The following is a 57621-nucleotide window of genomic DNA, read 5'->3' as shown; positions in this document are numbered from 1 at the left end:
CAGGAAAGGGCAACTCATTTTCACTAACACAAATCATATAAAAAAGAAGATGATGCCATATTATATATATAATATGGTTCAAGTTTTTTATAACATAAAATGGGTATATAGAGAACTGTGAGGTGTACACGATATTCTTTACTCACGCAAATAACTTATTAAGTAGGTGGAAAGATAGTGAGCTATAAAAGGCAGGTTAACAGGTTGGCAGATTATCTTGAAAGGCAGTGCAAAGATGTTGGGGCATATGCATTAGGGGCTGAATTTGAGCATTTTGTAGTAAATGAGGATGATCTTAAGTTTGTGTCATATTATGGAGACAAGGGCATTGAATATATATTGAGTAGGATGATGGATGCAGGCTGGGAAGGGATGTATGAAGATAGTTATCTCGTAGGACTTATCAAAGATGGGGATACAGTGACATTGGAACCAGGGGGCCAGGTGGAACTTAGCGTCAAGCCTTGTAAAACTATTTATGAGATAGAAAAAAGATATTTCGATTTTTTAAATGATATAATACCTATTCTCCATCAAGAAGGAAAAATACTGCTGGCGCTGGGTTATCAGCCTGAAAGCAGTATAAAGGATATACCTTGGAATCCAAAAGAAAGATATAAATATATGTCCGAATACCTTAAAGATAAAGGTTGTTATGCCCATAATATGATGAAGGGCAGTGCAGCTCTTCAAGTGAGCATAGATTATTCCGATGAGCGTGATTTTATGAGGAAGTTTAAGGTGGCAAATAAGCTTTCACCTATAGTATCTGCGGTTTTTGATAACAGTCCTTTCTTTGAAGGCAGATTGTTTGAAAAAAAAGCAGCACGGGCCATGATATGGTCCAGCTGTGATAGGGATAGGTGTGGAATAATGCCTTATACTTTTGATGAGGACTTCGGGTTTGAAAAGTATGCAGAGTACATACTGAACAATCCTCCTATTTTTATACACAGAAAAGGTAAAATGGAATTTACCGGTAAAACACCGTTTAAAGATATATTTGACCCTGATACCTTTACCGATGAGGAAATAGAACATGTTTTGACAATGTTTTTTCCTGATGTGAGAGCGAAACAATATGTGGAAATAAGGATGGCAGATTCTGTACCATATCCACTTAGTTTTTCATTTATTGCATTGATAAAGGGACTTTTTTATGATGTTCAAAGCTATAAAAAATTCTATGAATATATGGACAAATTCGATGGACAGCAGATATTTGACGGGAAAATCAATATAATAAATGATGGTATATTTACAAAGCTGGGATCGGACAGCATAAAGGATATAATGCAGGATATTGTGCAAATCTCTTACCAAGGGTTGAATAACAAAGAGAAGCTATATCTAAAATCCCTTGAAAGTATTTTGCAGCAAGGTATGACCCCTGCAGATATAATAAGAGACAGGTTAGGCAACGGTAAGAAAGAAGCATTACAACATTGTATATTGAATGATCTTGTAAAAAAGGAAAAGGTGGCAGACTATGAGTTCACAACATGTGATTGACGAATATATAAATGAAGTTGTTCATAGAAAATCCATATATCATAGTGATTATTTAGAAATAAAGCGCAAAGTGGAGAATTCTACAGCAAAGTACAAAGGACGGACAATAGATTTCTTGTATCAGCCTATGTTTTTTGATAGTACTGACATTGAAAGGCTTAAAACAGCTAGTGAAATGCTGATGAATATAATTGACAAAGTGATACAAGAATATTTGCGGAATAAACAGTTTAGAGAACATTTTGGTTTTTCTGATCTGATGGAACAATTGATATTGGTGGATCCCGGGTATTCTACCAATGCACCTATGGCCAGGTTTGATGTATTTTATAAATACCATGATGATTTTAAATTCTGTGAGTTTAACGGAGATGGTACTTCTGCAATGAATGAGACCAATACCCTTGAAAGGATATTTTTTCAATCAGATATAATTAAAAACTTGCAAAAACGACATCGTCTATATTATCATGAACTTTTCTATTCATGGATTGAGGAGATAATAGGTTTATATAGGGAATACGGAGGCAGCGACAATCCTAATGTAGCTATAGTTGATTGGGATGGAGTAGCCACTGTGGAAGAATTTGAGGAGTTTAAGAAAAGGTTTGAAAAAAAAGGTTTTCCAACAGTGATAGCAGACCCCAGAGTTTTAGAATATAAAAACGGCAAGCTTTATTATAAAGATTTCAGAATTGACTTAGTGTACAGACGTGCCTTGACCTGGGAGCTTGTGGAGAGGTCAGAACAGGTCAAGGATTTTTTGGATGCATATAAGGATGGAGCTGTATGTGTTGTTGGTCCTATGAGATCTCAAATAATGCATAACAAAAAGCTGTTTGCTATATTGAAGGATGATAAAAAAACATCATTTTTAAACCGGCAGGAGAGGGATTTTATTAACAAATATATACCCTATACCCGGGTGTTTGACGGGAGTGCAGATCAGATCGCCTATATGATGGAAAACAAGGATGAATTAGTTTTAAAGCATCAGGACAGATATGCAGGGAAAGGTGTCTATTTAGGCAGAGATTATAGTGAGTATGAATGGAAGAATATAATATATGATGCTAAATACAAGGGAGAATATATATTACAGGAATTTTATCAGCCTGGGCAGGGGGATTTTGTAGTGTTTGACGATGAAGGGAATTTAGAAATCCAGCCTTACAATTATATTTTGGGTCTTTATATGTATAATAGAAAGTTCAGCGGTCTATATACAAGATTGAGCAAAAATAATATAATAGCGAATATGGAAGGGTATATGGTTGCCCCCAATATTATAATAAAATCTTGATATGAGGTGTGGTAATATTGCATAACCGGACATGGGATAGATTGATAGTTTTCTATAAGATAAGGCAACAGGATATATTTAAAAAATTCTATCATTTGATGCTTTCATTGGATAACAAAGACTATAATACAGCTATAGACCAGTATTATAAATTATGCTCATTGCTGTTAGATTACGGTGAAAGGCTGGAATATGAAGGTATAAATGATGCCTGGGGAAATTATATATTGGATTTTATACTTCAGGATGATAATGTCTTCAGTCAAAATGCTGCACAGTATCATCTATCAGAGCTAGGCGATTCTATAAAAGAAGCGGTGAAGAGCGATCTAAAGCACCTAGAGCAGCTATACAGAGTTGATTTTGATCAACTGATGGGATGTATAGGTTATCATGGATTGCCTAAATGGCATGATATTACAAAGGGCAACATTACATGGAATAATAATAGAAAAAAGATAAAACAGGAGTTTGATAGGATTCGGGGCTGGGATGGACTGCTTGGAAAGTTATGGCGGTTTTATTCAGATTCCGGCACCGGCATTTTTAACAAGTATAAAGCATTCAGATGGAGAAGGGGAGCATTAGAGGGTATAGACAATGTTGATGATATAATGTTGGATGATCTTATAGGGTACCAGTACCAGATAGATAAAGTGGTTGATAATACTATAAAATTATTGAAAGGCTTCAAGGCCAACAATGTTTTGCTTTACGGAGATAGGGGGACTGGTAAATCATCTACTGTAAAGGCGCTAGTCAATCAATATTGTTTAGAAGGTTTGAGGTTGGTGGAGATTTCAAAAGATGATTTTATCCACCTTATTGATATTGTAAGGATTTTAGAAAACAACCCGGTAAAATTCATATTGTTTATAGATGACCTTTCATTTAACGAGGATGAAGGAGAGTATAGGGAATTAAAGGCTTTGTTGGAGGGGAGGATACAGCCTTTACCTAAAAATGTGGTCATATATGCTACTTCCAACAGGCGTCATCTGATAAAAGAGATGTTTTCAGATAGAAAGGCCCAAGACAACGGAGAGGTGAGGATGCAGGATACTCTCCAGGAAAAGTTATCCTTGGCAGATAGGTTCGGAATAACTGTAATATATACAGCTCCAAACCAGAGGGAATATTTGGATATAGTATTTGGACTTGCTCGTTCCAATGGGATAAATATGGATAGGCAAAAGCTAAATCAAATGGCTGTTCAGTGGGAGATGAGCCAAAACGGCAGGTCGGGAAGGACAGCGCGGCAGTTTATCGATTATTTAAAAGCAGAGATGGGGCAATAGATAGGCTGAAAAGCCAGCAAGGGACTAGAGTTATTGGCTAGTCCCTTTTTTTATCATTAGATATTGCAGTATACATAAATGGCATATACAATATAAGTAAATTAAAGTTCATGGATAGATTTACTGCTAGTCGGTCTGTGCATGATATTACGGCAATAAGGAGGTGAAGGTTTGAAAGAACGTATACTTGTTGTGGGAAGTCTTAACATGGATATGAGCATATACACAGATAGGATACCCCGCACCGGAGAGACCTTGAGCGGAAGGAGCTTTATAATGAGCCCAGGAGGCAAAGGTGCAAATCAGGCAGTTGCTGCCGCCAGGTTGGGTGGCTTTGTTTCCATGGCAGGCTGTGTTGGTGCTGATACCAATGGAAAAGCATTGTTAAAAAATCTTAAAGACAACAATGTATATACAGATCATATAAGACAAGTACAAGATAAAACTACAGGAGTGGCTGTGATAATAGTAGATAAAGATGGGGATAATTCTATCATATTAGATGCTGGGGCCAATGCAAGTATGGATATTGAATATATATCCCATATAGAGTATGTAATACGTGAAAGTGATTATATTCTAATGCAGTTGGAGATACCCATGCCTGTCATAGAGTATGTATGTAAGATTGCAAAAAAACACGGAAAGTTTGTAGTGCTTGATCCTGCTCCTGCGGTGCAGCTTAAAGATGAATTGATGCAAAACGTGGATCTTATAAAGCCTAACGAAACAGAGTGTAGCATACTAACCGGAATAGATGTGAATAGTTTACAAGATGCCAAAAAAGCTGCCGATATATTCATACAAAGGGGTGTTGATCATGTGGTGATAAGCATGGGCGAAAATGGTATATTTTATTTTAATGGCCAATCGGAAATTCATATCCCGGCATTACATGTAGAGGCAGTAGACACTACAGCAGCCGGCGATACTTTTACAGGAGCTTTAGTGAGCAGATTAGCCACAGGGAAGAGTATGGAGGATTCCCTCAAGTTTGCAGTAGTAGCATCAGGGCTTGCGGTTACCCGAAAAGGGGCACAAAGTTCAATACCTTGTTTGCATAATGTGGAAAAATATATGAGGCGTGAATTATAATTCACACCTCATATTGAATAAAAAATCACTATTTGGGGAAATATGGAACTACATAGAAATAAGAGAGTCTGCTGGGAGCATATCAGGTTTTATGTGGCAATTGCTACCAAAAATAGAAAGAGGATAGAAAAGCATGGAGGAACGGAATATTCTATGTGATTTGATATGGCTTTATAAGTTTGAGAACAATGTCCTTGTGTTTTATCGAGCTCAGTATAATAAAATGAAGCTGATAGATAGAGAATTTTCTTGTACTTTACTGGAATTTTCTAAAAAACATGAGGAACACATAGAATGGTTAAGTCAGTATATAAATGAATTGGGAGTACAGCCGGATATACAATGTGAAAACATGAACAGGTTGGTTAGGATGGTTGCAAGATATAATCAAAAAGATGTGATTTATCAAAACTTATTGAAGATGGACATAGTTTTGCAGCAAAAGTTGTGCAAGGATTATCATAAAACAGTATCCGGGAATGATGACTTAAACCTATATATAAGCCAATTGCTGTTTGAAGTTATGGAGCAGGAAAAAAAGTTTTTAGAGTATTTCAAAAAAATATTACCCAAAACGGCAAAACTTTGATAAAATGGTGATTGTGACCATTATGTTGAAAAGGAGTAATGAAAATGCCTTTAGTTTCAAGCAAACAGATTTTATATGACGCTATGCAAGGTGGATACGCTGTTGCGGCATTTAATGTAGAGAATATGGAGACCGTTCAGGCTGTGGTAGAAGGTGCGGAGCAGCTCAATTCGCCGGTGATAGTACAAACTACACCTTCCAGCATTGCACATACAGGTCTTAAGTTTTTTTATGCAAATGTTTTTACTGCTGCTATAAACAGTGCGATACCTGTAGCTTTACATTTGGATCATGGAGATAGCTATGATTTGGCCGTTAAAGCGATAAGGGAAGGCTATACTTCTCTAATGATAGATGGGTCTAAACTTACTTTTGAACAAAATATAGAGATAACCAAAAAAGTTGCGGACTTAGCTCATATAAACGGTATACCTGTAGAGGCAGAGCTGGGGAAAGTGGGAGGAAAAGAGGATAATATAGAAGTCGATCAAAAAGATGCTATTTATACTGAACCAGATCAGGCTAAAGAGTTTGTAGAAAAGACAGGGGTAGACTATTTAGCCATTGCTATAGGTACTGCCCATGGCATATATAAGGGACAGCCTAAACTGGATTTTGAAAGATTGAAAGAGATAAGGGAGCTGTTGAATATACCACTAGTGTTGCATGGCGCTTCGGGTGTTCCGGATGAGGATGTTAAAAAGGCTATAAAAGGTGGAATAAACAAGGTGAATATTGCAACTGAACTGAGGATACCTTTTACCCAAGCCATTAGAGATAAACTGAATGATGATTTGGAATTATTCGCTCCTAAGGTATATCTAGGTGCTGCCCGGGAGGCAGTAAAGCATGTGGTGATGGAGAAAATAAGGTTATGCGGATGCGATGGTAAGGCGTGAACATGTGATATAATTAAATGAAAAGTACATATATCAAAATAGGTGCCCATACACAGGGAGAATAGGGAACCGGGTGAAAATCCCGAGCGGACCCGCCACTGTAATGATGAGCTGCTGCTTAAGTTATCAAAACCACTGGCCGTTGCCGGGAAGGTTGAGCAGTACCTATGAATCAGAGCCAGGAGACCTGCCTGTTTTGTGAGTTTTATGAGGATGATGGTAAAGTTCTCAAATGCTTTTTGCGTGCATTTGAGAACTTTTTTATTTATAAATAAATGGAGGGATTATCATGAATTTATTTGAGAAAGCGGTAAAAAACATAAGTCCTTTAAACCGGGAGGCTATGAACCAGGTGTCTCAAAGGCTGGATAGTCTTGCAAAACCGCCGGGAAGTCTTGGGATGCTTGAAAAGATTGCAATACAGCTAGGCGGAATAACAGGAGATGTATTTCCAAGGGTTGATAAAAAACTTGTGGCCATAATGGCAGGTGATCATGGTGTTGTCAAAGAGGGAGTGAGCGCCTTCCCATCAGAAGTGACTCCTCAGATGATATTTAATTTTTTGAGCGATGGCGCTGCCATCAATGTGCTGACTAAACATTCGGGGGGAGATATAATCTGCGTTGATGTAGGGGTAGCATCCGATATAAAAAGTGATGATGCCAGGTTTATCAACAGGAAGGTGAAATACGGTACTGATAATATGGCCGAAGGTCCTGCCATGTCCAGGGATGAAGCGATAGCGGCTGTCCAAGTAGGGATAGAAGTTGTTAGCCAACAGGTAAAAAAAGGAGTACAGCTTTTTGGAACAGGTGAGATGGGTATAGGGAACACCACTCCTAGCAGTGCAATACTGAAGGTTTATTCAGATCTTCCTATCCGAGAGTTGGTAGGAAGGGGTACTGGATTGGATGATAACAGATTGAAATTAAAGATGGATACTATTGAGAAAGCTATTGAGTTGAACAAACCTGATCCCAAAGATGCTATTGATGTACTTTCAAAGGTGGGAGGGCTGGAGATAGCAGGCATTGCTGGGTTGATATTAGGAGCTGCATATAATAAAGTTCCTATCGTTATCGATGGATTTATATCTACTGCAGGGGCGTTGATAGCCAGTAAAATACAACCAAAATCGGTAGATTATATGATAGCCTCCCATGTTTCTCAAGAGCCGGGGCACATAGAAATGCTCAAATTGATAGGATTAAAGCCTATACTGCATATGGATATGAGGCTAGGAGAGGGTACGGGAGGTGCATTGGCATTTCATATAGTCGAGGGTGCAACTAAGATACTCAAGGAAATGGCTACTTTCCAAGATGCAGGTGTATCAGGAGCTTTATAATATAGCAAGATATTACTGATTTTAGCATATTTCACTCTTAGAAATTGATATAGGCGTTGTTATAATGATAACAAATGAAAGCTTACCATCTCATATATCAAAGAATAGGGTGATTATATTATGAATTCATTGGAAAGGGTAAACCTAATACTTCAACATAAAGAAGCGGATAGAGTACCGGTATATCCGATAATAAATAGTGTTTCCAGAAAGGCATTGGATATCAGTTATGAAGAATGGACTAAAGATGTAGATCTTTGTGCAGAATCCATTATAAAGACGACAGAAAAGCTAGGATTAGATGTTATAACCACTTTGGTAGATCTTTCTGTAGAAGCTGCTGATTGGGGACAGGAGTTATTATATTTTGAAGATAAGGCAGCATGCCCAAGCAACAATAGGGTTATAAATACTATAGAAGGTTATAAAGACATTAAAAGGTTAGACCCAAGAAAGACTCCTAGAATGAGTCAACATATTGAGTTATGCAAAAAATTAGTAGATGAATGTGGGCGTCAAAAGCCAATAGTAGCTTTTGTGTTTGGTCCTTTAGGGATATTGAGTATGTTAAGGGGATTGGACAATATATTTATGGATATGCATGATGAACCAGAATATATACATTTAGCTTTAAGAGAAATATCAGAAACTATTAAAGAACTGTGCTCGGCAATAATAGAGACGGGAGTTCATGCTATTATGTTTGATACCCTATATGCTTCTAAAAGCATCATGAGTGAAGCTATGTGGGATGAATTTGAGGGAGTGTATATGGAGGATATTGCAAATCATATACATGAACAAGGTTGTATGGTGATGATTCATAATTGTGGACAAGGGCCTTATTTCGACATACAAATTGACAGATTAAAGCCCATAGCATTTTCTTTCTTGCACGTAGCGGCAGAATGCGATTCATATAAGGATATGAAGGATAAATATGGAGATAATCTTACATTGATAGGACATATAGACCCTACCTGGTTATCCATGGCATCGAAAGAGGATATAGTGGCAGAATGTAAAAAAGAAATAGATACCTTTAAAGAAGACGGTGGATTCATATTATCTACTGGATGTGAGTATCCTTCCCCTTTGGATTTTGATAAGGCAATGCTAATTGTAGAAACTGCAAAAGAGTATGGCAGATATTGATAGACATTGATGTTTAGATGTATTATCAGTAAAATAAAACTTTTTAGACTTAATTTGCACATAAAATAATATGCTAAAACGATGGAAAGCCAGGCTTGATATCTCGGTGGAGAAGATCAGGCCTGGCTTTCTATACTTGTGTATGCTTTTGATTTTATGCTATGATTATATATAATATTTTTTCAGGAGTGGTGCATGTGAAAGGGATTATTACGGTAGTAGGAAAAGATAAAGTAGGTATTATTTCTAATGTAAGCAGTGTTCTCGCAGAGAATAATGTTAATATAATGGACATAAGCCAGACCATATTACAGGATTATTTCACCATGATAATGCTGGTAGATTTAAAGGACAGTTCAATCGATATAAGCGATTTACAGAAAAAGATGGATCAAGTGGGAAAGCAGATGAATCTTTCCATAAAGGTTCAACATCAGGACATATTCAAATCCATGCACAGGCTATAAGGGAGGAATTTATCATGATAAATAACAGAGAAATAATCGAAACAATAGAGATGATAGAACATGAGAATCTGGATATAAGAACTATCACCATGGGTATTTCTTTAAGGGATTGTTGTTGTAGTAGCGGTAAGCAATCCAGAGCCAAAGTGTATGATAAGATTACCAGATTGGCGGAAAATCTTGTGAAAGTAGGAGAGGATATCCAAAGCGAGTATGGGATACCTATAATAAATAAGAGAATATCGGTAACCCCCATATCTATCGTTGCTGAGTCTTCTGATGAAGAGGATTATATTGAATATGCACGGGTGTTGGATAGGGCTGCTAAACAAGTGGGGGTCAACTTTATAGGCGGTTTTTCTGCTTTGGTTCATAAAGGTTATACCAGGGGGGATAGGATATTGATAGACTCAATACCTTATGCCTTAGAAGATACAGAAAGAGTATGTTCATCGGTAAATGTTGCATCTACCAAGGTAGGGATAAATATGGATGCAGTTGCACAGATGGGCAGGATAATAAAGAAGACGGCTGAGCTGACTGCCGATAGGGATGGATTAGGGTGCGCTAAACTAGTAGTGTTTGCAAATGTTCCGGAAGACAATCCTTTTATGGCAGGAGCCTTTCACGGGATAGGAGAGCCTGAATGTGTAATAAATGTAGGGGTTAGCGGCCCTGGGGTGGTTAAGCGTTCCCTTGAAAAGGTGCAAGGAGAAGATTTTGGAGTAGTTGCAGATACTATCAAGAAAACTGCCTTCAAGATAACCAGGATGGGGCAACTGGTAGCCAGAGAGGCATCCAGAAGGTTGGGTGTTCAGTTTGGTATTGTCGATCTGTCTTTGGCACCTACACCGGCTGTTGGGGATAGTGTAGCACATATTCTAGAGGAGATGGGCCTGGAAAGTTGTGGTGCACCGGGTTCGACGGCTGCCCTTGCACTTCTAAATGATGCCGTTAAAAAGGGTGGTATCATGGCATCTTCTTATGTTGGAGGATTGAGCGGTGCATTTATACCTGTAAGTGAAGATGCCGGGATGATAGATGCTGTAAAAAGAGGATCATTGAATATTGAAAAGTTGGAAGCTATGACATGTGTGTGCTCTGTTGGTTTGGATATGATTGCGGTGCCGGGGGATACCAGTGCAGAAACGATTTCTGCAATAATAGCTGATGAGGCTGCAATCGGAATGATAAATTCAAAGACCACTGCAGTGAGGATAATACCGGTATCGGGTAAGGATGTAGGCGACCAAGTGGAATTTGGTGGTTTGCTCGGGAGAGCGCCTGTGATGAAGGTCAGCAGATTTAGCAGCGAAAAATTCATAAAAAGAGGGGGCAGGATACCTGCCCCGATACACAGCCTCAAGAATTAGACAGCAACTTTTTTGCCAGTTTTACTGCATTGTTGGCGTCTTCAGCATAGCCATCAGCTTGGATTTGTTGTGCAAAGCTTTGGTTGACTGCTGCGCCACCTATCATGAATTTGCATTTAAGCCTTTCTTTTTTTGCAAGCTTGATTACGTTTTCCATTTCATGCATGGTTGTGGTCATCAGGGCGGACAAACCTATGATGTCCACATCCTTTTTCTTTGCTTGCTCTATTATCTTCTCTGAAGGCACATCTTTTCCCAAGTCTATTACCTCAAATCCGTGACTTTTTAGCATGAGGGCCACTATGTTTTTACCTATATCATGCACATCTCCTTTAACTGTTGCAATCAGTACCTTGTGTTTATTTATTTGACCGGTGTTTTGCTCTGCCACTAGGTGTTTTTCCAGCTGTGAGTAGGCTTGTTTCATCGTTTGTGCACTCAGTATAAGCTGGGGCAGATAGTATTCTTTTTCTTCAAATAAATCCCCTACTTTGTCAATTGCCGGGATCAGGTATTGCTGAAGCAATTTTCCTGCAGGTATATTAGCTTTTATTGCTTGATGTATCAATTCATCTATATTTTCCCTATCACCGTCTATTACTGCATTATATATCTTTTGTTCTATCTTGTTGGATTCTGGTTGTTTTGTTTTTGAGTCTGTTTTACTGCCAACAAATCGTTGTATGTACCTTCTGCCTACAGGGTCATTTGATGCAAGGACATCAGATGCAATCTTTATATTCATTATCAGATCATTATTAGGATTTGCTATTGCAGTGGAAAGGCCTCTTTCTATAGCCATGGCCAAAAATGCGCTGTTCAGCCATTTCCTTTCAGGTAGTCCGAAGGATACATTGGAAAGCCCTATGACAGTGTTACAGCCGAATTGATGAGCTGACCAGTCTATTGTATCCAATGTAATACGGGCTGCATTGGCGTCAGAGGATACTGACATAACAAGACCGTCTATTATTATGTCTTTCTTTGAGAAACCATATTTTTTTGCATGGTCATATATTTTTTGTATCACTTGACATCTTTGTTTTAATGTATTAGGTATACCTTCATCGCTTACAGGGAGCAGTATAAACATTGCTCCATATTTAGCGGCTATAGGCAGCAATTGTTTGATTTTTTTATTTTCAAGAGAGATAGAGTTAATAAGCGCTCTGCCTGGATAAATCCTGAGTGCGGCCTTGATTACGCTAGGATCTGAAGAGTCTATGCAAAGAGGAGTATCTACTGTAGTGGATAGAAGACTTATCGCCCTTTTCATAGTCTCTTTTTCATCTATCCCCGGCATTCCCACATTAACATCCAGTATGTTTGCGCCCATGGCCCTTTGTTGTATGGCAAACTCTTTTATTTTAGATAACTTCCCTTGTACTAGCTCCTGTTGCATTGTTTTTTTCCCTGTAGGATTTATCCTTTCACCTATAATCTTCACAGGGCTGGTTAAGCTTATTGAAACAGCTTTGCTATAGGAGGACAAGACAGAAGTATCTAAATTTTGAACAGGTGAAGGTTCTATATCTTTTATATATTGTTTTATTTCCCTGATAAAATCCGGGGTGGATCCACAGCACCCCCCTATGATATTTGCACCTGCCCGTACAAGTTGTTTAGAATATTTTCCGAATTCAACCTTGTCCATATCAAATTCTGTATTACCGTTTATCAGTTTAGGCATACCTGCATTAGGCTTTGCTATCAAAGGTACTTTTGAGTAAGGTTTTATCTTTTTGATAAGATCTACCATCGGTTCAGGACCGGTAGAACAATTGCATCCAAATGCATCTGCACCTAAACTCTGAAGTGTTATCAAAGCAGCAGTGCAGTCGGTACCGGTCAAGGTTTTACCATTTTCATCAAAAGTCATGGTCACCCATACAGGAAGTTGACAGGTTTCTTTTACCGCTATCAGGGCTGCCCTTGCTTCCTGTATATCTATCATAGTTTCAATTATAAATAAATCTACTCCCCCCTGCAGGAGACCAGAAACTTGTTCTTTAAAGATATCTACAGCTTGTTCAAAATCCAGCTGTCCAAAAGGCTGCACATATTTTCCGGTAGATGAGATATCACCTGCAACCAATGCGTTTTTTCCTACAGCTTTACGGGAGATAGTAGCCAATTCTTTGTTTAGTGCTATTACCTGACGGTCTAAACCGAATTGTTTGAGTTTTATCCTGTTAGCCCCGAATGTACATGTATAGACTATATCGGAACCCGATTCCATATACGATTTTTGAAGATCTATAAGAATATCAGGATTGTCCAGCACCCACTTTTCAGGGCATATGCCTGTAGGCATTCCCAGGGCTTGCAGATGGGTTCCTGTTGCTCCGTCCAGAACTATTATTTTTTCATTCACCGATTTTCCTCCTTTTATTTTCAGATTACCCTTTTTAGTATTTGTACGATCATCTCTACTCTATTAAAAGGTGTGACAATATAGAATCCATCCATATATGATTTTATCTCTTGTGCAATATTGCACGCTATTTCTATACCTATATCCTGTGCCTGACTTCTATCCATATCAGGTGAGAACATATTTATATATTTTTCCGGGATCTGTATACCGTGTACTTCGTTATTTAAAAACATAGCATTTCTATAACTTACCAGCGGCATTATCCCGCCTAATATTTTGATATCCTTGGAACGATTTATGTTTTTTATATTTTTTGTAACTTCCGGCTTGAATATAGGCTGAGTGAGAAAGAAGGTTGAGCCGGCTTGGATTTTTTTATGTGTTCTGGAAATTTGCATCTCCATATTAGCAGCGGCTAGGTTTAATGCTCCTCCAATGATATATGGGTCGTGTTTAAAATGTTCTTTATTCATTTCGGAGATCATTTTCATCAGACTTATGGAATTCAGATTAAACACACCCTTTATTTCGCTTTTTTTACCCCCTGGAACAGGGTCTCCGGTAACTGCTAATATATTGCGTATTCCTTGAGCGTGGGCTGCCAGTATATCGGATTTTATGGCAATTATGTTTCTGTCCCTGCAACATATGTGGGGTACTGTTTCTATGCCTACTTCTCTTTGTATCATAGCTGCCAGCATGACGGAATTCATCCTGGTTCTTGCAAGGGGAGAATCTGAAATCGTTATCACATCAACCCCGTTTTGTTTCAATATATATGCACCCTGGATTATTTTATCCACGCCTGTATTTGATGGAGGATCTAATTCTACCGCGATAGGAAAGTCTTTATGTTTAAGTTTACCCCCTATTTGTTTTTTGTAATATTTTATAGGCACTTTTTTCTTGCCCGATACTTGTTTTTTGCTTTTTTTATAGGAGGGATAATTAATCTTTTTATACATACTTCTTATATGGAGCGGAGTAGTTCCGCAGCAGCCTCCCAGTATTTTTACACCTAAGCTTTCTATATCCATCATTATGTCTGCAAAGTATTCAGCGTTTTGTATATACACTGTTTTTTGATTTTTGACTTCAGGATATCCTGAGTTAGGCATTATAGAAACTATGTCCTCTTTAAAATCAAAGGTCTTTAAAATATTGAATACATGAGAGGGCCCTGTTCCACAGTTGAAACCATATGCATCTATAGTATCTGTAGAACGTATTTCTTGGATTAATCTAGACGCACTTATACCTTTAGTAGTAAATCCATCAGCCATGAGTGCAAATTGAGATATAATGAAAGAGGTAGGTTTCTTATCTTTTATATATCTGGATAGTTCCTTTATATAATCAGTGCTGCTAAAGGTCTCGAAAATGAATATATCCATACCTTGTTCTAAAAATGTATCTATTATGAGTTGATACTGCTCCATTGTTATATCCTTATCAGCCTGGGATTCTTGGTCCAGCAAATCAGGTATTGGTCCTATATCTGCTCCTATAAATATATTTTTACCCTCGGTACATTCATAGGCTATTTGACATGCTTTTTTTATGATTTGTTCCACTTTTTCCCAAGGTAGGTCTAGCGAAAGGGTATTTGCACTGAAGGTGTTTGTTTTTATAAATTTTGCACCTGCATTTATATATTCCATATGTATTTTTTTTATCAATTCGGGCTGAGTGATATTGGCTATTTCTGTATACATTGCATCTTTTCCACTTAACTTGGAATAATATGTCCCCATTGCACCATCTGTGAGTAATACATTATTTTTGAGATAATCTTCTATCATATTACAGCCCTCCATTTAAGATTAAATTAGGTTTATTATATACAAAAACACAAAAATTGCAACATTGGTATTTATTGATATACTTTTATGTGTTATAATCTGTTTCAAATGGAAATGTAGCTGCCGACAAAAATATTAATTTTGGGGCAGCGATTTTTGTAGATAGGAACCTTTAACAATAAAATATTTATATTTTTTATTTAGGTGGGGTCGGATTTGAGGATAAGATATTTACTAAATAAACTATTGTTCGGCATACCTCAACTTGAAGGCTATAAATACAAAAGGGATTTAGATTTATTTATTCTTGAGGGAATATCCAGCATATCGGCCACTGTGTTAACAGGTGGGGCATTCTTGTCGGGGTATGCTCTTTTACTAGGAGCTTCTGATTATCTGGCTGGTATAATATTGACTTTTCCCCTGCTTGCCAATTTATTCCAAGTTTTTTCTGCTATGCTGTATGAAAGACTGGAAAGTAGAAAGAAGACTGTTATGATATTGTTGATATTGTACAGAGCATTTGCATGTTCTGTAATATTTATTCCCCTTGTCTTTCCAGACCACCTTCAAAAATATGTTTTAATGATTTTTGTATTTATTTCATTTTTAAACCTTTCAGTACTTGCACCAGCATTAAATAATTGGCTAGTGAGTTTAATACCTTATAATGTAAGAGGAAGATATCTTTCAAAAAGAGAATCTTTATTCCAGACTGCATCTATGATTATATCTCTTTTGATGGGAAGGGTGCTAGATGTTTTCGGAGGTGGATATTCAGGTTTTATTCTAGTGTATGCAGTGGTATTTTTGGCATCATTGTTGAATATTTGGTTTTTATATAAGATTTATGAGCCACCGGTGGAAAGGAAAAATTTAAATCCTATAAAGATCAATGAATTGTTTGCAGAGCCGTTTAAGAATAAGAAATATATGAGCTTTGTGGTGTTCTGGATGATGTGGTGTTTTTCAGCATGGATGGCCCACTCATATTTAAATGTTTATATGATAAAATATTTGAAACTTTCATATACAAATATTACAGTGCTTATGACTGTACAGCTGATCACGTTGGTATTTTTTGTCCGGATATGGGGCGTTCAAGGAGACAAGACGTGCTGGGAGGACTGTCTTAAAAAGGCATGTATTGTTTTGGCCTGTGCTTTCTATCTATGGGTATTCACTACAAGATCTACTTTGTTTCTTCTTCCTATAGTACATATACTTGCAGGGGTGGGATGGGCAGGAATAAATTTATCATCCTTTAACCTGGTGTTCAGGCTTTCTCCTGAAAAGGGAAGAACGATATTTATAGGATTTAATGCATCCGCTTCTGGAATTGCAGGTTTCTTAGGGCCTGTAATAGGGGGTAGTATAATGGAATACTTTTCGAATACGAGTATCAATTTGGGATTTTTTCAAATAGATAATATGCAAATCCTGTTTCTTATCTCTGCTGTCTGCCAGAGTTTGGTATTGTTATACGGGAGAAATATGAAATATGGAGGGGAAGATTGCGCTAGTTTATAATATAATAAATATTGAATATATATTCGAGAGGTGTGCAGTATGTCAAGTGTCAATATTTTGGTTGTAGATGACGATAAAAATTTATGCAGGATTCTGGAGATATATTTAAAAAAACAAGGTTATAATGTAACGATATCAAATAATGGCACAGACGCAGTAATCAATGTGAGAAACGATATGCCTGACCTTGTGATACTGGATATAATGTTGCCCGGTATGAACGGCTGGGATGTATGCCGGGAGATAAGGCTTATATCCAAGGAGATACCCATAATAATGCTTACGGCAAAAGGAGAGAAGTATGATAAGATAAAGGGACTAGATATAGGGGCGGATTATTATATTACTAAGCCCTTTGATCCGGATGAGGTAATAGCTCATGTTAAGGCTATATTAAGAAGGGTGAAGGGATTTGATGATAAAGGATGCTTAGAATTTCCGGGGCTGAAGATAGATAAAAAATCACGAATTGTAAAAAGGGATGGAAAGGAAATAAGCTTGGCTCCTAAAGAGTTCGATTTACTGTGGTTTTTAGCTAGCAATGAGAGGAAAGTATTCACGCGTCAGCAGCTTTTAGACGAGATATGGGGCTTTGACTTTTATGGAGACGAACGCACTGTAGATACTCATATAAAGAAGCTGAGACAAAAAATAGAAAATGAAGCCAATGGAAGAGGCTGTATACATACTGTATGGGGAGTAGGATATAAGTTTGAAGTCTTATAATATACAATTTTAGTTCAGAAATTCGGAAAAATGCTTTACAATTAATACAATATTTTATAAGAAAAGGAGGTTTTGTGTATGGAAAACTTGAATCCTCAAAGGGAGCAATGGGGGTCAAGGATAGGTTTTATTTTAGCAGCTTCAGGGTCGGCTATAGGCCTTGGGAATTTATGGAGATTCCCCTATATAACAGGCAAAAATGGAGGAGCTGCCTTTCTTTTTATTTATCTCATTATGCTTGTAGTTATAGGTTTCAGTTTAATATTGGCAGAGCTTGCGATAGGCAGACATACTCAAAGGAATACATTGGGTGCATTCAAAAAACTGGATAAAAGATGGACATTTGTAGGTGTAATTGGTATAATTGCAGGATTTGTTATTCTATCTTTTTATAGCATAATAGGTGGGTGGACAATAGCATACATAATCAGATCTTTGACAGGTGCTTTTACAGGGGATACTGCTGAGGTTTTTACATCTCTTATATCCAATCCCTGGGAACCTATAGTTTATCACGGTATATTTATGGCGATGACTGCTGCGATAGTATATGCAGGGATAGGCAATGGTATTGAAAAGGCTTCCAAAATAATGATGCCGGCATTATTCGTATTATTATTGATTGTTGTAGTAAGGTCAGTGACATTGGAAGGTGCCAGCAAAGGTCTTGAGTTCTACTTGAAACCTGATTGGAGTCAAGTGACGGGAAGCACTATATTAGCTGCGATGGGACAGGTGTTTTTTTCTTTGAGTCTGGGTATGGGTTGCATGATTACCTATGGAAGTTATTTGAATCGAGAAGAGAATCTTCCCAAAAGTGCAGCTATAATTCCAATACTTGATACATTGATGGCATTTTTAGCAGGTCTTGCAATACTGCCTGCAGTATTTGCATTTGGAGTGGATCCAGGGGAAGGACCTGCCCTTATGTTTATAACTCTTCCTTCAATATTTGCACAGATGCCTCTAGGGTCTTTCTTTGCTTTTATATTTTTCGTTCTTGTGCTGTTAGCGGCTATCACTTCAGCTATATCGTTGCTAGAGGTATGTTCATCATATGTTATAGACGAATGGGAATGGCCCAGAAAAAAAGCTACCGTTGTGCTTGCTATAGTAATTTTTCTACTTGGAGTGCCGTCTTCCCTATCACAAGGAGCTGTCAGCATAAATATTTTTGGGTTAAGTTTTTTAGATGCAATGGATTTTCTGGCTTCAAATATACTCCTTCCTGCAGGCGGCATGTTGATAGCTATATTTTGCGGTTGGTCATGGGGTATCAAGAATGCGGTGGATGAGATCACAAATCGGGGAAGGCTGAGCTTTAAATTTGCACCGATATGGGGTATAATAATCAAATTTATCGCTCCTATAGCTATATTTATAGTATTCTTAAATGCTACTGGAGTACTTAAAATGATATTAGGAAGTTAAACTTATTTTTTAAAAATGGTTAAAATATAAGTTTTGACTGTCTTTTATATCAAAGCCTATTCCCAAATATCGAAAAAAGCTTTATAATGGATACATTATATATAGGATAACGAATTCTATTACATATACAATAGGTGTATATATTGCCGGCCTAGACTAAGAACACAAGTTAAGCCAAGCTAGACCCAGGGACATATATACACCTTAAACGTATATAAAAGATCTATAATAAGGATTTGTTATCTAATTTCAAATTTAAAGGAGGACTCATATAATGGATAATTTAAATCCTCAAAGGGAGCAATGGGGTTCGAGGATTGGCTTTTTACTGGCTGCTGCAGGGTCGGCCATAGGATTAGGAAACCTATGGAGATTCCCATATTTGACTGGTAAAAACGGAGGAGCTGCTTTTCTTTTTATTTATCTCATCATACTTGTAGTTATAGGTTTTAGTTTAACTTTAGCAGAGCTTTCGATAGGCAGACACACTCAAAGAAATGCATTGGGTGCATTCAGAAAGTTAGACAAAAGATGGGGATTTGTAGGTGCAATGGGCATAATTGCAGCATTCGTTATTTTATCTTTTTATAGTGTAATAGGCGGTTGGACAATATCCTACATGATAAAATCATTGACAGGTGCATTCACAGGGGATACTGCTGAGGTTTTCACATCTCTTATATCCAATCCCTGGGAGCCTATAGTTTACCATGGTATATTCATGTTGATAACTGCTGCGATAGTATATGCAGGGATAGGCAATGGTATAGAAAAGGCTTCGAAAGTAATGATGCCAGCATTATTTATTTTACTATTGATTGTTGTGGTAAGATCGGTGACATTGGAAGGCGCCAGCAAAGGTCTAGAGTTTTACTTAAAACCTGATTGGAGTCAGGTAACGGGAAGTACTATATTAGCTGCGATGGGACAGGTATTTTTCTCTTTGAGCTTAGGTATGGGTATAATGGTCACCTATGGGAGTTATCTGAATCGCGAGGAAAATCTTCCTAAAAGTGCAGTGGTAATTCCTCTATTGGATACGCTGGCTGCGTTTTTGGCAGGACTTGCAATCATGCCTGCAGTATTCGCATTTGGGCTAGATCCAGGGGAAGGACCTGCTCTCATGTTTATAACTCTTCCTTCAGTGTTTGCACAGATGCCCTTAGGATCTTTCTTTGGCTTTGTATTCTTTGCCCTTGTATTTTTGGCAGGACTTACATCTTCCATGTCTCTGTTAGAGGTGTGTTCATCATATGTTATAGATGAATGGAATTGGCCAAGAAATAAAGCTACAATTATTTTGGCAATTGCGGTATTTGCGTTGGGTGTACCGTCTTCGCTATCCCAAGGAGCAGTTGATATAACAATATTTGGCAAAAGCTTTTTGGATGCTGTAGACTTTTTAGCATCCAATATACTCCTTCCTGCAGGGGGATTATTGATAGCCATATTCTGTGGTTGGAATTGGGGTATCAAAAATGCTGTGAAGGAGATCAGCAACAATGGGAAGCTGGATTTTAAGCTTGCACCGATATGGGGTATAATAATCAAATTCATCGCTCCTATAGCTATATTTATAGTATTCTTAAATGCTACCGGAGTACTTAAAATGATATTAGGAAATTAAACTTATTTTAAAAAGCGCTTAAAACTGATGTTTTAGGCGTTTTTTATACAAGAAAAATGTGTAAACCAAAGGATGTAAAAAGGCATAGGAAATATCCATTAAAGAATTACACGTTATTGCATGTTGTAGAAAAATAAGGTTTTATGAGTTATAATAAAAAAGAACAGTAAAATTTACTATCAAAAAATTTAGCAGGTGGTCTTTCAAGATGTATGATAGCTGTGATGTGAAATCCAAGTTAAGGAAAAGCGGATATCGACTTACAAGTCAGAGGGAGAATTTGATAGAGATTCTATGCGAAGAACCGGATTATTTATTTTCGCTCAATGATATATATAGCAAGGTAAAATCACATTACAAGGATACTACTTATTCAACTGTATATAGAAATATAGAAGTATTGGAGCAAGCAGGTATTATAAAAAAGGTGGTTGCTAGCAGAAAAGCTGTTAAGTATAAGCTGGAGTGCTGCAGTGAGCACCATCATCATGTGATATGTAAGAAATGCGGAAGAACAGCTACCGTCGATTTTTGTCCAGCAGAATTTATTTCAACATTGTCTGATTCAGAGACGTTTATAATTACAGATCATGTATTTGAGATGTATGGGTACTGTAGAAAATGTTTTAAAAATTTATCTAGGAAAGATAACATATAGTAATACTTTGTTTTGTTGTTATGCAATATAATGAAGTATATCGAAAGGTTTGGGCAATCATGTTATACAGTGGGAATATCAAATCTAAATTTGATAGTTTTGAGCAGATGGTCAATCCTTTTTATAATAATCTTTATAGGTATATTTTTTTGATTTTAAGGAATGAATATGCTGCTGAAGACGTCCTTCAAAATACATTGATAAAAGCTTTTAAAAATTTAGATTCGCTCAAGGATGAAAGCAAATTCAAAAATTGGATATTTACAATTGCAAAGAATGAATCCATGTCATGGATAAAAAAACACAAAAAATATGTTGCTGTGGAAGAAAACACGCTAGAATTCATTTCCAAAAATGAGGATTATTATTTGCCCGAAGATTTTATTATAAGGGAAGAAACCAAAAAGATTGTAATAGATATAATAAATAGCTTGGAGCCCAAATATAGAGATGTCATAATATTAAAATATTATAACCGATTGACTGAAAATGAAATATCCAAGGTGCTCAATATAAAACGTGGAACTGTTAAGAGCAGGCATAAAAGAGCGAAAGATCAGATATATAAAAAATTAATAGCGAATAGATATGTAAATAATAAAAACGAGGGGTAGCATGTGATGTTTATTCCCTCTTTTTTTACTGAAATAGTATGTATAGATAACGGAAACGGAGGAATGGTATGAGATCATCACGAAGCAGCATAATGTTTATTTTAGCAGCAGTTATGATTCTAATAATGATTACCATTAGTGCATGTACAAACCAAAAACAAATAAAGAGACAAGATTTTGCTATGGGTACAGCGGTAGATATTGAAGTTTATGGAGTGAATGCAGAAAAAGCTGTTCAAAAAGTATTTGAAAAGATTAATGAGATTGACAGGCTGATGGGTGTAAACATACAGGATAGCGATGTTTCAAAGATAAATAAAATGTCGGGTATATCCCCGGTAAAGGTAGATAGGCAGACATTGTATGTTATGCAAAAGGCAGTACATTATTCTCAATTGTCGGATGGGAAATTTGATGTGTCTATTCAGCCTTTAGTTGAGCTATGGGACATAGGACATCAAAAAGATAATGATATTCCTGATGAACAAAAGGTAAAAGAAATATTAGGTTATATAGGGTATCAGGATATTGAAATAGATGAAGATGGATGTGTCATTTTTTTAAAAAAAAGAGATATGGGCATAGACTTAGGAGGCATAGCAAAGGGCTATGCAGCTGATGAGGCAGCAAAAATCTTAAAGGATCAAGGAATAAAAAGCGCTTTTATAAGTTTAGGAGGAAATATTTTTGTCATAGGTTCCAAGTCTGACGGATCGCCTTGGAAGATAGGTATACAGCATCCTAGAAAACCCAGAGGTAACGTGGCGGCAGTTGTAGAGGTGGAGGATAAGTCTGTTGTAACTTCTGGTGATTATGAAAGGTTTTTTAAATCAGGTGGAAAAAGATATCATCATATTTTAGACCCTGATACTGGGTATCCTGCGTGGACTGGGTGTATAAGTGCTACAGTGGTGGCAGATAGATCAATAGATGCTGATGCGCTATCTACTTCTATATTTTTGTTAGGTCCTCAAAAAGGGTTGGAACTGATAGAGAACATGGATAATACTGAAGCGATAATAATCAATGATAATATGGAGGTACTGGTTTCAAGTGGTTTAAAAGGCAAAGTAAAAATAACAAGTGAGGATTTTAAATTAAAATGAAAAAAGGGGATATAATAGCTTTAATATTGATCGCTGTTGCTATCATAAGTGCTTTTTTGATTACCAATTTGCTTAACAAGGAGAAAAGTCCGGATTTTGTAGAAATAACGGTAGATGGAAAACTTTATGATAAATTAGATTTGAGACAGCAAGATCTAAAAAAAACAATAAAAATTCAGCAGGATGATGGGAAAATAAATATTATAGAAATAGAAACTGGAAGGGCAAGGGTAAAAGAGGCCAATTGTCCAGATGAAGTTTGTGTGAATACAGGATGGATAGATAGTCCAGGTGAGACTGTAGTATGCTTGCCCAACAAGGTTGTCATCAAAATTATAGGTGAGTCAGAGGATATTGATGGGATTAGCTATTGAAAAGGGGCAGTATTAATGGCGAATACAAAAAAGATTATATTACTTTCTATACTTATATCCCAAGCATTAGTCCTTCATTTAGTGGAAGCATATATACCTGTGCCTTATGGGATACCCGGTATTAAGCTAGGACTTTCTAATATCATAACACTGATGGTTTTGGTTTTATACGGATTGAGAGAGGCAGTAGCAGTTGTATTAGTCCGGACTTTTCTGGCGTCTATGCTGGGAGGTATGCCTACTACTTTTTTTTATAGCGTTGTTGGAGGATTATTGAGTGCTGTAGTTATGGGGATTATGTATAAAAAGTATAACAAGTTTTTTAGTTTGACTGTAATAAGTATAATTGGGGCGATATTCCATAACATAGGTCAGCTTGTTGTGGCTTCACTAATCATAAATAATTTGGGTGTTTTTTCTTATCTGCCTGTACTTTTAATATCAGGTACTATTACAGGCTTTTTTGTGGGATTGGTGGCAAGTTACCTGGTTCCATTTATTAAGAATATATAAATGGAACCATTACTTATACAGTATTTTTTTGATCTATTCTTTTATTATAGTAAATTTACAACAAGGGGACGGCTGTTATACTTCTTCTCTCCAAAACTTGGGTGTAAAAAATACGATTAAGGTGAACAATTCTAGTCTTCCCAACAGCATAAAGAATGACAGCAACAGTTTGCTATATGGGCTGAATTGGCTGTACGTACGTGCAGGACCTGCAAAGCCAAAACCGGGACCAATATTTCCAAGGGTAGCGGCTACTGCACTGGAGGCATCTATCAATCCAATTCCTTCTAAGGAAATTATCAAGGTTCCTATCAGGAAAACAATTATATAAAGTACAAAGAAACTGGCTATGCTAGACAGAGTATTGGATGATATGGAGCGAGGCCCGATCTTTACCGGGATGACGGCTCTGGGATGAAACACTCTGGATATTTCCTTTTTCACCAATTTTAATAAAACTAACACTCTAATGCTCTTTATTCCTCCGCTAGTAGAGCCGGCACAGCCGCCTACGAACATAAGGATGAACAGAATCCCTTTGCTGAAGGCGGACCATTTATCATAATCTACAGTGGAATAACCGGTAGTGGTTATTACAGAGCTTACTTGAAACAAAGCGTCTTTTATGGATTTTGCTACATCGTGATATATGTTGGTATTGATATCTACAGCGATGAGTATAACCGAGATTAACACGATGCCTAAGTAGAATTTCAGTTCTTCGTTGTCCAATATATCACGCCACTTTTTTTTGTATAATGCGAAATACAAAGAAAAGTTTACTCCGGACAGCAACATGAATATTGAGATGACAACGTGTATATAAGCGCTGTCAAATCCTCTTATGCTGGCGTTTTTGGTGGAAAATCCTCCTGTTCCTACAGTGCCGAATGTATGGACGGCAGCCTGATAGAGGGACATTCCGCCTAGTTTTAATAAAATTATTTCCAAAAGGGTGATGCCCATGTATGTGGTATACAGTATTTTGGCTGTGTCTTTAATTCGAGGAACTATCTTGTTGGCAATAGGCCCTGGACTTTCCGCTTTAAATATCTGAAAACTTCCCACACCCATGGCAGGAACAACAGCCAACGTAAAGACCAGTATTCCCATTCCCCCTATCCAGTGGGTGAAAGATCTCCAAAACAACAAACCCTTGGGCAGTATTTCCACATCATCTATGATGGTGGCTCCTGTGGTTGTAAAGCCGGAGACTGTTTCGAAAAATGCATCTATGAATGAGGGGATGCTTCCGGAAAATATAAAAGGCAGACACCCGAAAAAGGATGCTGATATCCATCCCAGGGAAACGATTGTTATTGCTTCTTTTGCTTTAAACTTATTGTCGGATACAGCTGTTCTGGATAAAACGTATCCGCATATTCCTGTTACCAAAATGCTGATAATAAAAGCTGTTTTATCCTGCTGTCCGTAATATAATGATAATAAAAGCCCGGGAACCATCCCTATGGCTTCAAATATCAATAAATTTCCTTGTATTTTTAGTATAATTCCGTAGTTCACTGAATGGTCCCCCTTTTTTAGGCGTAAAAAAATGCTTTAATACCGGTACCTCCGAGGTAAGACAAAAGACTACAAATCTATCTCCGGGCATTATCACTGAATTTCCGTTAGGGATGATGACTTGCCCGTCATGGATGATGGAGCCGATGATGATGCCTTTTGGAAGGCCCAGTTTTGATAGAGGCTTTCCTATAATTGATAAACTCTCTGACGCAATGATTTCTGTAACCTCTGCTTCACCGCCTAGAAGAAGGGATACTGATACCACCTTGCCGCCGCGGATGAATTTCAATATGTCGCTGGCAGTGATATCTAGAGGATTCACCGCTGCATCAATATCCAGTTTTTCTATTATTTGAGTATAACTTTTCCTGCTCACTTTGGCAATTGCCTTTTTAACACCGGATTGTTTGGCCATCAACGCCATGAGCAGGTTGGCTTCGTCATAACCTGTTATGCCGATGAATGCGTCTGTTGAAGCCAAGTCTTCCTCCTCCAACAGATTTGTGTCTGTTCCATCTCCGCATATGACAAGGGTGTCGTTCAATTCTTCCGAAAGATATTCACATTTTTGTCTGTTCTGTTCTATGAGCTTGACTGATATACCTAGACGAGTCAATTTTTTAGCTAAATAGTATCCTATTTTGCTTCCACCCAATAGCATGACTTTCTTTATATGATTTCTAAAATCAGGAATGTTGCTGTTTTCTTCCTTCAATCGGTCGATATTATCCTTTTCCCCTATGATATAAATTATGTCTTCTTCTTTCAGTTGACTGGACCCGTTGGGAATGAATATTTTATTATCCCTGAGTATTGCTGTAATCAGCAAGCCGTCTATATTTTCTATATCCATTATTCTTTTTCCTATGAATTTAGGTAAATTGGATATTTTAAAGTCTACCACCGATACTCTGCCTTTTGCAAAGTTCCCTGAATAAAATGTATAGCTCTGCAATAAATATCGAACGATTTCGTTTGCAGTGGCTAGTTCCGGGTTGACAACATAGTCGATCTCCATCTCCGATTTAATGAAACTGATTTGCTTAGTGTATTCAGGACTTCTAATTCTAGCCACTGTTTTGCCGCATCCTAATTTTTTTGCCAGAGAACAGATGATGATGTTGGTTTCATCGCTATTTGTAACGGCGATGACTATATCATAAGATTTGATGTCTAATTCTTTCAACACTTCGATCTCTAGACCGTTTGCTTTCACCGTCAATACATCCAGATGGTCCTTGACATCCTCTATCACGTTTGGATTTGTATCGATTATGGTAACATCTATGTCTCCATTCACAAGGGATTCGGCAATTTTGTAGCCTAGCTTACCTGCTCCGACAATCGCTACTTCCATTTGAAACACCCTTCCTAGTATTTCTTCAACATTAATTAACTATGGTGCTTTTATTAATTCGGTATTATTGTAGCATATATGCCTCGGTTTTGCACCAGGCTTAAAGAGTGTATTTTATGGGGATATGGGATTATATTAATATTAAAAGAGTCTAAGTGACTTCATCGTGTTCCCTCTAGGAGTTTCTCCCTTTATTATGCAATAAAAATAAACACAAAAATTGTTTGCATTGTCCGGACAGTATCCTTAATGTCTTTAATGGTTGACAAGTTAGAATAGTTTATATAATATTAAATAAAAAAGCATGTATCTATGAAGGGAAACAGTAGAAAGAAGTGTTCCAAGAGAGTGGAACCCGTGGCTGAAAGGTTCCTGAACCGCCTTTTTTCCAACCCGTCCCCGAGTATATATCCTGAATTTTTAGTAGGGATATACGGAGCATTACCGTTATATTTTTAAAGTGGGAAAATATTTTTATGTTTTCCAATTAGGGTGGTACCACGGAGAATGACCTTCGTCCTTTTGGGGGGCGAAGGTTTTTTATATTATAAAAATTAGGAGGATAAATTTAAATGGCAAAAAAAGAGCAACAGGAGTTTGTTGAACATATTACCTCAAGGGAAGAGGATTTTTCACAATGGTACACTGATGTTATATTAAAGGCTGAACTGGTGGATTATTCCCCAGTAAAGGGCTGTATGGTAATAAAACCGTATGGATATGCTATATGGGAAAATATACAGAAACTATTGGATGAGAGGTTTAAGGAAACAGGACATAAGAATGCATATTTTCCATTGTTTATACCCGAAAGTTTATTAAAAAAAGAGCAGGATCATGTAGAGGGTTTTGCACCTGAGGTTGCATGGGTAACTCACGGAGGAAATGAAAAACTCAACGAGAGGTTGGTGGTAAGACCTACTTCTGAAACTATCATATGTAGTATGTATTCAAAATGGATAAAGTCGTATAGGGATTTGCCTGTACTTTTGAACCAATGGTGTAATGTAGTGAGATGGGAAAAGAGTACGAGACCTTTTTTAAGAACATCAGAATTTTTATGGCAGGAAGGGCATACTGCACATGCAACTGAACAGGAGGCTCAACAAGAGACTTTGCGCATGTTGAATGTTTATACCGATTTTGCAGAAAATGACTTAGCTATGCCTGTTATAAAAGGGCAAAAGACAGAAAAGGAAAAATTCGCCGGTGCTCTTACCACATATACCATGGAAGCCATGATGAGCGATGGTAAGGCATTGCAAGCAGGTACTTCTCACAATTTAGGACAGCATTTTGCAAAAGTTTTTGATATACAATACCTTGATAAGGATGGACAGCTCAAGTACGTATATCAAACCTCATGGGGTGTATCCACCAGACTGATAGGTGGTATAATAATGGTTCATGGGGATGAAAGAGGGCTGGTGTTGCCTCCAAGAGTTGCACCAGTTCAAGTGGTAATAGTACCTGTAGCCATGCATAAGGAAGGAGTGTTGGATAAAGCGAATGAGCTATTTACTATATTGAAAAAGTCAGGTATAAGAGTAGAGCTGGATGATAGGGATACCTATACCCCCGGCTGGAAATTCAATGAGTGGGAATTAAAAGGCGTTCCGGTAAGGCTGGAGATAGGCCCAAGAGATATAAAGAAAAATCAGGTTGTATTGGTGAGAAGGGATACAGGTGAAAAGTTGTTTGTATCAATGGACAATGTATCCCAAACAATAGATCAACTACTAGAACAGGTCCATGATGGAATGTATAACAAGGCAAAGAAATTCATGGAGGACCGTACATTTAACGCTGAAAACATCCAACAATTGAAGGATATAGTAGACAATAAAAAGGGCTTTGCAAAGGCTATGTGGTGCGGGAGCAGGGAATGTGAAGATAGCATAAAAGATCAGACTGGTGCTACCAGTAGATGTATGCCTTTTGATCAGGAACATATAAGCGATACATGTGTATGTTGTGGGGAAAAGGCTGAAAAGATGATGTATTTTGCAAAAGCATATTGATAATATATGTATTCTATAAAAAGATAAGTGATTAGAGACATTTTTTTGGGGTATCTAGTATATAAATGTGTTATAAAAGAGTAAGGGAGGAAGTTTTATGTCAGAAAACAAAGGAGGATTCTTTACTGGCGTAGTTTTTGGTGCAATTTTAGGAGGTATAACAGCATTGCTTTTAACACCTAATACGGGAGAAAAGAATAGAGATATACTCAAAAAAAGAGGCAATGAAATAAAAGATGCTATTTTGGAAAAAGGAAAAGAGATAGGGATAGATTTAAACCAGACAGAAGAATTAGTAGAGCAAAAATATAATGAGTATAAAGATTCGGGAGAAAAAACGACTGAAATGGTTTCTGAAGAGATGGAAGAGTAGATAATATATCCGGTATTGGAGGTTATGGTTATGGCTTTTAATGTGGAGTGTACCAAAAATGAAGCACAAGGTAATTGGTATGTAAAGGTCGAAGGTGAAGTAGATGTTTATACGGCGCCAAAGTTAAAAGAGAAACTTTTGGATCCGATAGAAAAAGAAAAGACAGATTTGGTAGTGGATATGCATGATCTTGTATATATTGATAGCACAGGCTTGGGAGTATTTATAGGGGTTTTGAGAAGGGTTAAAGAGTATAATGGAAATATAGTATTAAAAGGCCCTAGAGATAATGTGAAAAGGCTGCTAGAGATAACGGGTTTAAACAAGATTTTTATTGTCGAGGAGTGAATTTATTATGAATAGTTTTTCCCAAATTGCCGCATCCAGCGAAGATTGCATATATGATAAAATCCAACTTATACTTCCTAACAAACCTGAATATGTGAGTGTTGCAAGGTTGACTGCGTCCGCTATCGCTAATAGGGTTGGATTTAATATAGAAGACATAGAAGATATTAAGGTAGCAATAGCAGAGGCTTGTACTAATGCAATACTTCATGGCTGTACAGAATGTGAAAACAGTTTTGTTATTGATTTCAAAGTTGAACCGGGGAATATAGAAATAACTGTTAAGGATAAAGGGAAAGGAATGCAGGTCGATAAATTAAAAAAGCCTGATCTATCCAACCCTAAAGAAGGGGGGCTTGGAGTATTTATAATAAAATCTCTCATGGATGAAGTGGAGTTAAAGTCTAATGAGGGCAGAGGTACTGTGCTTACAATGAGAAAATCTGTTACGGAGGAGGAGTAGGTATGCCTGAAAAAAACGGTTTAGAAAATTCCTCCGCTTATGAAGGGGATAAAGCATTATTTGCTGAGTACAAAGCTACAAAAGACAAAGAGATTAGGGATGAATTGGTTCACAGATACCTTTATATTGCTGAAATAATTGCTAAAAAGTATGCTAATAGAGGAATAGAGTATGATGATATATATCAGGTGGCAAGTTTAGCGGTTATAAAGGCGGTAGAAAGATATGACGTCGACAGAGGATATGAATTTTCCAGTTTTGCTACCCCGACTGTTATTGGAGAAGTAAAGAGATATTTTCGCGATAAAGGTTGGGTTATAAGAGTACCCAGGCGGATACAGGAGTTAAATTATAAAATAAATAAGTCAAAGGAAAAATTAACACAAAAATTAAAAAGAACTCCTAAGGTCAGTGATATAGCTGAATATTTAGGTGTAGATGAAGAAGAGATATTGGAAGCTATGGAATCTGGACAAGTCTATGCACCTCAGTCTATTGAAGCTACTTACGATAATTTAGGCGATGATAATGATTTAAGCTTGCTTGAATTGATTGGGAGAGAGGAAAAAGGATTGGTGGACATAGAAAATAAATATTTCTTAGATGATTGTCTTTCAAGGTTAAATCCGCTGGAGAAAAAGATTATAAATGCCAGGTTTTTTGAGGAAAAAACGCAAAACAAGGTTGCTAGTGAGCTGGGGGTTTCTCAAATGTATGTATCTAGGATGGAGAGAAGGATAATAAAGAAGCTCCAGGGATACTATAAGCAAGTTGTTAACTCTTAAATCAGGGAGGAAGAATTTATGGAAGTAGCTCTTTGGGAAGTTGGTATATTACTTATGGGAATAGGCATATTTATCGCCTGTATTTATGTTTGCAATACATTAAAGAATGCAAATAACTCAATAAAACAGATAACAGATATGATATCAAACCGTGAGCAGGAGATTTCTACTACTATAGAAGAGCTTCCTGAAACGGTGAACAGCCTAAAGGAATTGACTACTAATATCAATGATAAAGTAGACGAGCTAGACGATGTGATAGCCAATATAAAATCAATTACTGATACTGCAAATACATCGGTAAAGACAATACAGAAAGCAGTTGTTCCACCTATCATAGAATTTACAAGTTCTATTGAAGGCATAAGAGGAGCAGTAGGTTTTTTTAATAAATTTTTTGTAAACAGGAGGGACAAGGCCAATGAAAAAGCCTAAAATTAGTAAAGGAGTTATAATAGGACTGTCTTTGGGTTTTTTAGCTACTTATGTATACAAAAAGTCATCTGGTCGGGATTGTCTCCAGGATGTAAAGTCCATCATGCATCATGTAGAAAGAGTTAAGCAAGTGATTGGAGAGGCTATTGAAGAAGGCATGAGTCAGAAACAGGAAAAGAAAAAAGAATTGGAAAGCTATTTAAACATATGATTGAATGAGAGGTTTGTAATGGAAAAGGCGTATTCTATATTATTAGCTGTAATAGTGGGGGTCTCGGTGGCATTGCAGGGTTCCATAAACGCAGAGCTAGGCAAGTATACTAATTCTAAAATTGCCGCTCTTTTTAGTTTTTTAGTAGGAACGATCATACTTTTAGGTATTAATTTATTTTCAAATAATATAAAAACGATAGGGAATGTATTTAAGGCGCCTCCATACCTTGTAGTCGGAGGTATTTTGGGTGTTATAATAGTTTTCTTTACAATAAAAGTTATGCCGGTATTGGGAGCAGGTGCAACTCTTTCTATAATTGTCATTACACAAGTCATTACCGGCATTGCTATAGATCATTTTGGTTTATTTGGGGTTGATAAGCAGCCTTTAACTGTTGTTAAGGCGGTAGGAGTAGCTTTGCTGTTTATAGGAGTCAGACTTATCGTAAAATAAATATATGAATTTTATATACAAAGAAGTTAAGTTATAAAGATAGAGTAAATTTTTGTTGTTTACAATTTGCGTCGTTTGATGTAAAATATATCATTGAGAGGATATTTGAATATTGGACAATTGATAAATTATTTTGGGGATGTAGCTCAGTTGGGAGAGTACCTGAATGGCATTCAGGGAGTCGTGGGTTCGAGTCCCATCATCTCCACCATTTTATTACAAAAAGAAGAAGCAAAGATAAGCTTCTTCTTTTTGTTTGCTATCTTTAAAAACTCATCAATAATGTGTATAGATCATCTGATAATAATTCTTTAAAAATTCCGGAATAGATGCAATAAAAAAGGGTACTATAATAAATGTCGGGTACGTAATGGTTGAGCCCAGACTTGTATATACTCTAAATAGGGTATATATAGGTCGGCCAAAGATTGCATACAGGTTGAAAGGCTTGTATGCAGTCGGAGGGAAGATTCTATACGGTGGGGAAAAGTTTTATTGTAGTCGATGACCTTTTGAGGCTTGATTGCAATAAGATTCCAACCTATCGTATAGAGTCGAGCAAAGATCATGCAAAGTGCCGAAGATTTTGTCTGGTAATGTTCGATCATATGCAGCCTCAGCTTAACGCATTGGTTGCATATGGTTGTGCAGGTACTTTGCATGGTCGGACAGCCCATTATCATGGGTGGTGACCTGCTCGGTCATAGCCGGAAGGTTATGGCTGGGTAATAAGCGATCCATGGTAGTGCAAGATAGATCATTACGTGCTCGTTTTATTTATAAAGACCCAGAAGTTTTCTGGGTCTTTTGTTGTATGATATTTTACCTCATTTTTCTTTAATACTATCCGTCTTTAGTATATAATATATGAATAGAATTGATATAAAAAAGGAGCGAAAGTAATTTGATGGATGGTATAAATATAGCATTGCTCGGGTTTGGCAATGTAGGAAAAGGAGTCTGGAATATAATCCAGATGAACAGAGATAAGATAGAAAGATATATAGACAAGCCTATACATATCAAAAAAATATTAGTCAGGGATATAAACAAGGACAGAGGTGTGGATGTACCAGGCCAGGTGTTTACCCAAAAATTTGAGGATATAATAAACGACGAGGAAATAGATATAGTGGTAGAGCTTGTGGGTGGAATAGATGGGGCATATCAATATATAAAAAGTGCCCTATTGAAAGGCAAGAATGTGGTGACTGCCAACAAGGCTGTTATCGCTACTAAAGGGGAGGAACTGAGACAATTAGCAAAGCAGCAGGGTGTAAATTTGAGGTATGAGGCAAGCGTAGCCGGGGGAATACCCGTAATAAATAACATCACTAGGAGTCTTTCTGCAAACAAGATAGATAGTATAATGGGGATTATAAATGGTACTACCAATTATATATTAACTCAGATGGGCGATAATGGCATGGATTTTGATGAGGCCTTAAAGCTTGCACAGCAAAAAGGTTATGCAGAGGCTGATCCTACTTCGGATATTGAAGGTGAAGACGCGGCTTTTAAGCTTTCTATATTGATATATATAGTATTTGGACTTACACTTTCTCCGGATGAAATACCTAGAGAGGGAATAACAAAAGTCACCCAGAAGGATATTGAGTATGCTGGTCAGATAGGATATAAAGTCAAGCTTCTGGCTACTGCACGAAGAAAAGGAGATGACTTTATTTATTATGTACATCCGGCCTTGGTTCCTGAAAAACATCCGCTGGCCTCTGTAAATGATGAATATAACGCTCTCTTCATACATGGAAATGCAGTAGGAGATCTGATGCTTCTTGGGAAGGGTGCCGGTTCTATGCCGACAGGCAGTGCCGTTATGGGAGATATTTTGGACATATCTAAAAGGATGGGAACTAGCTATAGATCTGGGAATTTAAACTTAGTTGATAAAAACGGATTGAACACAATAGGGGAAGGCAAGAGCAAGTATTATTTACGAGTGATGGTGGAGGACAAGCCTGGACAGCTGGGCAAGATAGCATCTACCTTTGGAAAATACGGAATAAGCTTGGAATCGGTGTCCCAAAGGGCTAAAGGTGAAGATCTAGTACCGCTTATATTTATAACATATGGAGTAGAGCGAAGTATATTAGATAAAGCGCTAAATGAGATACTAGAAAATGATATTGTACAAAAGGTTGCGTGCATATTAAAGGTGGAAAATATTTAATTATAGATTTATTATCATTTTACATATTTATCTAGTTATAATAGTTAATAGTTAGGGGAAGTGGTTTGAATGGAGATTAAGGATACGAGGGTATATGGCCTTGAGAAGAGTATAATAGTGAGTGGATATCCTATGAGTATAGGGGATGAAGGTTTAAGAAAACAAGGATATAGTGACAAAGACCTTAAAAGGGCAAAAAAGTTAGGCTGTGCCAAGGTAGGCAGCGGGCATGATTGTTTTCTCAAGGGTATTATAGTACAGGCAGATTTTACTGCTCCACAATATTGGTGGTTGCAGTTTCAGAGATATCATTTTGCTGATATAGTTTCTAGCCAGTCTAAAATGCATAGGATAGTACATATGGATATAAGTAATCAGTGTAATGAATATGTGCTGCCGGAAGCGATACAATTGCTCCAGAAGTTAGTGGAAGAATATAAAGAAAATCCTTCTGATGAATTATTTCAGCAGATAGTTTCTAACACTCCTATGGGTCTACAACTTACAGCAGGTATTGTGACTAATTATTTACAGCTTAAGACAATGTATTATCAGAGGAGAAATCATAAACTGAAAGAATGGAAGAAAGTTTGTGATTGGATTGAAGGTCTTCCCTGTATGAAGGATATGGTATTAGTTTAACATGCTTTAAAAATCCGGCACACTTTGAAAAGAGTATCCGGATTTTTTTATTTTGGGCAAAGCTGGGATGGAATTGCTATCTTATAGTTTACTAGAGACCTATGGTATAATACTATTAGTTTTACAAATAAAAGATTAAATAGAAAATCAAATTAAGTTTATAGTAAAAGGATAGATTTGGAGGGGGATAGTATGAAAGGAAATGTTGCTTTAGTAACTGGAGCCAGCCGGGGGATAGGAAGGGTTTTAGCCATGAGATTGGCTGAAAAAGGGGTCAACCTAATGCTTGTCAGCCGTTCGGCCCAAGACCTTGAAACAGTAAAATCTCACGTAGAGCAGCAAGGCATAAGAGCTGTAATAAAAGCTGCAGATCTTGCAGATGCTGATATTCCTTCCCAGATAATTGCAAGATGTATAGAGGATTTTGGGAGATTGGATTATCTTATTAATAATGCGGGCATTGCTATACCTAAACCCCTGTGTGAGACAACTGTCCAAGAATGGGATATGCATATGGAATTAAATGCAAGAGCACCGTTTTTGCTGTGCAAACAGGCTGTTCCCTATTTACAATGCTCAAAAGACGCTACAATTATAAATATTTCTTCTGTTGTAGGGGTCAAGGGGTATGTAAATCAAGCTGCCTATACAGCTTCAAAACATGCATTGATGGGTATGAGCAACGTTTTAGCACAGGAGGTTCAGGACCTGGGAATAAGGGTTCATACAATATGTCCTGGGGGAGTTGCAACAGATATGGTTATCAAGATGAGACCTGATTTGGATGTATCCGGATTGATTAGCCCTGACGAGATTGCGGATATTGTTCTTTTCTTATTGAATCATAGGCACAGCAATGCGGTTATCGATGATATCCATGTAAGAAGGGCGAATAACAAGCCTTGGTTTTAAATGAATTTCAATACCAACTAGGAAGGGAGCAATAAAATGGCAAAGCATATAATATCAGTATTGGTACATAATCAATATGGCGTGGTAACCAGAGTATCTGGCTTATTTACAAGGCGGGGATTTAATATAGATAGCTTTACAGGTGAAGAGACGGAGAATCCAAAGATTTCACGATTGACTATTGTTGCCAATGGTGATGAAAGAGAAGTGGATCAGATAAAAAAGCAAATAAGCAAATTAGTAGATGTAATAAAGGTGATTGAATTAGAACCCCATAAATCTGTATGCAGGGAACTTGTATTGATGAAGGTGGCTACAACAAAAGAAACTAGATCGGAAGTAATGCAAATTGTTGATATTTTTAGAGCCAAAATAGTAGATGTAGATACCAATGCTCTGGTTATCGAAATAACCGGGGATAAGGATAAGGTAAAAGCTATGGAGAAGTTGTTGGCTCGTTATGGAATTATTGAAACTGTAAGAACAGGAACTATAGCTTTACAGAGAGGCAATAAAGGTATAAATGACATATAAATACTGGCATATAGCCAGTATTTATATGATTACTATAGGTAAGCAGAGTTTAAATTTTTTTGATTCTCGGGAAGTGTTCCAACCTATTACAGTATATATTCCTTTCTCTATACTTTTCGGAATGCTGAAAACCTCACAATATCGTATAGTCTTATCCGGTTCTATGATTATTTTTCCTATTGACTGTGTGAAGCATTTATCTTCTGACCATTTCCACAAAGTTTTACCTGATATATGTTTTATCAAAAAATCGTACTGCTGACTGGTATTATAAGTAAGTGCTATATCTTGTCTACCCATATTTGTTTTTAAAAGTGTTGTCTTCAGCCTTTCTCCCATTCTGTAGAAAGTCTTATCTGTTGATATACATATAAATAGAGAATCTGGAATCAACCAATAAGGGCAGGGCTTTATCTGAACAGGGTATGGATAGTATGGTATTGAATATACAGGTATAAGTAATTTTTCCCCTGGGCATATCATGTCAGGGTCTTTTATCTTATTTAGCCTAACTATATCTTGCATGGATATATTGAACTTTAATGCAATATTTTGCAAGTTATCGCCGGACTGAACGATATATTTTATCATTCTTTATACTCCTCCCATACAGTATATTGATATATAATTAGTGTATGATATAACAATAACTTTGGGTATTTTTAAAGGCATTAATAAAATAGGAGAAGATAAATTATGAAGGTGTTATTGACCACTTTAAACTCTAAATATATACATTCAAACTTAGCTATAAGGTATCTCAACAATTATTGTGCTGGTATTGAGAATGTGAATTTTATTTTGCAGGAGTATACAATAAATGATACATTGGATTACATAATAGGAGATATATATTTTAAAGATGTAGAAGTTGTTTGTTTTTCTTGTTATATATGGAACATTCAGCAAACGTTGGTGATTTGCAGACACCTCAAGATGGTAGATGATTCTATAAAGATAATATTAGGAGGGCCGGAGGTATCATATGATTGTGCTGATCTGTTAAGGGAGCATGATTTTATTGATTTTATTGTAAAAGGTGAGGGGGAAGAGAGCTTTCGGGAATTAATAACTTGTATCAGTAAAGATCAGAGTGTTTCTGATGTAGCTGGTATATGCTTTCGGGATAAAGATAGGGTGTTGGAGGCTCAGGATAGAGAGCCTATACAGAATTTGGATGACATACCTTTTCCATATCAGGATATAGATAAATTGATAGATCATTCAAAACTCATATATTATGAATGCTCAAGGGGATGTCCGTATAAATGTGCATATTGCCTTTCTTCAGCTTCAAAAGGAGTGAGGTTTTTTAGTCTGGACAGGGTAAAGAAAGATTTGATGACATTTATACGAGCAGGTGTAGACAAAGTTAAATTTGTAGACAGGACATTTAATTGTAATATGGATTATGCTCTTCAAGTATTTTCATTCTTGATAGAAAATAGCGATAAAACCTCTTTTCATTTTGAAATCAACGGTGATTTGATAGATGACAGGATGATAAAGGTTATAAGTAAAGCACCCCCAGGCCTTTTTCAATTTGAAATAGGGGTACAGAGCACCAACCCAAAGACGCTAGAGAGCATAAACAGGAGGATGGACTTTAAACTTTTAAGTGATAATGTGAAAAAGGTATACGATATGAGAAATATACACCAGCACCTGGATTTGATAGCCGGATTGCCCTATGAAACATATCATTCATTTTCACAATCCTTTAATGATATATACATGCTGAAGCCGGACAGGCTCCAATTAGGCTTTTTAAAGCTGCTTAAAGGAACTGATATGAGGAGGATGGCTCGGGAGCATAGCTATGTTTATACTGATTTTCCTCCATATGAAGTGATGAGCAATGTTTATATGTCATATAGAGAAATAGCAAAGCTTAAAATGATTGAGGATTTAGTTGAAAAATATTGGAACAGTCATGCCTTTGATTGTTCAGTAAAATATATAATTGACAACTACTTTGATTCTCCTTTTAAGTTTTATGAGGAATTTTCGGAATTTTATTTTGCTAAGGGTTATGCCAAGGTTTCTCATAGTAGAAAGATGTTATATAAAATATTGCTTGAATTTTATATAACAAGGATACATCGGGACGCTGCCCTGTTCTGTGACATATTGAAGTTTGACTATCTGAGACAAAATAAAACCGGCAAACTGCCTGAATTCATCAAAGCATATAGCAATCATGTGGATATAAAAAATAGGTGTTTCGAATTTTTAAAATCAAGGGAAAATGTGGAGAAATTTTTGCCACATTTTATTGGAAAATCTGCAAAACATATAATAAGGCATGTCCATTTTGAGCAGTTTGAAAATTATGTTGCGGCATATATCCAGGGATGTAATATAGAAGATATCAGGGATAAGAAGGTAGTCATATTGTTTGACTATAGCAGCAGAAACATATTAGATCAAGCCGATTATAAAGTTGTTGAATAGTGCCAATATAGGATAAAGATGACATCACTGTTATTTCTTTCAAATGCATGCTATGTTTAGCATTTGTTAATCAGATGTATTTATATAATTCCATTTTTATCTGTAAAGTAAAAATATAATGGGTAATACGGATGAAATTGTTAGAATATAAAATGCAAAAATGGATATCATAATAAATGTCGGGTACGTAATGGTTGAGCCCAGACTTATATATACTCTAAATGGGGTATATATAGGTCGGCCAAAGATTGCATACAGGTTGAAAGGCTTGTATGCAGTCGGAGGGAAGATTCTATACGGTGGGGAAAAGTTTTATTGTAGTCGATGACCTTTTGAGGCTTGATTGCAATAAGATTCCAACCTATCGTATAGAGTCGAGCAAAGATCATGTAAAGTGCCGAAGATTATTGGATAATTAAATGCTTATCCGATATTGTTGGTCATATACAGCCGTGAGGTTGTATATGGCTGTGCAGGTACTTTGCATGGTCGGACAACCCATTATCATGGGTGGTGACCTGCTCGGTCATAGCCGGAAGGTTATGGCTGAGTAATAAGCGATCCATGGTAGTGCAAGGTAGATCATTACGTGCTCGTTTTATTTATAGAGAGGAGTCCGAATGTAATATTCGGGCTTCTTGCATATAATCTGTAACATAATTCATGTACATTCATATGATATATTAAAACCTAATGCTAAATAAAGGGGAGTAATTCAAAAAAGCTATTTATTAAAATAGTTTTTGACACTGTTTGCGACATGCTGGCTTATTGTAGCCCGCTTCAGTGCAGGTATCATCCTGGAATGAGACCTTTATTTCAATAATACATCGTGTTGTTGGAATAAAGGTCTTTTTAGTTAGGTTATCAGGAGGTGTTTTTTATGTTAACCCCTAGCCTTGAAGATTACTTGGAAGAGATGTATAGGCTGGAGGTGGAGAAATCTGAGATAAGGGTGTGTGATATTGCTGAATGTTTAAATGTATCCCAACCTTCTGTGGTTAAAGCATTGAAGAAATTGAAAAAACTCAACATGGTATCATACAAACCGTATCGACCTTTAAAATTAACTGAAATGGGCAAAAAGAGAGGCAAGTATCTGGTAGACCGCAATATGCTGATAAAAAAGTTTTTACAGACGATATTTTCCAGATGTGATATAGAACAAGAAGCAGAAGCAATGGAGCATTATCTTAGCAGACATACCATTAAAGCTATGCAGGAATTTATAGAATTTATGGAGCATGACAAAGAGGCTTATGATAGATATAGTTGTTATATACAAGAGAAAATAACACCGTAAATAATAAATTTACGGTGTTATGCTATTCCAAACAACCTGGATAATTGGGTGACTATAAAACACACAATTATAGCTATTAATGTGGTGAGAATAAAAGTTGTAATAGTCCATTTGTTGCTATCGGATTCCTTTTTTATAGTCCACAATGTAGTAGCACAAGGCCAATGTAGCAGAGAAAAAAGCATTACATTTAAAGCAGTAAGCCAGGTCCAGCCGTTATCCATCAGCAGTTGTTTTAGTGCATATAGACTATCTAGTTCTAACATAGCTCCTGTAGACATATAGCTCATAATCAATATGGGTATTACGATCTCATTTGCAGGAAGTCCCAGTATAAAAGCCATTATTATATATCCATCCATCCCTATAAGATGAGCGAAAGGATGTAGGAAATTTGCGCAGATATTCAATATGCTAGAATTATTTATATGAATATTAGAAAACAGCCATATGACTATACCGGCAGGGGCAGCCACCACTACAGCTCTTCCTAGCACAAACAATGTTCTATCAAATATTGATCTTACTATCACCTTCAATACTTGAGGTTTTCTATATGGAGGAAGCTCTAATGTAAAGGAAGATGGTATACCCTTTAATATAGTTTTTGAAAGCAGCCATGATAAAAGCAATGTGATCGCTATACCCAATAATACCATGGACACTACCACCATAGAAGCTATACCTGTTTTCAGGCCAAAAGCAAGACTTCCTCCCATGAATATTGAAGAAAGGGTTATAAGTGTTGGGAAACGACCGTTACAGGGTACTAAATTATTTGTAATCATGGCTATAAGTTTTTCCCTAGGGGATTCAATTATTCTACAGGATATAACACCTGCAGCGTTGCATCCGAAACCCATGCACATGGTAAGGGCCTGTTTGCCATGTGCACATGCCTTGTTAAAATATCGATCTAGGTTAAATGCCACCCTGGGCAAGTATCCTAAGTCTTCGAGAAGTGTAAAGATAGGGAAGAATATTGCCATTGGAGGAAGCATAACTGATACAACCCAAGCAAGGGTTCTGTAGCAACCTAAAACCAGCATTCCGTGCAACCACATGGGAGCATTTATTGATACGAAAAGATTGGTAAGCCTTTCTTCTACCCAAAACAATGCAGCGGACAGCAATTGAGAAGGATAGTTAGCCCCGGTTATTGTTATCCAAAAGATAATTCCCAGCAACAACAGCATAATGGGTAGGCCTGCAATTCTGGAAGTCAGTATTCTATCCAGCTTTCTATCCAAATTATTATAGTCTTTTGAATTGTATTCTATCACATCATTACATATATTTTCTGCATTTTTATATATATTTGAGACTATGCTATCTCTATAATAGGGCTTTATATCGTAATCATCCAAATTTAATGGAATGAACCTTTGATTTTTCATCTGCAATTTTTACCTCCTCGCTGTGGTCTGATTTATTGGGTCTTGTGTATTGATAAATAGATTCAAGAATTTTTTTATCCCCATCAATTATGCGTAGGGCCACCCAACGACTATTCACAACCCCATTTGAAAAAGCCTCTATCTTTGGTTCAAGATTTCTTATCAGATTTTCTATTTGGGTTTCATACCTTATTTCTATTGGATTAGGTTTAATTTTTCCTGTTACAACTTTATATATTATATCCACTAACTTTTCCATTCCCTCCCCCTGTCTTGCAGCGGTGGGCACTACAGGAACACCTAATTTTGTTGAAAGTTTTTCAATATCTATATCTATCTTTTTTCTACGTGCTTCATCCATAAGGTTCAAGCAAAGGATTACATTTTTTGTTATTTCGGTTATTTGAAGTACCAAATTCAAGTTTCTCTCTAAACAGGTTGCATCGGCGACTACTACTGTTGCGTCAGGGTTGTCAAAGCATAGGAAGTTTCTAGCTACTTCCTCTTCTGCAGAATTGGCCAAAAGTGAATAGGTACCGGGAAGATCTACCATCAAAAAAGATTGGTTTTTATAATTGAAATTTCCATAGGCGTTTACTACTGTTTTACCCGGCCAATTTCCGGTGTGTTGTCTAAGACCTGTTAAGTAGTTGAATACAGTGCTCTTTCCTGTATTAGGGTTGCCTGCGAGAGCTATTATATAATTTTCTTTAAACAATTCTATACCCATTGATTTATAGGTCAATTCCATTTTTTATTCCTCCTCTATCACTTGAACTAAGATATTTTTGGATTGCTCATTCCTTAAAGCTATTACTGTCCTTCTTATTTCATATGCTATAGGGTTACCTGAGGGGCTTTTTAGCACTGGCATGATTTTTGAATCTTTGATTATGCCTAGATCAAGCAACCGGCGCCTTTGAGAGCCCCAACAATCCAATTTTTTTACCATTCCAATTTTCCCCATAGGAAGTTTGTGGAGAGGAATTAAATTATCGTTCAAAATTATACCTCCTAAAAATTAGCCTAGGCTAATTTTGGTAAATAAAAATTAATTTAATTGTATAATATGTTATTATGAAAGTAGTTGTTACTGATATGCGATATTTCTATATATAAAATATTAGTTTAAAGGATATATTGATTTATAGACAGCCGGTAAAAACAAAATATATAATTAAATATAACCATAGATATGAGATTAAAGGAGGTGCTCATTATGAATAGAAGAGAGATTTCCAGGATACTCAACGATATAGGAATATTGTTAGAGCTCAAAGGAGAAAATGTGTTTAAGTCCAGAGCATATTATAACGGAGCCAGGATAATCGAGACGCTAGAAGGCGATTTAGAGGAAATGGTGCGCACAGGGGAGTTGGCTAATGTAAAAGGTATAGGAAAAGCGTTATACCAAAAGATAACTGAACTAGTAACTACCGGGGAGTTAGATTATTATGAACAATTAAAGTCATCCTTTCCTGAAGATATTTTTGAATTGTTTAAAATTCCCGGGCTGGGGCCCAAAAAGGTCGCTGTTTTGTACAGCCAGCTCGGAGTTCATAATATAGGGCAGCTGGAATATGCCATAATGGAGAACAGGCTGGTGGAATTGCCCGGTTTTGGGGTTAAGACTCAGGCTAATATACTCAAAGGAATAGAGGATATAAGCAAGTATAAAGATAAATTTTTATATAGCGATGCATATCATTGGGCAGATGCTATTCTAAAAGAATTGGATAAATGCCGGCATATAAAAAGGAGCAGCCTTGCAGGGAGCATAAGAAGGAAGAAGGAGATAGTAAAGGATATAGATGTACTTGTATCTTGTGATGACAATGAGAAAGTTATGGATTACTTTACAGGCCTTCCTCAAGTAGAGAGAGTGACTTCCAAGGGGGATACAAAATCCTCTGTGATTTTAGAATGCGGAATAAATGTGGATATACGTGCTGTAGATGATTCACAATATCCTTATGCACTACATCATTTTACTGGCAGCAAGGAACATAATACGGCTATGCGGCATAGAGCCAGGAAGATGGATATCAAGATTAACGAGTATGGCCTGTTCAAGGAGAAAGAATTGATAGAATGTGCAGATGAACATGAATTTTTCCAAAGGTTGGGACTGGATTATATAGAACCTGAGCTGAGAGAAAACATGGGGGAGTTGGAAGCTGCAGAGAGTGGAAAGCTTCCTCAACTTATTAAACTCAAAGATATCAAAGGGTGTTTTCATGTACATAGCAATTATAGCGATGGAGTAAGCAGTATAAAGGATATAGTGCAGAGGGCGGTAGATTTGGGCTATCAATATATCGGTATATCTGATCACAGCAAATCAGCTTATTATGCCCGAGGATTGAGTTTAGAAGATATAAAGAGACAACATGGTGAGATAGATGATATTTCTCATCGCTTCCCTGATATAAAGATATTGAAGGGGATTGAATGTGATATACTTCCCGATGGAAACCTTGATTATGATGATAGTATTTTGGAGCAATTTGATTATGTAATTGCATCGGTGCATAGTAATTTTAATATGGACAAGGAAGGGATGACGGCAAGGATTATTAAGGCGATAGAGAACAGGCATACCACGATGCTAGGTCATCCTACAGGCAGACTTTTGCTGGCAAGAGATGAGTATCAGGTGGATATTATACAGATCATAAATGCTGCAGCAGAAAACAAAGTGGCAATAGAGATAAATGCAAATCCCAGAAGGTTGGACTTAGATTGGAGATATTGTAAGTTTGCCAAGGAAAAAGGTGTAAAGTTTTCTATTGAACCAGATGCCCATAGTTTAGATGGGTTTGATTTAATGATTTTCGGGATAAATACTGCTAGGAAAGGTTGGTTGAGCACCCAAGATGTTTTGAATGCTCAAAATTTAAGCACCATCAAAAACTTGTTAAAAAAGTGATCATAATATGTTAAAATTTAATTAAAAAAGAGAGAGGATGTATAGCTATTGCTTAATGACATTGAGATTGCGCAAAAAGCTGAAATCAAACCTATTAACGAGATTGCCAAAAAGTTGGAGATAGATGAGGATTCATTGGAGTTATATGGGAAATATAAGGCCAAGATAAATTTAAATAAAGAAGATTTGGGTTCAAAAAGGGGAAAATTGATATATGTGACTGCCATTACCCCTACACCGGCTGGAGAGGGTAAAACATGTACAGCCATAGGAATTACCCAGGCTTTGGGTAGACTGGATAAAAATGTTGCCCTGTGTTTAAGAGAGCCTTCCCTAGGGCCTACTTTTGGCATAAAAGGGGGGGCGGCAGGAGGTGGATATTCACAGGTTATTCCTATGGAAGATATAAATCTTCATTTTACCGGGGATATCCATGCAATAGGGGCAGCTCATAACCTATTGGCGGCATTGGTGGACAACCATATCGTCAAGGGCAACCGGCTGGGGTTAGACCCTGTTAAAGTGGTTTGGAAAAGAGTGATGGATATTAGCGACAGGCAGCTTAGAAACATAGTAGTGGGATTGGGGGGCAAGGTTAACGGTATTCCTAGGGAAACCGGTTTTGATATAACTGTTGCATCGGAGATTATGGCGATTTTATGTCTTGCTAAAGATATGAAGGATTTAAAGCAGAGATTATCAGAAATAATAGTTGGTTATACATATGAAGGGGATCCGGTGCTTGCCCGGGATTTAAAAGCAGTGGGTGCTATGGCATTATTGTTGAAGGATGCTATAAAACCTAATGTGGTACAGACATTAGAAGGTCAGCCTGTCTTTATACATGGAGGTCCATTTGCAAATATTGCCCATGGCAACAATTCTGTAGTTGCCACCAAGACGGCATTACAGCTGTCCGATTATGTAGTTACTGAAGGCGGTTTTGGATCAGATCTGGGTGCCGAAAAATTTTTTGATATTGTGTGTAGAGACAAAGAGCTGATTCCGGACACAGTGGTGTTGGTGGCAACTATTAGAGCACTTAAATACCATGGAGGCGTTTCTTTAAAGGATATAAAGTTGGAGGATGTGAATGCTCTTAAAAAGGGCCTTGCAAACTTGGAGAAGCATGTATTCAATATTAAAGAAAGATATCGTTTGCCGGTAGTGGTTGCAATAAATAAGTTTCCACAGGATACTGATTGCGAGATAGAAACAATTAAAAATTTCTGTGAAAGTATTGGAGCCAGAGTAGCTATATCGGAGGTTGTATCAAAAGGAGGGCTAGGGGGCATTGAACTGTCAGAGCAGATAATGGACTCAATTGAAAAGGATGAAAATAATTTTGTTCCGTTATATGATTTAGATCTGGATATTCAAGATAAGATACAAAAGGTTGCAACACAGATCTATGGGGCTCAAGGTGTTTCTTATTCCAGAAAGGCTTTAAGAGAATTGGACAATTTGGGAAAAATGGGCTACGGCAATTTGCCGGTGTGTATAGCCAAGACCCAAATGTCTCTATCAGACGATCCCAGCTTGTTAGGTGCTCCAAAGGATTGGACTATGAATGTAAGAGAGATAAAGATTTCTGCCGGTGCGGGATTTATAGTTGTTTTAGCCGGGACCATGCTTACAATGCCGGGACTTCCTAAACATCCTGCGGCTGAGAGTATAGATATATTGGATGATGGAACAATAATAGGTTTGTTTTAAAATATAAAATGGGGGGATGTATTTTGGATAAAAGGAGTGGTATAATACGAAAAAATAACAGGGTTAAAATCAACTTTTGTGTATTTGTTTTTATTTTATTGGTTATAGCTTTAGCGTTGTGGTGGTATTATTTATTGCCCTTAGCGGACAAATTTTCTTTATCTTTATCGGTTATTGCTGTATCTATTTGTATTTCAGCTTTGACCGGGCTTTTGATTGTAGGCAATATGTTTGCATTTGCCAATGTACAGCAGTCATTGAGGAAATTAAGGGGTTTGAAACCTAAATACGTACAGATGTTGAGGGATGACAATTTTTGCATAAATATTATGAGGCAGAAAATAATAGCTGCTATTACAGAGTCTTTGTCTGTGGAAGAGAGAACAGATTTTCTCGAAAGATTGTTTTACGTTTCGATTTTGTGCGGGGCAGTGAACGCAGTGAACAGTGAAGATGCGGATTTTAACAAGATGCTCAAAAAGGATTTAATCAAGAACGGGTATAGCAATAAGGATGGACTTAGGTGGTTTGATGATTATGTAACACAAGCTTCTGTGGATGGATATGAATTTTTTTCTTTGATAGAAGAGCTTGTTACATCTTCAGGCTATAAAAGATTTGATGTAGATAAAAGTATAGTGGATCAATTATCTACTGGTTTTTTTGCCCAGGACTGCATAGGGGATGATATGTGGACTATAAGGGGTGGACAGGCCAGCAAAGGCTTTACATTCAAGTATACTATTGTGTTAGCCATTATCAGCATAATAGGTGGCATACTTCTTGTAACCTGTATAAATAAATTTACTGTGGATTTAGATAATATTTGGAATACATATAGGATACTTGCAGGCATAATTATTTCATTAGGTGTTTTTAGCGTATTTTTGATAGGCAGATATATATTTGAGGCTACTTCTTGTAAAATATAAAAATCCAGGATTTAATCTCCTGGATTTTTTAATATGTAATCGCCTACTTTATATATATCACCTGCACCCATAGTGATTATGATATCTCCCTGGCTGCTTTTTTCTGTGATATAGCTTGATATTTTCTTGAAGTCTTTTATGTATACTGCTTTTTTACCTGAATCATTGAGCTTTTGAACCAAGTCTTTGGCATGTATATCTCCTGTATCTTTTTCTCTGGCAGCGTATATGTCGGTTATAATTATATTGTCTGCATCATAAAAGGCATGGGCGAATTCATCTATCAGCTTTTTTGTCCTAGTATATGTGTGGGGTTGGAATATGCACCATATTTTATTATGGGGATATTCTGCAGCGGTTTTCAATGTAGCTTTTACCTCAGAAGGATGATGGGCATAGTCATCTATTACAGTAACTTCGTTTTTGATGCCTTTTATTTCAAAGCGCCTATGGGTGCCATTGAAATTTTCAAGGGCCTCTCTAATTATTTCAGGCTTTATATCAAATAGATCTGCAACAGCGATACAGGCTAGTGCATTGGAGACATTATGTTTTCCATGTATGCCTAGCTTAAAGCTGCCGAAAAACTTATTTTTATTGTAGGCATCGAAGGAATAGAATCCCAGATCATTGCATTCTATGTTTTTACACCACCAGTCATTGTCATTTGAAAAACCGAAGGTAATTGTATTACAGTCCAGTTTTTCAAGTATGCTTTTTACCCTTTTATCATCCCCAAAACCTAGCACATACCCGGAGGGAGGGACGAGGGTAGCGAACTTCATAAATGAACTGGTTATATGGTCTATATCTTTAAAATAGTCCAAGTGATCAGCATCTATATTGAGCAGTATTTCTATATAAGGGAAAAACTTGAGAAAGCTTTCTACATACTCGCATGCCTCAGTGACAAAAATTTGACTGTTTCCTGTTCTGACATTTCCCCCTATTGCATCTACCTGCCCTCCCACAAGAACGGTAGGGTCAAGAGCTGCATGCTGCAATATGATAGAGAGCAGTGAAGTAGTGGTGGTCTTACCGTGTGTACCTGCCACTGCTATGCTTTTGCTGTATTTTTTCATTATCTGTCCAAGAAAACAGGCTCTGTCAATCAGAGGTATACCTAATTGTTTTGATTTTATTATCTCAGGATTATCCTGTTTTACTGCAGCCGTATATACCACAAGATCGGCATCCTTTATATTATCAGCATGATGACCTATGTATATGGTTGCACCTAATTTTTCTAGGGCATCGGTTAAAGGTGAATGATTTATATCGGAACCTGAAATTTTGAAGTTATTTTTTATGAGTATTTTTGCAAGTCCACTCATGCTTATTCCACCAATACCTATAAAGTGAACATGCTCATAATCATTTATGTCGAAATTATTTGATATTTTCAAAATAGAACACACTCCTTGCAATTATTAGTATTACTATAATCTCTAAAGAATATTATATGCTTTTAAATTATAACATATATAATTATAATAGATTGTATAAAAAATATCATAATATACTGCATTTTTTTTCAATAATTCTGGAATTTATCAAAAAAGTGAATTAAAATATAGATAACAAAAAAAACATTCGTATTTTCCATTGATGGGAGGGCTTTATGTGGATAAATTAAAAAGAAATGAAAGGATCGGAGCGCTTATTAAGATACTTAGCGATAATCCTAGCAAGATATTTACATTAAATTATTTTTCCAATAAATTTAATGCTGCTAAATCTACAATAAGTGAGGATATTGCAATAGTTAGAGAGATAGTAAAAAAGTTCGATTTCGGGGATATAGAAACTATAACAGGCGCTGCAGGTGGAGTTATTTATAAACCTAGGATGAATAGGGAACAATCCTTGGGGTTTGTTCAGGAGCTTTGTAAAAGAGTGAAAACCGGGGATAGGATAATCGCAGGTAGATATCTATATTTAAATGATATAATCTACAACCCGGCAATAGTATCTAAAATAGGAAGGATACTTGCCCAGCCGTTTATCGATAAACAAGTGGACTATGTAGTTACGGTGGAGACTAAGGGGATACCCATCGCATTAGTTACTGCTAAAAACTTGAATGTTCCATTGGTGATAGCTAGAAATACAAATAAGGTGACTGAAGGCTCGGCGGTTAGCATCAATTATATATCAGGTTCATCCAACAGAATACAGACAATGTCTCTTTCTAAACGAGCAATCAAAGGGAACACTACGGCTGTCATCATCGATGATTTTATGAAGGCTGGGGGCACCGCAAATGGGATTGTAAATCTTATGAAGGAATTTAATGTAAAGGTTGTAGGTATAGGCGTGGTAGTAGAGATTGAAAAGCCGGAGCATAAGCTGGTGGACAATTATATATCTTTAATGGTTTTAAAAGATTTAAAAGAGAACAGTCAGAATATTAATATTCATCCTTCAAAGTGGATAGAAAAAGGCCTATGAGGGGTTAAATACTTAGAAAAAATAAAAAATTTAAGAAAAAATTGATATTAAAGAAGGACTAAGGCAATTAATGGCGAATTTATAAAGTTGACAAGCATTGGTAACTGGAAGGTGGTGAGTTAAATGCAAATTACAGATATTCGCATCAGGAGGATTAATAGTGAGGGTAAAATGAAAGCTGTCGTATCGGTGACTTTTGATGATAATTTTGTTGTCCATGACATTAAGATTATCGAGGGACAGAACGGTATGTTTATAGCAATGCCTAGCCGCAAGACTCCAGATGGGGAGTATAGGGACATAGCGCATCCCATCAACACAGAAACCAGGGAAATGATACAACAGGCAATATTCGATAAGTATGAACAAGTAAAAGACGAAATATTAAAAGAGAGTTGAAATCAACTCTCTTTTAATATTTAATCTAATATTTAGTCAAATTATAAAATCTCGGTACTTTTTTATTTATATCGTGTATAATAATTATGTCAGCTATTAATATTAGGAGGGATACTTTTTGGATGATAAATTGTATGCTTTGATTTTGGCAGCAGGAGAAGGGAAAAGGATGAAATCCAAGATACCCAAAGTTATACACAAAGTGTGTGGCATGCCCATGATAAGTCATGTGATAGATAGTGCCAGAGAGTCAAAAGTAGAAGAATTTGCTGTAGTGATAGGCCATGGGGCAGATATGGTGAAAAACCAACTGGGAGATGGATATAATTATATATACCAAAAAGAACAGCTTGGTACTGGACATGCTGTGATGCAAGCTGTACCTTTCTTAGAACATAAACAGGGCTATGTAGTGGTTTTATATGGTGATACCCCTCTTATAACCTCTGATATAATATCTCATCTTATAGAATTTACTGTAAATAAAGGATATAATGCAGGAGTCCTAACAGCGGAACTTGATAATCCTGCAGGTTATGGTAGAATAATCAGTGATGAAAACAATTACGTAAAGGCAATAGTGGAAGATAGGGATGCAGATTATAAGCAAAAACTAATAAAACAGATAAATACAGGAATATACTGCTTTAAAATCCCAGATTTGCTGAAATGTTTGAATAAATTGAATAATGATAATGCCCAAAGAGAGTATTATTTAACTGATGTAATAGGTATAATGAACGAAGCCGGCTTGAAAGTTGGGGCATGTAAAACTAGGAGAATCCATGAAGTAGAAGGTGTAAATGATAGAGTTCAGCTTGCATCAGCTGAAAGGTTTATGAGATATAGGATATTGGAACAAAACATGTTAAACGGTGTTACCATAATAGACCCTGATAATACTTATATAGGCAAATATTGTGAGATAGGGCAGGATGCTATAATATATCCTGGGAATGTAATTGAAGGACAAACTTCTATAGGAGAAGGCTGTATATTGTTTCCCAACAACAGGATTGAGGATAGTATTATAGAGCCTTTTGCTAAGCTGCAATGCTCTGTTATATTGGAAAGCAAAATAGGAGAGAATTCCACTGTAGGTCCTTATGCATATGTTCGTCCTGGAAGTAATATCGGTACAAATGTGAGAATAGGTGATTTTGTTGAAATTAAAAATTCTTCAATTGAAGACTATACAAAAGTATCACATTTGACTTATGTTGGAGATGCCGATGTAGGTAAAAACGGCAATATCGGATGCGGAGTTGTATTCGTCAACTATGATGGAAGGAAAAAACATAGAACGACTGTGGGTGATAATGCCTTTATCGGATGTAATGTAAACTTAGTAGCTCCTGTTACGGTAGGAGATAATTCGTATATAGCAGCAGGTTCCACTATAACGGAAGATGTATCAGAATATTCATTGGCTATAGCTAGAGCCAGACAGACCATCAAGCCAAACTGGGCAAAAAACAAATATAAGAAGTAATTATTTTTGGGAGGTTGACTTAAATGATAGCACATGGTACAGAAGTTAAGATTTTTTCAGGTAATTCTAACATGAAATTGGCACGGGAAATAGCAAGACATGTGGGAGTACCCTTGGGTAATAGCAAGGTTTCTACTTTTAGTGATGGAGAGATATCTGTAAGTATCAATGAAACGGTCAGGGGTTGTGATGTTTTTGTTATTCAGTCATTATCTCATCCTGTCAATGATAATCTTATGGAATTATTGATCATGATGGATGCGTTTAAAAGGGCTTCAGCTGGAAGGATAACAGCGGTCATCCCCTATTATGGTTATGCAAGACAGGATAGAAAGGCTAAAGCAAGAGATCCGATTACTGCAAAATTACTTGCAGACCTGATAACAAGTGCAGGTGCAGACAGAATGTTGACCATGGATTTTCATGCGCCACAGATACAGGGCTTTTTCAATATACCTGTGGATCCGCTGTTGGGTGTTCCCATACTGGCTAAACATTTTTTAGAAGTCGGATTGTGCGGTGATAAAGTTGTTGTTGTCTCTCCTGACTTAGGGGCAGTGACTAGAGCTAGGAATTTTGCCAACAGATTAAATTCAGCTCTGGCTATAATTGACAAACGAAGACCTAAACCAAATGTTTCTGAAGTGATGAATATAATCGGTGATGTAAAGGGTAAGGACGTGGTATTGATAGACGATTTGATCGATACTGCAGGTACTTTTACAAATGGTATTGAAGCACTTTTAGAAAGAGGTGCAAAGGACGTTTATGCTTGTTGTACTCATGGAGTTTTATCCGGACCGGCACTAGAAAGGATAAAAAAATCAGCTATTAAAAAACTGGTGATAACTGACACCGTTCCACTGCCTAAAGAAAAACAGATAGACAAGATTCAGGTTCTTTCAGTGGCTCAGGTATTTGCCGAAGCTATAGATAGAATTTATGGGGATCTTTCTGTCAGCACTCTATTTGAATAGGAATAATCCGGAGGAATATTGTTTTGATTGATACGGTATTATTTGATTTAGATGGTACGTTGCTTCCCATAGATATGGAATGCTTTACAAAAATATATTTTCATAAGCTTTCTTTGAAGTTTAAGGATTACTTTGAAAAGGACGAATTTATCCAATATGTTTGGGATGCTACAAAATACATGGTAGCAGATAAGCAAAAAGATAAGACTAATGCCCAAGCTTTTATGCAGCGATTTCAAAAGCATTCAATATATAATTTAGATGAGCTGATGCCTTTATTTGACGAGTTTTATGATAGAGAATTTGATTCGCTTTCCTGTGGAATTGAACCAAATCCTTTAATACCTAAAATTGTAGAAAATGTAAAGCATAAGGGTTATCAGATGGTAATAGCTACCAATCCAATGTTTCCTTATTCAGCTATAGTTGATAGAATAAGATGGTCAGGCTTGGATCCTGATGATTTTGCCCTTATCACTGCTTATGAAGATATGCATTATTGCAAACCACATATAGAATATTTTGAAGAGCTCCTTGATAAAATAGGCAAGACTCCATCTGAATGTATAATGATAGGAAATGATGTGCAAGAGGACATAATTGCAGCGGGATCTTTAGGAATTAAGACATTTTTGCTCAAAGATTTCGAAATAAATAGAACAGGGGAGAAATCTCCTACAGATTTCAGTGGAACTTATGAGGATTTATTTGATTTTGTTGCAAAGATGCCTGTTTTAAACGGTAAATGAGGTGGTATGGATTGTATCTTATTGTAGGACTGGGAAATCCCGGGACGAAATACCAAGATACCAGGCATAATATAGGTTTTAAAGCGATTGATATTTTGGCTAGAAGGTATAATATAAATATAAATAAAATAAAATTTAAAGGTGTTATAGGGGAAGGCTTTATTCAAGGCAAAAAAGTGATATTGTTAAAGCCACAAACATATATGAATAATAGCGGACAATCCTTATATGACGCCTGTAATTGGTATGATATAGATTGTAGAAATTTGATAGTAATCTATGATGACATAGATTTGGAAGTGGGCAAGATAAGGATAAGGCCAAAAGGAAGCGCCGGGACCCACAATGGTATGAGGTCGATTATCTATTGTATGCAAAACCAAGATTTTGCTAGGGTCAGAATAGGTATAGGAAGGCCGATTAATGATAATATTGATTTGGCCCATTTTGTGTTGTCAAAATTTAACAAAGATGAATTGGAAAGTATAGGAGAATCGCTGATAGATGCTTGTGATGCTGTGGAGGTTATTTTAACCGAGGGAATAGATACCGCAATGAATAGATATAATAGATAAGACACAAACAAATGGTCATGGCGGGGATATTTATGTTCAAGATGGTTATAGCCACTGCATTTGCAGTGGCTCTGGCATATTTAGTCAACCAATATATGATTAAATTTATAGGGGAAAAGAGCATCATATTTATTGCGCCCATTATCGAGGAGATGGCAAAGACCATGCCCATCCATTACATGAATGGGCATATTTTTTATGTGCATCTTTTGTTCGGCGTGGTGGAAGGAATATATGATTGGTGTAATTCAGACAAAAACACCGGTAAGTTTGCAGGGGTGATGAGTGTAGCAAGTCATGCTGCCTTTGGAGGTATTACTCAATCTATATATAGTGCGACATCAATGGTATGGTATGCATTGATAGCTGGGATACTGGTTCATATGTTATGGAATTATTTTATATTAGAGATATTATAGCGGGGTGTATTTATGGGCAAGGATTTTTTATATTATCCACTGGCACAGTCCAAAGAATATATGGAAATAATACAGGGTATTGAGGATGGGAGAATGCCTGTATCTATTTCGGGGCTGGAAGACTCACAAAAGAACTATATTTTATCTTCTATCATAAGAAAAAAGAAAGTTAACTCATTGATAATAACATATAGTGAGGAACAAGCCAAAAAGATTTTTAATGATATGCAATTTTTTTTAAATTCTGATGTTTGTCTCTTCCCTGAAAAAGAGCTTACCTTTTACAATATTCAAGCCCATAGCAATGAGATGATAGCTCAAAGATTGAGTGTGATAAAGCGTATTATGGAAGATGACGATTTAACTGTAGTGGCATCTATTACATCTATTCTGCCCAGATTATCTCCAATGGAATATTATAGACGATTCATGGTTGTGCTTGAAGAGGGAATGGAAGTAGACAGGGATAAATTGATAGAAACATTGATTAATGCAGGATATGAGAGAATGGATATAGTGGAAGGCAAAGGACAGTTTAGTGTAAAAGGTGGAATAATAGATGTATTTTCTTTGATAAGTGAAAATCCTTTTAGAATAGAATTTTTTGATGATGAGATCTATTCCATACGTGAATTTGATGTTCTTTCCCAGAGATCTATAAATATGCTGAATAGTATACATATAAGTCCTGCCAAGGAAATCCTGATTCCAAAAGGAGTGATGGAGAAATCTGCAGACAAAATAGAGAAATCCCTTGAAAAGAGATTAAAAGGTTTGGAAGAATCAGGCAACAACCAGATAGCAGAATTGTTGTATGATAGAACAACTCAAGCTATAGAGCACCTGAGGAAAGGAATATATTTCGAGAATATTGAAAATTTTTTACCCTTTTATTTTGAGCAAAAGACTACCTTATTGGATTTTTTTGACAACAGCAAAGATTATCTTATATTGGATGAACCTGATCGTATAAGAGAAAAATCACGATTGTATGCTGAACAATTCTATAATGACGTAAAGGATCAGCTGAATAAGGGTGCTATACTACCTGAACAATCTGAACTGATATGTGACTATGATGAACTATTGATTGATTTTCAAAATTTTGGTGTCATAAGCTTGAGCACGTTACCTAAAAGGTATAAGGACATAAAGCCTTTAAAGGTGGGCAGTTTTGTAATGAGGCACATACCATCTTTTCAAGGCAAATTATCTTTACTTATTGATGAGTTGAAACAGATGAAGGATGAGGGTTACAGGACATTAATATTATCTGGTACTGTTAAAAGAGGAAAGAATCTTTGTGATAGTTTAAATAAAAACGGAATAGAAAGTTTTTTTATGGAAAAGGCTGAAGACATAAGCTTCATGCCTGGACAGATAGTGGTATGTACAGGAAGTATAACTAAAGGATTTCAATTTCCTGCTGCAGGTGTTGGGATTATAAGCGATAGAGAAGTTTTTTCTATACAAAAGAAAAGGACATTTCCGAGAAAACAAAAGGATAGAAAAAACTTCAATATATTTACAGAATTAAGTATTGGAGACTATGTTGTTCACGAAACTAACGGTATCGGCAAATATATTGGTGTGAAGCAGCTGAAGGTACAGGGGAGGACTAAAGATTATCTTTATATAAAATATTCAGGTCAAGATAAATTATATGTACCGACAGATCAGATGCATCTTATTCAAAAATATGTGAGTGAAGAGGGAAAGACCCCCAGGCTTTCTAAATTAGGGAGCAGCGAATGGGCAAAGACAAAGTCCAAGGTCAAAAAATCTATACAGGAAATGGCGGAACAGCTACTTCAACTGTATGCTAAAAGGAGTACAGCCAAAGGATATGCATTCCAGAAAGATACCGAGTGGCAAAAGCAGTTTGAGGATTTATTTCCGTATGAAGAAACTGAGGACCAACTTCAAGCTATCCAGGAGGTTAAACAAGATATGGAAAGCTATGAGCCTATGGATAGGTTGTTGTGTGGCGATGTTGGATATGGTAAGACAGAGGTTGCTTTAAGGGCGGCATTTAAAGCTGTTATGGACGGAAAACAGGTGGCTGTTCTTGTTCCTACTACTGTACTCGCTCAACAGCATTTTAATACGTTTTGTGAAAGATTTTCTATGTTTCCGTTTAATATAGAGATGATGAGCAGGTTTAAAACTCAGTCAGAGCAGAGAGAGATTGTAAAACAACTTAAAAAAGGGTTGGTGGATGTAGTAATCGGTACTCACAGGTTGCTCCAGTCGGATATCAGATATAAGGATTTGGGCTTGTTGATAATCGATGAAGAACAAAGATTTGGAGTATCTCACAAGGAAAAGATAAAAGAAATTAGAAAGAATATAGATGTACTTACTTTAACCGCTACTCCCATCCCTAGAACACTGCATATGTCACTTACCGGGATCAGGGATATGAGTATAATCGAGAGCCCACCTGAAGACAGGTATCCGGTTCAGACCTATGTTGTTGAGTATGATGAAAGCTTGGTTAAAGATGCGGTTATGCGTGAAATCAATAGGGGCGGCCAGGTATTTTTTGTTTATAATGTTGTTAGGTCAATTGAGCGTATGGCATCCAGTCTATCTAAATTGTTGCCCGATATTAAGATAGCTATAGCTCATGGCCAGATGGGTGAAAGGGAATTAGAGAGGGTGATGTTGGAGTTTTCACAGAACAAATATGATTTATTAGTGTGCACCAGCATTATTGAGAATGGCTTAGATTTACAAAATGTAAATACAATAATATTGTATGATGCGGATAAGTTTGGGTTATCTCAGCTTTATCAGTTAAAAGGTAGAGTAGGGCGTACAAATAGACTGGCCTATGCTTATTTCACCTATAGAAAAGACAAGATACTTACTGAAATAGCCGAAAAAAGGCTTAATGCCATAAAGGAATTTACGGAATTTGGTTCAGGTTTTAAAATAGCTATGAGAGATTTAGAAATAAGGGGAGCTGGCAATATCTTGGGTGCAGAGCAGCACGGTCATATAGTGAGTGTGGGCTATGATCTTTATTGCAAATTGTTGGATCAGACTGTGAAACAGTTGAAAGGTGAAAAGATAGAAGAACAAGTAGAGACAAATATTGATTTAGATGTGGATGCATATATTGATGACAATTATATAGAAGACACTAGACAAAAACTTGAGATATATAAAAAGATAGCATCAATAGAAAGTATGGAAGATAAGTATGAGATAGAAAAAGAAATTAAAGACAGATTTGGGGAGATACCAGAAGTTACAAGAAATCTGATAAGGATATCCTATATAAAAGCTGTAGCACAGAATTTAGATATACAGTCTATAACTCAAGACAAGAAAGGTTTTGTACTAAAGTTTAAATCCATGGATAAGCTTGACAAATCAGTGTTTGCCAGGATTGCCAATGAATACAGGAGAAAGCTGACTTTTTCTGCTACTAATCCCCCTTACTTTACATTGAAGGCGGGTAATGCTCCAGTGGAAACATTAGAGGAGTTCATGACTACTTTAGATTCAGTTTAAATTTATCTTAATAAGAAATAGCTGTACCGGGAGCATATAATACCCTCTGCGCTCCGCAATGTGCCGCACTATATTATATATAAATACTAGGTATAGTGCGGCACATTAGTCGCACCTCCGGGCATTATATGCTCCCTAAACAAAGGTTCAGGTTTAAATCTCTAACAGGAACTTGCATATAGAAGAAAAGTGAATAGCCCATAAATATTCGGCTAAAATAGATGGACGAATGTAATAAAAGAAATTTTACAAAT

Annotated in this window: 52 protein-coding genes, 1 tRNA gene, 1 pseudogene, 1 riboswitch and 1 other annotated feature; of the genes and pseudogenes, 46 read left to right on the top strand and 8 right to left on the bottom strand. The window is 36.7% G+C overall.

All coding sequences use genetic code 11. The annotated features are described in order from the left end of the window. Positions 1-177: 177 nt before the first annotated feature. From PHP06_00570 to PHP06_00525, 10 genes are all read left to right on the top strand, one after another. Complete coding sequence (locus PHP06_00570; protein ID MDD3839052.1) at positions 178-1512, top strand: glutamate-cysteine ligase family protein; 1335 nt, start codon at positions 178-180, stop codon at positions 1510-1512. Next, positions 1490-2815: a glutathionylspermidine synthase family protein gene (locus PHP06_00565; protein ID MDD3839051.1), complete on the top strand. Its 1326-nt coding sequence runs from the start codon at positions 1490-1492 to the stop codon at positions 2813-2815. The genes PHP06_00570 and PHP06_00565 overlap by 23 nt, the downstream gene beginning before the upstream one ends. Positions 2816-2832: 17 nt before the next feature. Further along, positions 2833-4113, top strand: coding sequence for an ATP-binding protein (locus tag PHP06_00560; protein ID MDD3839050.1), 1281 nt, complete (start codon positions 2833-2835; stop codon positions 4111-4113). A gap of 171 nt (positions 4114-4284) precedes the next feature. Continuing rightward, positions 4285-5208 carry a ribokinase gene (gene rbsK / locus PHP06_00555; GenBank protein MDD3839049.1) on the top strand — a complete coding sequence of 308 codons (924 nt, stop codon included), beginning with the start codon at positions 4285-4287 and terminating at the stop codon, positions 5206-5208. Between the two features lie 133 nt (positions 5209-5341). Next, the gene (locus tag PHP06_00550; GenBank protein ID MDD3839048.1) at positions 5342-5797 is read left to right on the top strand and encodes a hypothetical protein; all 456 of its coding nucleotides are present in this window, start codon (positions 5342-5344) and stop codon (positions 5795-5797) included. Between the two features lie 44 nt (positions 5798-5841). After that, a complete protein-coding gene (gene fba, locus PHP06_00545; GenBank protein MDD3839047.1) occupies positions 5842-6696 on the top strand; it encodes a class II fructose-1,6-bisphosphate aldolase in 855 nt (284 codons plus the stop codon). 23 nt (positions 6697-6719) lie between these two features. Beyond that, positions 6720-6906: riboswitch (cobalamin riboswitch) on the top strand. A 79-nt stretch (positions 6907-6985) separates the two neighbouring features. Further along, positions 6986-8044 carry a nicotinate-nucleotide--dimethylbenzimidazole phosphoribosyltransferase gene (cobT, locus tag PHP06_00540; protein MDD3839046.1) on the top strand — a complete coding sequence of 353 codons (1059 nt, stop codon included), beginning with the start codon at positions 6986-6988 and terminating at the stop codon, positions 8042-8044. Between the two features lie 120 nt (positions 8045-8164). Then, positions 8165-9199 carry a uroporphyrinogen decarboxylase family protein gene (locus PHP06_00535; protein MDD3839045.1) on the top strand — a complete coding sequence of 345 codons (1035 nt, stop codon included), beginning with the start codon at positions 8165-8167 and terminating at the stop codon, positions 9197-9199. Positions 9200-9396: 197 nt separating this feature from the next. After that, positions 9397-9666 (top strand): ACT domain-containing protein, encoded by a 270-nt coding sequence (locus PHP06_00530; GenBank protein ID MDD3839044.1) that lies wholly within the window; start codon positions 9397-9399, stop codon positions 9664-9666. Positions 9667-9680: 14 nt separating this feature from the next. Then, positions 9681-11039 carry a PFL family protein gene (locus PHP06_00525; GenBank protein MDD3839043.1) on the top strand — a complete coding sequence of 453 codons (1359 nt, stop codon included), beginning with the start codon at positions 9681-9683 and terminating at the stop codon, positions 11037-11039. Here PHP06_00525 and PHP06_00520 read toward each other — a convergent pair. After that, positions 11029-13413 carry a homocysteine S-methyltransferase family protein gene (locus tag PHP06_00520; GenBank protein MDD3839042.1) on the bottom strand — a complete coding sequence of 795 codons (2385 nt, stop codon included), beginning with the start codon at positions 13411-13413 and terminating at the stop codon, positions 11029-11031. The genes PHP06_00525 and PHP06_00520 overlap by 11 nt on opposite strands. A 20-nt stretch (positions 13414-13433) precedes the next feature. Beyond that, positions 13434-15218 carry a bifunctional homocysteine S-methyltransferase/methylenetetrahydrofolate reductase gene (locus PHP06_00515; protein MDD3839041.1) on the bottom strand — a complete coding sequence of 595 codons (1785 nt, stop codon included), beginning with the start codon at positions 15216-15218 and terminating at the stop codon, positions 13434-13436. A 216-nt stretch (positions 15219-15434) separates the two neighbouring features. Here PHP06_00515 and PHP06_00510 point away from each other — a divergent pair, with 216 nt between their 5' ends. The 9 genes from PHP06_00510 (at position 15435) to PHP06_00470 (ending at position 23797) form a co-directional block, all read left to right on the top strand. Next, complete coding sequence (locus tag PHP06_00510) at positions 15435-16748, top strand: MFS transporter (GenBank protein ID MDD3839040.1); 1314 nt, start codon at positions 15435-15437, stop codon at positions 16746-16748. A gap of 39 nt (positions 16749-16787) precedes the next feature. Then, positions 16788-17474, top strand: a complete 687-nt coding sequence (locus PHP06_00505; protein ID MDD3839039.1) for a response regulator transcription factor — start codon at positions 16788-16790, stop codon at positions 17472-17474. A 78-nt stretch (positions 17475-17552) separates the two neighbouring features. Continuing rightward, complete coding sequence (locus tag PHP06_00500; GenBank protein MDD3839038.1) at positions 17553-18905, top strand: sodium-dependent transporter; 1353 nt, start codon at positions 17553-17555, stop codon at positions 18903-18905. Positions 18906-19179: 274 nt separating this feature from the next. After that, a complete protein-coding gene (locus tag PHP06_00495; GenBank protein ID MDD3839037.1) occupies positions 19180-20532 on the top strand; it encodes a sodium-dependent transporter in 1353 nt (450 codons plus the stop codon). A gap of 208 nt (positions 20533-20740) precedes the next feature. Next, entirely contained in the window at positions 20741-21190 is a 450-nt protein-coding gene (locus tag PHP06_00490; protein ID MDD3839036.1) for a Fur family transcriptional regulator, read from the top strand. 59 nt (positions 21191-21249) lie between these two features. Beyond that, positions 21250-21804: an RNA polymerase sigma factor gene (locus PHP06_00485; GenBank protein MDD3839035.1), complete on the top strand. Its 555-nt coding sequence runs from the start codon at positions 21250-21252 to the stop codon at positions 21802-21804. A 68-nt stretch (positions 21805-21872) separates the two neighbouring features. Continuing rightward, the gene (locus PHP06_00480; protein ID MDD3839034.1) at positions 21873-22910 is read left to right on the top strand and encodes an FAD:protein FMN transferase; all 1038 of its coding nucleotides are present in this window, start codon (positions 21873-21875) and stop codon (positions 22908-22910) included. After that, the gene (locus tag PHP06_00475) at positions 22907-23284 is read left to right on the top strand and encodes a NusG domain II-containing protein (GenBank protein ID MDD3839033.1); all 378 of its coding nucleotides are present in this window, start codon (positions 22907-22909) and stop codon (positions 23282-23284) included. The genes PHP06_00480 and PHP06_00475 overlap by 4 nt, the downstream gene beginning before the upstream one ends. A gap of 15 nt (positions 23285-23299) precedes the next feature. Further along, entirely contained in the window at positions 23300-23797 is a 498-nt protein-coding gene (locus tag PHP06_00470) for a Gx transporter family protein (GenBank protein ID MDD3839032.1), read from the top strand. 75 nt (positions 23798-23872) lie between these two features. On the opposite strand, the gene PHP06_00465 is transcribed toward PHP06_00470, so the two are convergent. Beyond that, positions 23873-25321 carry a TrkH family potassium uptake protein gene (locus PHP06_00465; GenBank protein ID MDD3839031.1) on the bottom strand — a complete coding sequence of 483 codons (1449 nt, stop codon included), beginning with the start codon at positions 25319-25321 and terminating at the stop codon, positions 23873-23875. After that, complete coding sequence (gene trkA / locus PHP06_00460) at positions 25272-26702, bottom strand: Trk system potassium transporter TrkA (GenBank protein MDD3839030.1); 1431 nt, start codon at positions 26700-26702, stop codon at positions 25272-25274. The genes PHP06_00465 and trkA overlap by 50 nt, the downstream gene beginning before the upstream one ends. Before the next feature lie 282 nt (positions 26703-26984). Then, positions 26985-27206, top strand: a binding site (T-box leader). A 47-nt stretch (positions 27207-27253) separates the two neighbouring features. On the opposite strand from trkA, the gene proS reads away from it, so the two are divergent. The 14 genes from proS to ilvN all read left to right on the top strand — a co-directional run bounded on the left by proS (position 27254) and on the right by ilvN (position 36052). Then, positions 27254-28702, top strand: a complete 1449-nt coding sequence (gene proS, locus PHP06_00455; GenBank protein ID MDD3839029.1) for a proline--tRNA ligase — start codon at positions 27254-27256, stop codon at positions 28700-28702. 97 nt (positions 28703-28799) lie between these two features. Further along, positions 28800-29075 carry a YtxH domain-containing protein gene (locus tag PHP06_00450; GenBank protein MDD3839028.1) on the top strand — a complete coding sequence of 92 codons (276 nt, stop codon included), beginning with the start codon at positions 28800-28802 and terminating at the stop codon, positions 29073-29075. A 30-nt stretch (positions 29076-29105) separates the two neighbouring features. Beyond that, positions 29106-29423 (top strand): STAS domain-containing protein, encoded by a 318-nt coding sequence (locus tag PHP06_00445; protein MDD3839027.1) that lies wholly within the window; start codon positions 29106-29108, stop codon positions 29421-29423. 7 nt (positions 29424-29430) lie between these two features. After that, positions 29431-29886, top strand: coding sequence for an ATP-binding protein (locus PHP06_00440; GenBank protein MDD3839026.1), 456 nt, complete (start codon positions 29431-29433; stop codon positions 29884-29886). A 2-nt stretch (positions 29887-29888) separates the two neighbouring features. Next, positions 29889-30671 (top strand): SigB/SigF/SigG family RNA polymerase sigma factor, encoded by a 783-nt coding sequence (locus PHP06_00435; GenBank protein ID MDD3839025.1) that lies wholly within the window; start codon positions 29889-29891, stop codon positions 30669-30671. A gap of 18 nt (positions 30672-30689) precedes the next feature. Further along, positions 30690-31106, top strand: coding sequence for a DUF948 domain-containing protein (locus tag PHP06_00430; GenBank protein ID MDD3839024.1), 417 nt, complete (start codon positions 30690-30692; stop codon positions 31104-31106). Next, positions 31093-31317 carry a hypothetical protein gene (locus tag PHP06_00425; GenBank protein ID MDD3839023.1) on the top strand — a complete coding sequence of 75 codons (225 nt, stop codon included), beginning with the start codon at positions 31093-31095 and terminating at the stop codon, positions 31315-31317. The genes PHP06_00430 and PHP06_00425 overlap by 14 nt, the downstream gene beginning before the upstream one ends. 18 nt (positions 31318-31335) lie before the next feature. Further along, positions 31336-31773, top strand: a complete 438-nt coding sequence (locus PHP06_00420; protein ID MDD3839022.1) for a DMT family transporter — start codon at positions 31336-31338, stop codon at positions 31771-31773. A gap of 135 nt (positions 31774-31908) precedes the next feature. After that, positions 31909-31984: transfer RNA gene (locus tag PHP06_00415), tRNA-Ala, on the top strand. A 268-nt stretch (positions 31985-32252) separates the two neighbouring features. Beyond that, positions 32253-32465 (top strand): hypothetical protein, encoded by a 213-nt coding sequence (locus tag PHP06_00410; protein ID MDD3839021.1) that lies wholly within the window; start codon positions 32253-32255, stop codon positions 32463-32465. Positions 32466-32680: 215 nt separating this feature from the next. Next, positions 32681-33964 carry a homoserine dehydrogenase gene (locus PHP06_00405; protein MDD3839020.1) on the top strand — a complete coding sequence of 428 codons (1284 nt, stop codon included), beginning with the start codon at positions 32681-32683 and terminating at the stop codon, positions 33962-33964. Between the two features lie 69 nt (positions 33965-34033). Further along, positions 34034-34606, top strand: a complete 573-nt coding sequence (locus PHP06_00400) for a hypothetical protein (protein MDD3839019.1) — start codon at positions 34034-34036, stop codon at positions 34604-34606. A 192-nt stretch (positions 34607-34798) separates the two neighbouring features. Further along, on the top strand, positions 34799-35518 hold the full coding sequence (locus PHP06_00395) for an SDR family NAD(P)-dependent oxidoreductase (GenBank protein MDD3839018.1): 720 nt from the start codon (positions 34799-34801) through the stop codon (positions 35516-35518). Positions 35519-35554: 36 nt separating this feature from the next. Further along, complete coding sequence (gene ilvN, locus PHP06_00390) at positions 35555-36052, top strand: acetolactate synthase small subunit (protein MDD3839017.1); 498 nt, start codon at positions 35555-35557, stop codon at positions 36050-36052. Between the two features lie 21 nt (positions 36053-36073). Here ilvN and PHP06_00385 read toward each other — a convergent pair whose 3' ends face one another. Further along, positions 36074-36643, bottom strand: coding sequence for a BsuPI-related putative proteinase inhibitor (locus PHP06_00385; protein MDD3839016.1), 570 nt, complete (start codon positions 36641-36643; stop codon positions 36074-36076). 105 nt (positions 36644-36748) lie between these two features. Between PHP06_00385 and PHP06_00380 the strand changes: the two genes are divergently transcribed. Both PHP06_00380 and PHP06_00375 read left to right on the top strand, forming a co-directional pair. After that, complete coding sequence (locus tag PHP06_00380; GenBank protein MDD3839015.1) at positions 36749-38506, top strand: B12-binding domain-containing radical SAM protein; 1758 nt, start codon at positions 36749-36751, stop codon at positions 38504-38506. Between the two features lie 883 nt (positions 38507-39389). Further along, entirely contained in the window at positions 39390-39809 is a 420-nt protein-coding gene (locus PHP06_00375; GenBank protein ID MDD3839014.1) for an iron dependent repressor, metal binding and dimerization domain protein, read from the top strand. Positions 39810-39826: 17 nt separating this feature from the next. Here PHP06_00375 and feoB read toward each other — a convergent pair. Next, a pseudogene (gene feoB, locus PHP06_00370) lies at positions 39827-41957 on the bottom strand (ferrous iron transport protein B). A 3-nt stretch (positions 41958-41960) separates the two neighbouring features. Next, positions 41961-42209, bottom strand: coding sequence for a FeoA family protein (locus PHP06_00365; protein ID MDD3839013.1), 249 nt, complete (start codon positions 42207-42209; stop codon positions 41961-41963). Positions 42210-42425: 216 nt separating this feature from the next. Between PHP06_00365 and polX the strand changes: the two genes are divergently transcribed. The 3 genes from polX to PHP06_00350 are packed head-to-tail and all read left to right on the top strand — an operon-like array spanning position 42426 to position 46783. Further along, the gene (gene polX, locus PHP06_00360) at positions 42426-44135 is read left to right on the top strand and encodes a DNA polymerase/3'-5' exonuclease PolX (GenBank protein MDD3839012.1); all 1710 of its coding nucleotides are present in this window, start codon (positions 42426-42428) and stop codon (positions 44133-44135) included. A 48-nt stretch (positions 44136-44183) separates the two neighbouring features. After that, a complete protein-coding gene (locus PHP06_00355; protein MDD3839011.1) occupies positions 44184-45851 on the top strand; it encodes a formate--tetrahydrofolate ligase in 1668 nt (555 codons plus the stop codon). A 23-nt stretch (positions 45852-45874) separates the two neighbouring features. Continuing rightward, positions 45875-46783 carry a hypothetical protein gene (locus tag PHP06_00350; protein ID MDD3839010.1) on the top strand — a complete coding sequence of 303 codons (909 nt, stop codon included), beginning with the start codon at positions 45875-45877 and terminating at the stop codon, positions 46781-46783. A gap of 11 nt (positions 46784-46794) precedes the next feature. Here the strand turns inward: PHP06_00350 and murC are convergent, their stop codons facing one another. Then, positions 46795-48189 (bottom strand): UDP-N-acetylmuramate--L-alanine ligase, encoded by a 1395-nt coding sequence (gene murC, locus PHP06_00345; GenBank protein ID MDD3839009.1) that lies wholly within the window; start codon positions 48187-48189, stop codon positions 46795-46797. A 217-nt stretch (positions 48190-48406) separates the two neighbouring features. Between murC and purR the strand changes: the two genes are divergently transcribed. From purR to mfd, 8 genes are all read left to right on the top strand, one after another. Further along, positions 48407-49234, top strand: coding sequence for a pur operon repressor (gene purR, locus PHP06_00340; GenBank protein ID MDD3839008.1), 828 nt, complete (start codon positions 48407-48409; stop codon positions 49232-49234). Positions 49235-49357: 123 nt separating this feature from the next. Next, positions 49358-49633 (top strand): septation regulator SpoVG, encoded by a 276-nt coding sequence (gene spoVG, locus PHP06_00335; GenBank protein ID MDD3839007.1) that lies wholly within the window; start codon positions 49358-49360, stop codon positions 49631-49633. Positions 49634-49763: 130 nt separating this feature from the next. Continuing rightward, positions 49764-51125 carry a bifunctional UDP-N-acetylglucosamine diphosphorylase/glucosamine-1-phosphate N-acetyltransferase GlmU gene (gene glmU / locus PHP06_00330; protein ID MDD3839006.1) on the top strand — a complete coding sequence of 454 codons (1362 nt, stop codon included), beginning with the start codon at positions 49764-49766 and terminating at the stop codon, positions 51123-51125. Positions 51126-51148: 23 nt separating this feature from the next. Continuing rightward, the gene (locus tag PHP06_00325) at positions 51149-52102 is read left to right on the top strand and encodes a ribose-phosphate pyrophosphokinase (protein ID MDD3839005.1); all 954 of its coding nucleotides are present in this window, start codon (positions 51149-51151) and stop codon (positions 52100-52102) included. Positions 52103-52125: 23 nt separating this feature from the next. Beyond that, positions 52126-52851: an HAD family hydrolase gene (locus PHP06_00320; GenBank protein ID MDD3839004.1), complete on the top strand. Its 726-nt coding sequence runs from the start codon at positions 52126-52128 to the stop codon at positions 52849-52851. Positions 52852-52862: 11 nt separating this feature from the next. After that, positions 52863-53426, top strand: a complete 564-nt coding sequence (gene pth, locus PHP06_00315; protein MDD3839003.1) for an aminoacyl-tRNA hydrolase — start codon at positions 52863-52865, stop codon at positions 53424-53426. 32 nt (positions 53427-53458) lie between these two features. Then, positions 53459-53845 (top strand): hypothetical protein, encoded by a 387-nt coding sequence (locus PHP06_00310; GenBank protein MDD3839002.1) that lies wholly within the window; start codon positions 53459-53461, stop codon positions 53843-53845. 12 nt (positions 53846-53857) lie between these two features. Beyond that, positions 53858-57367: a transcription-repair coupling factor gene (gene mfd / locus PHP06_00305; protein ID MDD3839001.1), complete on the top strand. Its 3510-nt coding sequence runs from the start codon at positions 53858-53860 to the stop codon at positions 57365-57367. Positions 57368-57621: the final 254 nt, after the last annotated feature.

The sequence above is a fragment of the Clostridia bacterium genome (assembly GCA_028698525.1).
GTDB lineage: Bacteria > Bacillota > Clostridia > JAQVDB01 > JAQVDB01 > JAQVDB01.
The sequence above is the reverse complement of the archived record's forward strand: the minus strand, read 5'-3'. Positions and strand labels throughout refer to the sequence as shown.

What these genes read in the sequence shown, in the direction of transcription:
- PHP06_00485 (MDD3839035.1), top strand. Translation starts at nt 21,250, where the DNA reads ATGTTATACAGTGGGAATATCAAATCTAAATTTGATAGTTTTGAGCAG.
- PHP06_00400 (MDD3839019.1), top strand. Translation starts at nt 34,034, where the DNA reads ATGGAGATTAAGGATACGAGGGTATATGGCCTTGAGAAGAGTATAATA.
- mfd (MDD3839001.1), top strand. Translation starts at nt 53,858, where the DNA reads ATGGGCAAGGATTTTTTATATTATCCACTGGCACAGTCCAAAGAATAT.
- PHP06_00490 (MDD3839036.1), top strand. Translation starts at nt 20,741, where the DNA reads ATGTATGATAGCTGTGATGTGAAATCCAAGTTAAGGAAAAGCGGATAT.
- proS (MDD3839029.1), top strand. Translation starts at nt 27,254, where the DNA reads ATGGCAAAAAAAGAGCAACAGGAGTTTGTTGAACATATTACCTCAAGG.
- ilvN (MDD3839017.1), top strand. Translation starts at nt 35,555, where the DNA reads ATGGCAAAGCATATAATATCAGTATTGGTACATAATCAATATGGCGTG.
- PHP06_00480 (MDD3839034.1), top strand. Translation starts at nt 21,873, where the DNA reads ATGAGATCATCACGAAGCAGCATAATGTTTATTTTAGCAGCAGTTATG.
- PHP06_00385 (MDD3839016.1), bottom strand. Translation starts at nt 36,643, where the DNA reads ATGATAAAATATATCGTTCAGTCCGGCGATAACTTGCAAAATATTGCA.
- PHP06_00310 (MDD3839002.1), top strand. Translation starts at nt 53,459, where the DNA reads ATGTTCAAGATGGTTATAGCCACTGCATTTGCAGTGGCTCTGGCATAT.
- PHP06_00435 (MDD3839025.1), top strand. Translation starts at nt 29,889, where the DNA reads ATGCCTGAAAAAAACGGTTTAGAAAATTCCTCCGCTTATGAAGGGGAT.
- PHP06_00440 (MDD3839026.1), top strand. Translation starts at nt 29,431, where the DNA reads ATGAATAGTTTTTCCCAAATTGCCGCATCCAGCGAAGATTGCATATAT.
- PHP06_00445 (MDD3839027.1), top strand. Translation starts at nt 29,106, where the DNA reads ATGGCTTTTAATGTGGAGTGTACCAAAAATGAAGCACAAGGTAATTGG.
- PHP06_00405 (MDD3839020.1), top strand. Translation starts at nt 32,681, where the DNA reads ATGGATGGTATAAATATAGCATTGCTCGGGTTTGGCAATGTAGGAAAA.
- PHP06_00495 (MDD3839037.1), top strand. Translation starts at nt 19,180, where the DNA reads ATGGATAATTTAAATCCTCAAAGGGAGCAATGGGGTTCGAGGATTGGC.
- PHP06_00420 (MDD3839022.1), top strand. Translation starts at nt 31,336, where the DNA reads ATGGAAAAGGCGTATTCTATATTATTAGCTGTAATAGTGGGGGTCTCG.
- PHP06_00535 (MDD3839045.1), top strand. Translation starts at nt 8,165, where the DNA reads ATGAATTCATTGGAAAGGGTAAACCTAATACTTCAACATAAAGAAGCG.
- polX (MDD3839012.1), top strand. Translation starts at nt 42,426, where the DNA reads ATGAATAGAAGAGAGATTTCCAGGATACTCAACGATATAGGAATATTG.
- PHP06_00525 (MDD3839043.1), top strand. Translation starts at nt 9,681, where the DNA reads ATGATAAATAACAGAGAAATAATCGAAACAATAGAGATGATAGAACAT.
- cobT (MDD3839046.1), top strand. Translation starts at nt 6,986, where the DNA reads ATGAATTTATTTGAGAAAGCGGTAAAAAACATAAGTCCTTTAAACCGG.
- PHP06_00395 (MDD3839018.1), top strand. Translation starts at nt 34,799, where the DNA reads ATGAAAGGAAATGTTGCTTTAGTAACTGGAGCCAGCCGGGGGATAGGA.
- PHP06_00470 (MDD3839032.1), top strand. Translation starts at nt 23,300, where the DNA reads ATGGCGAATACAAAAAAGATTATATTACTTTCTATACTTATATCCCAA.
- PHP06_00375 (MDD3839014.1), top strand. Translation starts at nt 39,390, where the DNA reads ATGTTAACCCCTAGCCTTGAAGATTACTTGGAAGAGATGTATAGGCTG.
- PHP06_00430 (MDD3839024.1), top strand. Translation starts at nt 30,690, where the DNA reads ATGGAAGTAGCTCTTTGGGAAGTTGGTATATTACTTATGGGAATAGGC.
- spoVG (MDD3839007.1), top strand. Translation starts at nt 49,358, where the DNA reads ATGCAAATTACAGATATTCGCATCAGGAGGATTAATAGTGAGGGTAAA.
- PHP06_00325 (MDD3839005.1), top strand. Translation starts at nt 51,149, where the DNA reads ATGATAGCACATGGTACAGAAGTTAAGATTTTTTCAGGTAATTCTAAC.
- PHP06_00380 (MDD3839015.1), top strand. Translation starts at nt 36,749, where the DNA reads ATGAAGGTGTTATTGACCACTTTAAACTCTAAATATATACATTCAAAC.
- fba (MDD3839047.1), top strand. Translation starts at nt 5,842, where the DNA reads ATGCCTTTAGTTTCAAGCAAACAGATTTTATATGACGCTATGCAAGGT.
- PHP06_00500 (MDD3839038.1), top strand. Translation starts at nt 17,553, where the DNA reads ATGGAAAACTTGAATCCTCAAAGGGAGCAATGGGGGTCAAGGATAGGT.
- PHP06_00515 (MDD3839041.1), bottom strand. Translation starts at nt 15,218, where the DNA reads ATGATAGAAGATTATCTCAAAAATAATGTATTACTCACAGATGGTGCA.
- PHP06_00505 (MDD3839039.1), top strand. Translation starts at nt 16,788, where the DNA reads ATGTCAAGTGTCAATATTTTGGTTGTAGATGACGATAAAAATTTATGC.
- PHP06_00550 (MDD3839048.1), top strand. Translation starts at nt 5,342, where the DNA reads ATGGAGGAACGGAATATTCTATGTGATTTGATATGGCTTTATAAGTTT.
- PHP06_00450 (MDD3839028.1), top strand. Translation starts at nt 28,800, where the DNA reads ATGTCAGAAAACAAAGGAGGATTCTTTACTGGCGTAGTTTTTGGTGCA.
- PHP06_00565 (MDD3839051.1), top strand. Translation starts at nt 1,490, where the DNA reads ATGAGTTCACAACATGTGATTGACGAATATATAAATGAAGTTGTTCAT.
- PHP06_00425 (MDD3839023.1), top strand. Translation starts at nt 31,093, where the DNA reads ATGAAAAAGCCTAAAATTAGTAAAGGAGTTATAATAGGACTGTCTTTG.
- PHP06_00475 (MDD3839033.1), top strand. Translation starts at nt 22,907, where the DNA reads ATGAAAAAAGGGGATATAATAGCTTTAATATTGATCGCTGTTGCTATC.